Below are 54,228 nucleotides of genomic sequence, written 5' to 3'. Positions count from 1 at the left end.
GGCCATCAGCCAAGGTCCAGATCTCTCCACGCTTCACAGGGCGTCGCCTTCGCCCGCCAGGTCCTCGCCCAGACCGAGCGCAGCGAGCTGCTGTGCGGCATCGAGGGTGGCCTGGCGGCGAGCGGCCCGCACGATGTACGCGTTCAGGGAGAGGCCGGCGGCCTCGGCGCCCGCGCGGATTGAGGGATCCAGGTCGTCAGGGATTCGCAGTGTCATCACAGCCATGCCACCACATTAGCCACTGTTACCCGGTGGTCGGGATGGTGATAACCAGTGCTTCGTCGACCGAACCCCGTCGATAAGATCACAGCAGGTCAACGGCCTGGGCGGCGAGGGGGCCTTGGGATCCGTGAGGGCTGCGTCCGCCACGGACCCCAAGGAGTGGTGAAAAGCTACCGGGGCGTGCGGCACACGGTAGGCGGGAGGCCGAAAGCGCTTCTCGTGCGGAATGTTCGGGGTGAGCCTTTGCACCGCTACGAGGCGCTTCGGCTCATGATCGTGTCGAAGATCTGCTCCGTGTCGGATTCCATTCCGACGCCGATCCCCCGGTTCACCTCCCTGAGCGTCTCGTAGGCACGGCGGGCTCCCTCCACGTTGCCCGCCTGGTCCTCGATCAGCATCCAGTCCTGATAGAGCAGTTCGGCGCTGCCGTCGACGTCGAGCCCGATGCGTACTGCGCGACGGGCCGCCTCAAGGTTCGGGCGCGCGGCCGTGCGGTGCCAGGTGGCCAGGGTGTGGGCGACATCGGTGATCCGGGCCAGCATCTCCTGTGTGCGTGCGGCGGCCCAGGTGAGGTCTGCGCCGCCGAACGGGCGGCCGCGGACGAGCGCGAGCGCGGCCTCCAGGTCGCCGGTGCCGCAGGCGGGGCCCTGGGTGAGGCCCCGCTTTGCGAGCTGCTGGAAGCGGTCCCAGTCACAGCGGACCTTGGGTGACAGCCGGTAGATGCCGGTGCGGTTCTTGGGCAGGTAGAGGTTGCCGTCCGCGTCTGCGCCCAGGCGGTTGCGTAGCTCGGAGATACGGACCTGCAGGGTCGGCTTGGACCAGGGGCTGCGCGGGTCCATAGCTTCACGCGCGGTGTCGATGGTGCAGCCGTTGGGCTTGAAGTATAGGAGCGCGGCGAGCAGCGCGAGCTTGAAGCCGTGGCCGCTGGCTTGGACGCCGGTTACAGTCACCGGTCCGAGTACCTGGATTTCCGGAGCGTGCAGGTCCACGGGCTCGTCGGGCTTCTTCTGCCGCGCGCCGGCTTCCATGTCCTCGCCCGCGGGGTCGAGAGGATTCTCTTCCGCGGCATGAGGATGGCGCCCACCATCCCAGGGGCCGACATTGTGCGTGTGGCTGATTGCGGGAGCATCGGATGTGGCAGCCAGCGCGGCGAAGGGAACCTCGGGGACGGCTGACAGGCCGGCGAAGGGGGCTTCGGGTTGGTGCTCTGCCGCGATCGGTTCGTGCAGCGGGGCGGGTGCGGTAAGTGTCCAGGCGCCCTCTGCGGGGTGGGCGGGTTTCTCGGCGGTGTGCAGTACGTCGAGGAAGGCGTTGTAGTCCTCCTGCGTCAGGGACTGCACGACTACCTCGCTGTCCAGGGCGTCCAGGCGCTGCGGGGAGGGGGAGCCGACGTTGAGCACCGCAGCGTCGGGGAAGGCGGCCCGTACGTCGTGGGCGGGCAGGACCAGGGCGACGGGCAGGTTGCGGGCTGCGGTGAGAGTGTCGGCCAGGTGCCGGGCGTCGCTGGTGGTGGCGTGTGCGGAGCAGATCAGCAGCCAGGGAAGGGGAGCAGGTTCGTCGTCGCCCGCGTCGTCTGCGTGCTGGTGGTGTTCGAGGAGGAGCTCGCCGAGTTCGCTCTGGGCGGCGCGCAGGTGCGGCACGACGCGCAGTCGGCCCTGGGGCAGCAAGGCGGGGAGTTCTGTGCCCAGGCCGATGGTGAGGACCTCTGCGTGATCGCTCCACGCGCTGGTCGCCGCTTCCAGGGCGATGACGCGGGCGGTGTCTCGTACGGCGTCCTCGTCTCCGTCGAGCAGCAGGACGCGTGTGGTGGCCAGGTTGAGCAGGAGGTGGCTGCCGTCCGGGTCGGTGCCCAGGGTGACCAGTCCCGGGTAGGGGGCCGGGACCTCGCGGGCCTCGGAAGGAGTGAGGAGGGGGTGCGCCTCGTCCAGGGCCCACCGTCCTTGCCCAGCGGCGGTGAAGGGTGCCAGGGGGGCAGCGGTTGTTGTGGGGTCGTCGAGGAGGAGTTCGACGGTGCGGGAGGCGATGCGGGCACCGCGGAGGGCAGGAACCGTGGCGCCGGTCTGGGCGGCGTGGTCTGCCAGGGTGCGCAGCGCCCGGTCCAGGAGGTCGACGCTGCCCGGTTCGCTGCTCGCTTCCAGGATGTGCTCAAGGCGGGCAGGCTCGGCGGGCATGGCGATCGTCTCACCGGGGCGCCGACGGCGGCGCTGCAGAAGGCGCTTGACGCCCACGGCGGCGATCAGGCATCCCGCGAGGAGCATGCCGATTCCTGCTGCCTCGCGTACGCCGACGGGCGACTCGGCCGTCTCGGCATCGGGTGCCTGGTCCGGTGTGCTCGGCGCAGGGGCCGCAGGCTTTGTGGGCGGCGCGGTCTTCGCCGGCTTGTCGGGCGTGGAGGTGACCGGAGGCGGTGCCGGTTGTCCCCCGCGTGTTCCTCCGGGTCTTCCTTCGGCGGCTTCGGGGACTTTTCCTTCCTGCCGGAGCCCTGCGGGGAGTCGTGGGCAGGCTCGCGGCTGGTGTCGGCGCGGTCCTCGTTGCCGCTGTCTGGCTTCTTCGGGTCGGCCGGCTTACTGGGGGATGCAGGGGCTGCCTGCTGGGGCACCTGCAGCTTGAGGCCCGCCCGGATCTCGTCGGGGTCGGTCAGCGTGGTTCCGTCCGGCTGGGGGGCGCCGCGGTTCGCCTCGAAGAGCTGGCGGTACTTCGCGCCGTCGCCCATCTCCTTCTCCGCGATCTCCCAAAGGGTGTCACCGGCCCCGACCGTCGTCTCGTGCGTGCGCTCATCCCGCGCTGCGGGGGCTTCCTGGTCGGCCGGGGATGCGGGCATGCGCAGCTGCCAGCCGGGTTGCAGAAAGGCGCTGGCGTGGAAGGTGCTTCCGTCGCCCATGGTGCGGCCCTCGTTGAGCTGGGCGATGTCGCGCCAGCGTTCGCCGTCGCCGAGCTGGTCCTCGGCGATGCTCCACAGGCTTTCCGCCGGGCGGACATCGCGCACGGTGTACAGGGGGGCAGTGTCGTCAGCCTCGGTGGCGGCGGGGCGAGCCGCGGCCGCACTGGCCGGTACGGGGTGGGCCTGCTGCGGGTTGAGCGTGGCAGTGGCGGGAGCTGCGGTGGCCGGGCTGGCCATGGCGGTCCCGGTGGGCAGCAGGACCAGGATGCCGCCGATCAGGACCGAGGCCAGGCGCTGGGAGGAGCCGAGGCCGCGTGGTGCCTGCCAGGTCCGGCCGCGCAGCTGTGCGGGGATCTCCCGCAGGACGCAGAGGGTGAACTGTGCCCACCCGATCCAGGCGATGGCGATGAGCAGCAGCAGGAAGGCGCCGCCGGTGTCCTGGCGGTCCAGGAGGTGGGTGAGGTCGTCGCGGCTGGTCGCCCGCACCACGGGGGTGACCTTGGCCAGCAGCAGCGGCAGCCCTGCGACGGCGGCCGCCAGGACGGCGAGGCTGGCCAGGGCGCGCAGGATGGCGGCGAAAGTGCGGCCGTCGGCGGGGGTGTGGGTGGGCATCTACGGTCCTTCGGGGGTGATGACGCCGTGCAGGAGGTTGGCCTCGCCGTGCCCGGTCACGGAAAGGGTGCCGATGCCCATGGCCGCCAGGAATTTCGTGTCATAGGTGCTGCGTGTGGTGACGGTCAGCGTCTTGCCGTCGCCGGACACGGTGGCGGTGCCGGGGGTGCCGGCGGCGTTCAGGTAGGCCTGGGCTGCGGCTTGGGCGGCCTGCGGGTCGACGGTGACGGCCTTTCCGGGGACGGCCTGGGCCGGGTCGATGGCCTGGCCGCCGGCGCGGGCGGCTTCGGTGGCGATGAAGTCGGCGCGCTCGGTGGCGCGCATCTTGCCGCCGCCGTCGACGGCCAGACCGACGATGCCGAGCAGCGCGAGGACGCAGATCGCCACGAAGACGGTGACGCCGCCGCGGTCATCGAGGGGGCGCGGTTCGAGCATCATGGTCAGCCCCTTTGCCGGTACTGGTCGACGACCGAGGTAGCGGTCGCCTGCTGCGTCTTGGCTCCCGGGACGCCGGGGAGCAGGAGGTCGGAGAGGTTGACGGTGCAGCGCACGGTGGCCGAGACGGTGGCCACCTGGCCGATGGGCACAGCCAGGCCGCTGATGTCGACAGACACGCTGGTGTTAGCACACGTGACGCCCTGATCGGAGAGGGACTCTGTCGCGGCGGAGCGGGCGGCGGCCTCGGCGGAGGACACGGTGCGGTGGATGGAGGCCTCGCGGGCCGCGTCCTGCGCCGCTGCGTCGACCTTGGAGCCGGACATGACGAGCCGGCCGCCGGCGATGGCCATGCACAAGAAGACGAGCAGCCCCGGAAGGACGATGGCCGCCTCAATGGCGGCGCTGCCCGCATCCCGCGGTGCGCAACGGACTCTTCGGAACACCGACTTCACTCCCCCGGTACCGTCCAGCGCTCCACCGGGCCGGACGCTGACTGTGTGATGCGCAGGCCGGGCACACCCGGCAGCATCGACTGCGCCGTCCCCGATACCTGGATGCGGATGCGCTCGCCGGTGCTGCCCGCGGTGGAGACGCTGGCACTGCGCAGGCTGTCGCCCGCTGTGCGGCTCAGGACCTCGCGGGCACGTGCCGCGCCGTCGCCGGGCCCGGCCTGGTAGGAGCGGCCCGCGCTCAGGCCCTCGCGGGCGGCGGTAAGCGCGATCTCGCGGGCGTAGTACCACATCGAGGCCTGGATCACGGCGACCGCGACGAGCAGCACGAAAGGGTAGACGATCGCCATCTGAATAGAGGCGTCTCCCCGCTCATCCCGCCAGTCGTGGTGTCTCATCAGATGCCGTTCAGCTTGCCGTTGTACTTGGCGACCACCACGGCGATGGTCCCGGCGATGAGGAGGGCGCCGGTCACCGAGGCCACCCAGATGATGACGGTGGTGATGCTGATGTCCCCCCGGTCGGGGCGCCGGCGGGCCGCCTCCAGGCGCTCTTGAAGGTGGGCGCCGAGGGTGCGCGCGAGGTGGTAGGTGCGGTGGGCGGTGTATCGCATGGGGCGTCAGCTCCTAGGTCGGGTGGGTCGGTTGGTCAGCTGGTCAGCATGCGCACGACGGCGGGAAAGGCCATCAGCAGCATCACCTGGACCGCCAACAGCGCGCCGGGGGCGGTCATCTTCTCGCTGGCGGCGTTCGCTTCGGCGGCCTGCAAGGCGAGCAGTTCCGGGTTGAGGGCGGCGCTGCGCGAGCGCAGTTGCTTGTAGACGGCGGCGCCGTCGGTGGAGGAGCCGCGCATGATCTCGGCGATGTCGCCCAGGACCGGGAGGTCGTATTCGTCGCGCAGGTCGGTCAGGGCCTGCCACGGGGGGATCTTCTCCAGCCGGGCCCGTACGAGGGCGCCCTGGACGTAGACGAAGGGCCAGCCGCGGCCTACTTCTGCGGCCTTTTCCAGGGCGGTGGTGGGGCCGGCATCGCTCGCGCGCTTGAGGGCCACCAGATCGAGGTAGGCGGCCATGGCGTGGGCGAACTCCTCGCGCGCCCGCTTGGCCTTGTCGCGCACCGCCAGGTCCGGGGTGATCCACAGGACTCCGGCGACGAGGAGTCCGAAGAGGGCGGGCACGTAGAAGGGCACGGAGACCCCGGCCACGATCCAGGGGATGGAGATGATGACCGGGCAGAGCAGGCCGAGCGCGGCGAGCGACGTTTTCTGCAGCATGAAGCGGCCCGGCCCCTGGCCGAGCAGGGCCAGGTTCTGGGTCGGCACGCGCACGCCCGGCAGGCGCCCCAGCCGCTCCAGCAGCCAGCGGCCCCATACCTCGTCGCGGTCCAGGACCGGTGCGGCGGGCGCGGCCAGGACGCGTTGGTCGGTGCGCTGCAGGGCGGCGCCCAGGGCGGGCTGGGGCCGCAGCAGTTCACGGACCAGGAGCGCGATGCCGGCGCCGACAGCGCCGCCAGTCAGGACCATGGGCGTGATGTTCATCGGGCGGCCGCCGTTTCGTGCTCAGGTGCCTGGGCCGGGGCGGGCAGGGTTACGGTGCTGCGCTCGTCCGGCACGAGGAAGCGCGGGATGCGCCGGTAGTGGGCCAGGTGCCGCATCAGGGCGAGCGTGGCGATGAACCCGGCCGTCAGCATCGCCAGGACGAGCTGCCCCAGCAGTGTCGAGTAGGGGGCTGTGTAGGAGGGGACGAGGAAGCCCGCGCCGATGACGCCGAGGGTGATGATGACCATCCATCGCATGGTGGTGCGCGGCTTCTCACGGTCGGCTTCGGTGTCGCGTTTACGGGCAACTTCGGCGCGGACGGTGGCGGCCAGGTCTTCCAGGGCCTGGGCGAGGCCGGGGCCGCGGTCGGCGACGGACAGGATCAGCGCGGCCACGATCTTGTCGGCGGTGATGTCGTCGAGGTCATCGCCGAACGCCCGCAGTGCCTCTTCGGGGCGCCATCCCATGGTCAGCCGGTCCGCGAGGGTGCTGATCTGCTCGGCGAGTTCGTCGGGGGCGCCCTTCCGGCTGGTGATCATCGCCTGTTCCAGGCCCATGCCAAGGCGCAGCAGTCCGGCCAGCCGCTGCGTCCATTCGCTTAGGGCCTCCAGCTGCTCAATGCGTGCTTTGGTGGCGTGGGCCGGGGCCAGGAGCCAGGGGACTCCGATGACCGCGACGCCGACAAGGAGGCCCGCGACGAAGTTCCCGGTTGCCAGCCAGAGGCCCAGCCACAGCACGGCGGCGGCCGCGGCCTGGGTGCGGCGGCGCATGCGCAGATCACGCGATCCGGTGTTCCACGCGCGCAGCCCCTGCCCGAAACGGGCGGCGCGGCGCGGCTGCTTGGGGGCGGTGGTGCCCACGATCCCCCACACCAGGGCGGTCAGACCGCCCGTCAGGGCCATGCCGCTGATCAGTGCCCACAGGAGCGTCATGTGCTGCTCACCACCTTCAGCGGCAGCGGCTGCGCCCACGCCCCGTACGGGTTTTGCAGGAGTTCGGAGTTGAAGCCGACGCGGCGCAGGTCGTCGATGCACTCGGGGTGGGTGCCGGTGGGAACGCCCCGCTCCTCCCCTGCCGCCCGGTTGGGGGCGAAGATGTCGTTGGTGGCCGGGCGTCCGGACTCGCCGACGCCGGTGATCTCCACGATGTGGGAGACGAACCGGTGACGGCGGCCGCCGATCTTCGTCTCGTCGATCATGGAGACGAAGACGATGAAGTCCAGGCCGTTGGCGATCTGCCGGTAGGCGAGCTGTTCGGACAGGTTGCCCTGGGCGAGCGCGTACAGCTCGGCGATGCGGTCGAAGACGATGTCGGGGCGGCGTGCGTGGATGGTGCACAGGTTGCCGCCGGCGCCGTTGGTCAGGGCCTGCATCATCGCCACCACTTCGGGGCCGCGGACCTCACCGACGACCATCCGCTCCAACGACATGCGCAGCGCCGGGTGGAGCAGGTCCAGGAGAGTGACCTCGCCCGCGCTGCGTCCGTTGGCGCCGACTTCGCCGTTGCCCTCGCGGGCCACGAGCGAGATCGCCTGCCGGTGGTAGCCGTTGTTGTGGGCGAACAGCTCGTCCTCGGTCTGGATGGTGGCGAACCGCTCATCGGCGTCGAGTTCCTTGAGCATGGCGCGCATCAGGGAGGTCTTGCCGGCCTTCTGCTTGCCCGCGATGATCACGTTCTTCTCGGCCCTGATGCAGGCGCGCAGGAACTCCGCGAGGACCGGGTCGATGGTGCCCAGCGCGACCATGCCCTCCAGATCGGCGCTCTGCACCCGATGACGGCGGATCACCGCATACGTCGTCGGTCCGACATCGGTGATGGCCTGCAGGCGCGAGCCGTCCTTCAACGAGAGCGCGAGCAGCGGGCTGGCGGTGGAGATCGTGCGTTCGCCGTGGCCGGAGTCGCGGGCGAGTTCGCGCAGCAGCTCCAGGAGTTCCTCCTCGGAGTCGGCGACCGGAGCGACCTTGCGCCGCTCGCCGTCGCCGTAGTCCAGCCACACGTCATCGGGCCCGTTGATGAAGATGTCCTCCACCCTCGGGTCGTCGAGGTAGGGCTGCAGGCGGCCCGCACGGAACAGCAGGTCGTACACCAGGCGCCGCAGCGCGTCGTCCTCGGCCGCGGTCGGGCTCACGCCCCGCTCGGCCGCCGCGGCATTCGACCACAGCGCCACCGCCTCATTGATCCAGCCCAGACACCGCTGCTCCTCACTGGCCCGGTCCAGGGTCGGGTCCAACTTGAGCAGTTCCTCGCGCTGCTTGGCCACCTGCGCCTTGATGGCCTGAGCCACCTTGTGATCGGCCACGGCCTGCGGCACGTGCGTGCCGGCAGGGATGCTCGTCGCGGTGCCCGCGTTCGTGCCGCCGTTGACCTGCGCCTGCAGGCGTGCGCTCAAAGGATGGCCGGGCTGCGGGCGCACGACCGGGTCGGCGTGTACCGGCTTACCGCGCATACGTCACCTCCCCGGAGCCGTTGCGGGGGGCGATGCGGGCGCGGCGCAGCGCGGCCCGCTGCTCCAAAACCGTGCTCGCCGAGCGGGCGGCCTTCATCAGCGCGGACCGGGTGAAATGGCGCGGCTGCTCGGCTCCGTCGGAGAGCACCCGGGCTTCCCGGGGCGCATAAGGCAAGGTGGCAACGACCGGAACCTTCAGCAGCCGCTGCACCTCCCCGGCCGGGTAGGGGCCCTCCTCGATGAGGAGGACGCCGACGTTGCCGACCTTCTCCTCCAGCGCTTCTACGCGCGTCTGGGCGGCCTGCACTGAGCGCATGGTGTTGCGCACGACGACGACCAGGGCGTCCGCACGGTGGGCCAGCACCGCCGAGGGGCCAAAAGCACCGCTGCGGCCCAGGTCGATCAGCACATCGTGCGCCTCCATCGGCTGGTTGCCGATACCGGTGAACAGGTGGGAAAGGTGCTCCCAGGCCGGGGCGAGCCCCGCCGACTGGGCGGGGTCGGTCACCCCGGGCAGGACCAGACGATCCCGCGGTGACTCCGCCTTGCCGTCCTCGGCGCTCACATCGATCAGCTGGCGCCAGAACGCCTCCACCAGATCGCCCTTGCGGGAGGCCACCGACAGATTCCGCAGACCGTAGCGGTCACCGACCGTGCCCTGCAGCAGCCCGTACAGGACGGCACTGCCGTCCGGGTCGCACTCGGCCAGCACCATCCTGCGCCCCGGCTTCAGAGGCCAGGACAGCAACAGCGCCAGCGCGCTTGTCGTCACCCCCGGCGCTCCACTGCAGCCGGCCAGCGCGATCACACTCACTTCGTACCGCCCGGAGCATCAAGCACCAGCCGCACGGTGTCGGAGGCGACCCAGGCCGCCAGGCGCGGAGCATCCCCGGCTTTCGCGGCGACGTCCACGACCACCACCCCGGTACCCGGGGCGGCGTCGCCGGCCTTGACCACCCGCGCGGCCACCACGTCCTGCGTCTGCGCGTCCTTCGCCGGGGCCTCCTCGCCCTGAGCCGGTACGTGCACGAGGCGTACTTTCTGGCCCGGCGCCAGCGCCGATGCGGGCACCTCTTCCGGCTTCAGGCCGACCGGCACCACCTGCTCCCCCGCACGCACCAGCGAACGGGACGTCACCTGAGAGGGGGCGAGCAGCGAGCCGGGGCGCAACTCCACCGCCGCGTGCTTGCCGATGACCGCATCACGGTCCCCGACCTTCACGGCCTTGACCGCCGGGTCCAAAGAGATCGAGGCTTCCCCGAGGTCCGCCTCGGTGATCACCTCACCGACCTGGACATCCCGCGTCACCGTCACCACCTGCGTGCGGTGCCCAGTCTGCAGGACCAGCACCACCACCCCGGCGCCGCCGGCCGCGATCAGCGCCAGAGACAGCGCGATCAGGCCCGGCCTGCGCCGACGCGCGGAAACCCGGGGCGGAGCGACCGGCCCCGCCGGCTGCCCCGGCACCGGGACGCCGTTCGCGACGGGCCCGGCAGCACGGTCTTTGGTCTTCACGTTTCCATCCCTTTCGAAAGGGGCTAGCCCACTACCTGCACTTCGCCGACCGCCACCTGGGCCTGACTCTCACGGATCTCGGTGAGCTCACCCGATTCACCGCCATCACCGGTGACCTGCCAGTCGATGGCCCACGTCGAGGTAGCGGTCAGGGCGAACTTGCCGCCAGGAGCCTTCGCCGAGGTCTTGGTGTAGCGGTGGCCACAGGACGGAGAGTCCTGCATGCCGTACGACGCCTTGTACGGCGTGCCCGGCCCGGCGCACGTCTCCGTGCCGCCGTCCCCCATACGCCAAACGATCTTCTTCACCTTCGCTGTCGCCGTGACCGTCACCCCGCCCGCCGTAGCAGTCGCCGTATTCGGCCCGTACGTGGACGGGGACTTGTGCACCCACAGCCACATGGGCACACCGACGACGTACTTTCCCCCGCGGCGCGGGCTCGCGATGTCCGGGCCGACAAGCTTCATCTTGTCGACCGCCTGCTGCGCCAGGACGCCCGGATCGATCGGCGGAGGCGGCTCCTCACCGTCCGCGATCGCGAGGCCGGTGGTTGCCCCGCCTGCGCATGTACGCGTGTAGGCGGTCTTGCCCTCCCCCGGGTACCACGTGGTACCCGGCGGTGGTTGCTCCTCCATGCGTTCCACCACGCAGTCGGACGACTTGGTGGCACGAGCTTTGCTGGGACGGCCGGAACCACCGCCGGAACCGCCGCTCGGCGGTTTGACGTCTGTCTCCGCCTCGCATCGGATGAAAGAGCTCGCGGAGAAGCAACTGCCTCCAGCGAAGGGCTCAGCGTTTGCTGCGGGGGCTGTCATTACCAGTGCAGCCAGACAGCCGACACCAGCGATCAGCAGGCGCGGTCCTGCGGCTTCATGTCGACTACCTTCCACTGCTTCCCCCACTTCTCGGCCTGGATCTTCATCACGTAGCTCTTGAGCCGGTTCTCTGGCATCGGAACGGCTTTGCCCGACTTTCGATAGACGAACTTCCAGTCGGTGGTGTCGATGCAGTCGGTCAACGCCGCCCATGGCACCTGCTTGTCCGGCTTTACGTCGGTCACCTCGACGTCATGGCTCGGCGCGCCTGTGGTGACGATGCCCTTTGCCTTCAAGCCCTTGAGGTCGTTCTTGATCTGCGCCCAGGCCAACGCCGCTGCGTACGTCCTTAGCTTCGTGCCCTTGGGATCGGCCTTGGCGTAAGCCTTGCTCTGCTCGTCCCACATGTGGATGTAGGCGGCTTTCGCCGCCTCCTCCACTACGTCCTCGGGGTCGGACGCGGCCGTGGGCGTGGACAGCGCGCTCGGCTCGGTGGAGCTGGACGTCTTCGGCGAGGGCTTCGAGGCGTCGTCCGACGTGTCACCGCCGTCCGAAGAGCTGCAGGCGGTCAGGGCCGCCAGGGCGGTCAGGGTGACCCCGGCCGCAGTGATGCGGTTTCGGTAGCGAACTGCGGCATAGTCCATTGTTCGTTCGGCGCGCTTCACGATGCCTCCCCGGATGTGTGGTGCTAGCGAGTCGCTTATGTCGGCGTACCGCGTAGCGCTGGCCACTCTGCGCAGTGTGGTCAAGCTGCGAAAACACAGATGTGTAGTCGTGAGATTACGGTTCGGCCAGCTAAATTCCCAGCAGCTATAAGGTTTTAACTCACGACACTTGGGACTTACCGGGTCACAAGTCCCTTCGGTAGGCGGAAAGTTGCTTTGTGCCTCTGCATAGGCCCTAGCCCTCCTCGGCAGAGGCCGCCGCACTCAACTTCTGCGGGGTCATCTCACCGGCATCCAGCTGGTGCCATGGCGGTCGAGGAGGATCTGGGCGAGTCGTCCGTCCTGTTTCTGTCCCGCCGGGCTGATCCCGGCCCAGATAAGACGCACCCGTACGCGGTCGGTGCGGCCGTCGGCGGTGCGGGCGATCCCGGCCTGAATACGCACGTTCCGGTAGGCCGCGCGCAGCGGGGCGCCGTTGAAGTACTTCGGCCACCGTGTGCGTTCGGCGCCGGTGATGTCGGCGCGCCAGATGCGGGAGGCCAGGGCGACGAGCTGCTTCTCGCGGGTGCGGGGAGGGTCGCGGGGTGAGGACCGGTCCAGGAGCGCCTGGACCGCATGGTCTCCTGCTGGTCCCTCGCCGGGGACCGGCATCTCGTGTGCTGCCTGGGACGCGGAAGGAGCGGAGGGCAGCGGCAGCTTGCGGCGCCCGGCGGGATCGAAGCGGGGGGCGCGCTGAGGGGCTGTGTAGTCCATGCGGCTGGGGGTCTGGTTCGCCGGGCCGGCCGAGCCGCGCCGCGGCGCGTCCGGATCGGCGCCGGGGCTCAGGAGGGCAACGCCGAGCAGGATGCAGACCGCGGCTGCCACGAGGGGCCACAGGACGGACGGCCTCTTGGCGGTGGTGGGGTGGTTGGTGTTCACAGGAGGCGGGCTCCCCCCGCATATCCGTGGTCCCAGATCGGTTCGGTGCGGACTTTGCTTCCTGGCCGAGGGGCGTTGATCATCTGTCCGTTGCCGAGGTAGATGCCGACGTGGTAGATCGTGCTGTCGCTGCCGTATCCGAAGAAGACGAGGTCACCGGGCTTGAGGGCGCCGATACCGCGGCTGGCGGGGATGCGCTTGCCGCGCTGGGACTGGGCGGCGGCGGTGCGTGGCAGGCTGATGCCGACCTGGGCGTAGACGTAGGTGGTCAGGCCCGAGCAGTCGTAGCCGGTGATGGATGCGCCGGACTTGCCGCTGGGCGAGCAGCAGGTGCCGCGGCTGGGGCCTTTGGCGTTGCCGCCGCCCCAGGAGTAGGGGGTGCCTGCCTCTTTAAGGGCGGTGGTGATGACGGTGCGGGCGTCGCCTTTGACGTTCTGTCCGATGCGGATGGTGCCGTTGCCCATCTGGCTGTACCGGTCGATCCAGGACAGCACGTCGGAGACGTAGGCGTGGGAACGGTTGTACTGGAAGATGGCGCCTTTGAGCTGGGAGCGGTCGGAGAGGTTGCGGCCGTTGCCGCACAGGTAGACCGCGGCGCCCAGGGCGGCGTCGTCGGCGTTGTGCGGGTCCTTGGTGCCGTCGTCGTTGGCGTCGCGGGCGTTGGCCTGCCAGGTGGAGGGCAGGAACTGGAAGGGGCCCACCGCGCGCTCGCCGCTGCTGGTTCCGTCCCACTTGCCGTTGTCGGTGTCGGGGAAGGTGGTGTGGTTGCCGCCGGCTCCGGAGCCGTTGAGGAGTACGCCGAGGATTTTGGGGCGGATCTCGCCGCTGGCGCTGACTTTGCGCCCGCCGGCATGGTTAGACTCGATCTTGGCGATGCCCGCCAGGATCGGCCAGCGCATGCCCTTGCACTTGGGGGCCTCCTTGGGCAGGCGGGTGGCGGCGTTCTGGTAGGCGGCGAGCATGCGCTGCGGGATGCCGGCGACCTTGCCCACGGTCTGTATCGGCGGCGCGGGGGCGGGTTCGCGTACGGCGACGACCAGGACGAGCAGGACCGGAGCGGCGAGCAGGCCCAAGAGCACGCTCGCGCAGCCAAGGCGCTTCTTCACGCGCCCCCCTCTTCGTCACGGCCTCCTGCACGGCGTCGCAGTTCCGCCTCTTCCTGAGCCATCAACCAGCGCAGGTGGCTGGGGACCTCGAACGGGTCGCGGGCGGGCTCATTGAGGAGCGCGGTGTCTTCCGGTGCGGGGGTGAGCGGCTCCTCTCGTTCCGCGAGGGGCCAGGACGACACCGGAGGGGCGGGCGGTGTGGGCATGGTGGTTGTGTCGCCGTGCCCGGAGCGGCCGGTTTCCGGGAACAGAGGGGCAGTGGCGGCGGCAGGTTCGGTGGGCCGGGTGCGGCTTTCCTCGAACCGGTGCCGGTGAGAGACGGCCTCGTTGCGCCGTAGGGGGGTGGTGAGGTCGTACAGCCCCGTGCGGGAGTCGGCGGCCCAGGTGTGAGCAACGCCCGCATAGTGGCGTCGCTGGCGGCCGAACTCCTGCCCCATCTCTTCGGTGAGCTGACTCGTGGCGCGATGGGCACGTGTCCACGTGGCGGGCAGACCGACGGTGGAGTAGTAGGCCGCTTTGGTCGTGCCGACCAGAATGCGGCCGCCGCGGGTGCGCTTGAGCCCCGCCTCCAGGCGGGTGCCGATCGGCGTGAACTCTGGCTCCGGGCGGCTGAGGATACGTCCGGTGCGGCCGTCGATCACTGTCCGTACTGGCGCACCGGCCCCCGGCGGACCGGGCCGGGGGGCGCGGCGGTGTCGTGGGCCGATGAGCGCGGTGTGGGCGGCGCTTGCCCCGATGGCGAGGGGAGCCAGGGCGCGGCGGCCTTCGGCTCGGGCCTCGGCGAGGAGGGCGCCGGGGTGGCCGGGCAGGCCGGTTGGATCGCCCAGAGCGCGCAGGCCCGAGGTGAGTCCGGTGTGGCGGTTCAGGAAGGACTGGTGGGCGGGCGAGCTGCCGGCGGTGCCGCTGTAGCCGAGGGAGGACATGGCGGCCGCGGTGGCGGCGGCCTGGTCGCCCATGGTGTGGCTGCCGCCGATGCTGGCGTAGCGCATCCGCTCGGCGAAGCGGTGCCCGAGGCCTGCGCTTTTGCGGAGCATAATCCGGTGCCCGGCGAGCGCGGTGATGGCCAGTCCCACCAGTGTGAGCAGCCGCTCCATCATCGGGGTGGAGTTGTCGGCCAGGAGCGCGCGGGCGGCGACGCCGAACAAAGGGATGAAGACGGCAACTCCGAACAGGACGAGGCAGGCGGAGGCGTAGATGCCCACCCACTTCCACAGCGCCTGGCGGTTCGGGCCGGGCAGCATGGCCCAGGTGAAGACGACGATCGCGCCCGCGGCGGCGATGACACAGCCGAACTGCGCGGCGAACAGGGCCAGAACCATCGCCAGGACGACGATGGTGATGATGACGGTGACAACCAGGATGAGCAGCGCGCCCAGGCACCGCTCCCAGGTGGCCTTCTTGGAGAAGGCGACTGCCTGCTTGCCCTCCTCGCCCAGCTCCCCCATCTCGCCGGAGACGTAGTAGTGGGAATGGACGTCTTCGCAGTGGTCCTTGGCGGGCCCGTCGATGACGTCCGCGCACTTTTTGTCCGCCAAGTCCTTGGCGGGGGGCGGGTTGACGTCGTTCTTGTGGGCTTTGTAGAGCGGGCCGTTCTTGTCCAGGATCTGGCCGTACTGCAGCAGCATGTAGGGCTGCACGACGAGGGTGTCGGTGAGGGTGCGGGTGATCGGCTTGGAAACATCCGCGGCAGCCAGCGGCCGCTCACCGCTCAGACAGGTTTCACGGGCGGGGCCGGCGACGGCGGCGCAGGCGTCTTTGCGGGCCTTGTTCTTCGCGGCCTGCGAGGCGCCGGAGTCCTGCGTCGTCTGGCGGCAGTACTTGTTGCCGGGACCGGTGATCAGGTCACACGGGTCGGCGCCTTTGGCCTTGTCGCCGCCGTTGGCGGTCAGGGAGGCGGCTTCCAGGGCGGCACGCTGGGTCTGCTGTACCGGCCCGTCGTAGCCCAGCAGCATCGCGGGACGGATCAGGGTGCTCGCGGCAAGGGCGGCGATCAGCAGGGTCAGCAGGATTTCCCCGGCTCCCCGCGCCACACGCCCCCGCATGATCAGGATCAGACCGAAGGCGAAACTCCAGGCCAGGAACGTGCCCGCCATGCCCAGCGGCCCCAGGATCTCGTTCTCGTAGGCATCGGAGATCGTTTGCGCGGGCCCGGCGAGCTTCTCCAGGACGGGGAAGCGGTACGCCCAGTCGATGATCCAGCAGCAGAACCCGACGAGGGTGCGCGAGAGCGCGAAGCAGCCGGACATCAGGAAACTGCGGACGAGATTGAGGGGCCCTCCGCTTGAAGAGAACAGCTCGTAGCGGGAGATCGGCGCGCCGTCGCTGGTGGTGACGTCGAGCGGGTCGAGCAGACCACCGCTGCCATCAGCAGCGAAGGACGGAGCCGACGCGACGGTCAGGAACACCAGCGTCAGGGCGGCCACCGTGCACCCGCGGCGGCTGGCGGCCTTCATGACGCACACCGGCGGCGGCCGAGCAGAACACCCAGGCTGAAAACAGCAGGAACCATCACGATCACACCGGTGGTGGACAGTCCGGTCTGGGAGGACCGTTCGGCGTCCGGGTCGTGCTTGAGGCAGTAGGCCTTGGCCGGGCCGACGATCAGGTCGCAGGCGTCACTGTCGCTGCGGCTTTCCACCGGGGCCGCGTGGCCAGCGGTTGCGGGGGCAGAGTGGTTGGCGGGTGCGGGGGTGAAGGTGTCGCCGATGCGGGGCAGCAGCAGGCGCGGCGCCAGCAGAACAACGCTCACCACGGCGGCCACGGCCAGGAACAGGAGCCAAACCGAGGCGCGGCGGAGCACGGAGCGGATGAAGGTGTCACTCATGCGAACTCCCGGCGGTCGTCAGCAACGTGGGTCGGCCCGGCCAGCTGCGGGGCGTGCCGGGGTTTTCGGGGGTGGTGGCCACGGTTTCGGGGGTGGTGAAGATTGATTCGAGGAGGCGGTCGACGCCGGGGACCAGGGCTTTGAAGCGGCCGATCTGCATGCGCGGGTCGCGGCCGAGGAACTCACCGGCCCGCTCGCGCTTGCCGAAGGGTGAGAGGTCGGTGGTGACCATGCGCAGGAGGTCTTCGTCGTCGCCGGGCAGGCCGAGCCACTCCAGGCCGCGGGCGGCGAGTTCGGGGTCGGCGGTGCGGGACAAGAAGCGGTAGGCCAGCAGACCGCGGCCGGTGGATGTGCCGAGTTCGCGGACGTCGTGGCAGCCCAGACCGACCCCCGCGCCGTGCTTACGGCCATCGAAAACGATCTCGTCGACCAGGGCCTGCCCCTCGGTGGAAGAGGTGAGCCAGTACGCCTCATCCAGCGGCAGCAGCGTGAACCGCCGGTCGGTGAAGGCCACTTCGCGGGCGATGGCGGCGATCAGGTAGAGCACGGCGCGGCCGATGAGCGCCTCCAGAGGCTGGGTGCGCATCAGCTCCGGATCGGTCACCGCTTCCCTGGGCGGCAGGGTCAGGCCGGTGGTGGTGATGACCACGAAGTCGCTGGAAACGCCGGACTGCAGATCCAGCGGCGGCAGCTCGGGGTCGAAGACGACAGCGGCCAGCGGCTCGTCGGCGGCGACCTGCAGCCACTCCACCAGTGAGGCCGCGCGCAGGGCGCGCGGCCCCTCCCCCTGGGCGATCTCCTCCAGGGCGGCGACGACCTCGGCCATGCACGGCACCGCGGCGGCGGCCGCCTGCTTAACGGCCGCCTTCAGCAGCGCGCCGTGCTCGGTCATCGGCCCCACCCCCAGCTGCACGGTGAGGTAGCTGAGCGCGTAGCGGGCGCCGACAGCCGGGTCGGCGAACACGCGCAGCGGGTCGATGGACAACTCCGCCTTCGCGGCGTCCACGACCTGGCTACGGCCAGGAGCAGCGGAGGTGGCGAAGGAGGCCCATTCGCGGCGCTTGGTGCGGTCGATGGCAATCACCCGGCCGCCGCGGTCAACGATGGCACTGGAGATCATCTTGAGCAGGACACTCTTGCCGCCGCCCAGGTCCCCGGCGATCCCAAAGGACGCGGAGGCGTTCTGGATGGGGGCGTTGGCGATGTCCAGCAAGGTGGGGGTGACGGTGCCGACGTCCTGGCTGAAGCCGACCATGACCCCGGTGGGGTCGCCGAAGCGCGGAACGGTGAGCGCGCCGTGCATCGCCCAGTCCTCACCGAGCTGATGCTGGACGTACTGGCGGGTGGCCGGCGGCGTCGCCGTGGCGGGCAGAGTAAGCGTGAACAGTTCCTCCTGGCCACCCACCGGGCGCACCAGGCGGTAGTTCCCGCCGCGCAGCTGCGCCTGCAAAGCGCCGGCCCGCCGGTCGCACTCCTCGGGCGTGTCGGCCCACACCGTCATGACGGTGACGGACTGCACCTCGACCTCAACGCCGGTACGGGCCGCGCGCGCCCCCAAATCGCCCAGGTCCTCAGCGGCGTCGCGGATGTCCTCCGGCAGACCCGTGGCCCGCTGCGCGGAGTACTGATCGGCCTGGTCGACCAGATCGCGCTTCTTCTTCTTGACCTCGTCGATGACCTTCTCGGTGGGCACCAGCTTGAGGTCGATCACCCAGTCGACACCGAAGGGCATACGGTCCAGCTCGGAGAGGAAGTCTCCGCCGGCGGCGGCGAACTTGCGCGGCATCTCCGCCAGCGCCAGATGCGCCTGGTAGGAGCAGCCCGCGTCCGTCTCCACCTGCAGCCACCTGCGCGCCACCAGGCTCCCGCCGCGCCCCTTGCTGCGCTTGCTTCGCTTGCCGCGACGAGCGGGGTTCTTCACCGCATCAGCGCCGGTGTCTTCCTGGCCTCCTTCCAGCAGCCGCGCCTGGCCCAGGTCGGCGTGGGAGGGCGCGCGCAGAACCCCGCCCACCAGACGGCTGCCGCGCAGCGCGGAGCGTTCGGACTCCGCCAGCAGCGGCTCGTCCAGGCCGCGGGCGAGCGCGTGCTGGTGCATCCACACGATTTCCGCCGGGCTGGCGGGGGTCAGCTCCAGGCCGCCGCCGAGCTCCGCCGTCAGCTGGCGGGCCCGCTGCTGACAGCCCTTCACCTCATGGGCGGCCACCGGAGCCGGCGGCAGGCCGAGCATCGCCGACAGCTCCCCCCAGGCCGAAGCCAAGGCAGCCGACAACTCCGCCCGCGCACCTGCGCTTTCCAGCGGCACGGCCAGCCACAGGGTCCGGCGGTGCATCTCCACCGGCGAGGCGAGGTCCTCCCCCGCCAGCAGCCGCAGCTGCGCATCGGCGACCTCTGCCCAGTGCGGACGCCGGCGGTAATCAACGCCGACAACGGTGTGCGCCACGACCTCGCCCGGATCCACCCGAGCACACAGCCCGTACAGGCGGGCCGCTCCCGGCAGCGAACGCACCAGAGAGGTGATGCGGTGCTGCAGCTCCTCACGGGTGCGCTCAGCCATGTAGCGCGAGCCCTGCGGACTCACGGCCCAGATCGCCCACACGCTGCCGGAGTTGGTCCACACGAGGTTGTCCACAATGTGACGGATCGCGAGCTTCACCGGCGGGCCTCCTGCCGCTCGCGCAGCATCTGCTGCAGCGGCGTGGGCACCGGCCAGGTGGCGGGCGGCACAGCGGAGGCCTTGGCCGTACGGCGCCAGCTCCAGCGGCGGCCCGTCTTCGCACCCTTCGGGGCAGGCGCGGCCACCCGGCTCGCCGGGCGGGGCCCAGCCGCGGTTGAACTCTCGGCCGGTACGGCCTCGGTGGTGTGCTCGATGAGAAAGCCGCCGGACAGAGCTTGCGGGCGCGACGGGCGCACAGTGCGTCCGTTCACCCGGCCCCCGGCAGGCTGCAGAGCGAACACCATCCAGCCGTAGGCGACCCACAGCGGGGAGCGGCCGCCCACACGCGAGGCGCGCGCCAGCCACACGGCCACCCCGAGCACAATCAGCGGCGCAGGGCCCAGGGTCGGCGCCCACCAGGAGAAGGTTTTGATCAGGATGTAGATGCCGACGGCGGCGATGGTCAGCTGCGCCGGGGTGTAGGGGCCCAGCGGCAGAGTCCAGTCACCGATCTTGCCCAGCACCCACGGGTGGCGGCGGGCACCGGTGTAGGTACGGCCGATGCGCATCACGGTGGGGGTGGAGCTCATACACGCTCACCGCCCGCCGCGCCGGCCGGTGCTGCCGGGCCGGTGCCGGGGTACTGCGGGGCGTGCACGGACGGCGCGCCGACGTTGAGGAGCTCGTTCTTGAACGCCTCGGACAAGTCGTTGCGGCCGTTGTAGATGCCGTTGGCGATGACCAGCCCGATCAAGGCACCGATCCCCGCCTTGAGCGAGAACTTCCTGACGATGGTGACCACGACGATCGCCAGCAATCCCAGCTTCAGGCCCTGGGTCGCCCAGCTCGTGCCGACATCGAAAAGGTTGTCGCCGATCTCGCTGAACTCCGCAGCGAGGGTGATCGTGTTCATCGCTGTGCCTCCACGGCGGCCACGTTGGTCAGGGGTCGTGCGCCGGTCTCCGGGTGGGTCCGGGTGCCTGCGGTCGAGGCGGAACCGCTGCGCTTCGCACGCGCCTTGCCGTCCTCGCCGGCGTCCTCAAGTCCGGACTGCAGGGCGAGGACCTCCCACCTCCCGTCGCGGGCGGTGAGCTTGAGGCCGTACGACAGCGGCCACTGGCCGCCGTCCGCATCGCTCGCGGTGACCTGCACCTCCAGGCGGGCCGTCGTACCGTCCGCTCCGGGCTTGCCGTCCGTCTGCTGGTCGGTGCGGACCTCGTCGACGCGGACGGTCTCGAACGGTGCGATCGTCAGCGCCGGGAGCGAGATGCCGGGGGCGAGGTACCGGTCGGCGCCCTCCGCGGTACCGAGGTAGGCGGCCAGGAACTCCCCCGCCGTCTGGGCCAGGGGCGAGCGCGCGGGTACCTCGGCCCCGTACTGGGGGTCGACGTCGAGCGTGCTCGGCGCGGACACCTCCATGGGCGCGGCGGCCGCCGTGAAGCCCTGCGCGGTGCCGGGCCTGCCTGCGTCCTTCACCAGGAGCGGCAGCGCGAAGTAACGGGGCGCCTCGGCTGCTGCACCCTTCTCGCTGTGACCGGCCGAGGCCTTGAAGCGAACGGCGACGGTGACCGACCAGGCGTAGCGGCCCTGGTGCAGGCTGCGAACAGCGGTCAGCCGCTCGGCGGTCGGAGCGTGCTTGCCCCAGGCCGGGGGCTGGACGGAGGGCGCCATCGCGCGCAGCTGCTCGGCTGCTGCGGTTTCCTCGCCGCGGCCGGCACGCAGCCACATATCCATAACCAGCTCGGCGTAGCCGCCCGGATCGGTCATGGGCGTCTTGGCCGCGTCGGTCTGCGTGACCGGCGCCGGCCGGGTGCGCACCGCCGCGTCAGGACGGGCACAGCTCGCGAACAGCGCGAGCGGTCCGGTGGCCACCGCCACCCACACAGCTGCGCGCACCAGCTGCGTGCGGCGTGCCGGAAGTGACCGGGTCCGTCGTGCACCGGGGCTTTCATCGTGCTGAGGGCTGCGCCGTGATCGGCGAGGAACGGTGGCGGGCATGGACGGCTCCTCGGGGTGCTGAGTGCTTGTGCCGTCACTGTTCACCCGTGCTCTTACCGCCTCCCTTTCCACCAGAGGCGCTGAGCTGTCACGAGGTCATAACTCCCGCCATGGGAAGGCGGTGGTAAATGCCCTCACGTCCAGGTGGTAAGCGCCGCAGGAGATGGCTCGCTCTGTGGTAAGCGGGGCGACTGCACGTTCACCACTGCAGGACACGGCCCCGTTCGGAGGTGCTTACCGAGCGCCCGCACCCTTCTCTGCTGGGCGCGTGAGGCTCTGATCCCGACGGCCCTCCAACGTGCCGATTGAGCGTGGGATCGGAGCGAGCGCGCAGCGGGCGGGGCCAGGCCCTCCGCGTTCCAAAATCTTGAAACGCCCCGTCCCCGGGGCATGACCGGACGCAGGTCCGGGACTGGCAGGGGGACGGCAGTAGGTCGGACTGACCGGTCACGCGCCGGTGACCGGTGAGCGTGACCGCTGTTGTGTGGCGAGGGGGGTGAGGGACGGTCAGAGGGTGCGTACGGACCGCAGATGCGTTCCGTGGGGCAGCGCGGCGCGACGGAGCGGACGGCGATTGAGCAGCGTGGCGAGACGCAGCGGGCGCTGATCGCTGCCGAGGTCGAACGGGAGCGGATCCGCCGGCCCCAGCTTCCGGCCGGAGACGGCGACGCCGCTTGAAGCCCCGACGCCACCCACGGCCCGACCGAGGTTGGCCGGGCCGGGGTGCGCTTATTCGGTGGTGTGGTTGGGGTCTGGCAGTTGGGGTGGGAAGTGGCGCTCCAGAATCTCCACCCAGCGGTGCAGGACGACGAAGCCAATGGTGTCGGCCTGCGCTTGGACCAGCTCGGTCAGTGCGTCGACGAACGGCTGCGCGGGCGTGTCCGGTGTCAGCCCAGCTGATCTGCATGACGGTCCACTGCGGTAGCGGCCCACGCTCATCACAATCCGATGGACGAGTTCAGGAACGAACGGAACCGGGAAGCCGAACCGACCGCTTTGTCGCGAGCGCCAGCAGGGCACTGAGCTATGACGCGCACTCACCCAGCCGGGCCTGGTCCGGATCACCGTCCACCTCGCTGACATCGACACGGTCAACGCCGTGGCGTACGCGATCGCCGCGCACCTCAACGCCAACGGCTCCGGCCAGCCCCAGCGGATTCCCGGGGAAACCGCGTACTGCGTCAGTCAGTACGTCCATGCTCAGTCGCCGCACGCGCAAGCTGACGCACGGGCACGAGTCGCATGCGGTGCTCGCGCGGGCCGGGGGCTGCGGCTTGTGCGGTCCCTTACCGGTGTGCTGGGGGCAGCGGCCCGACGTCGGAGTGCCGGCCCGGGCGCAGTGTGGCGTGCCGTTGTCCGGGGCCCGGTCCCTCGCGGGCGGCGAGGGCGTCGGCAACGGCTCCGGTGACGAAGGCGTAGACGGTCTTGTGCATGAGGTCCACCACCAGTTCCTTGCGGGGCCAGGTGGAGGGCGGGGCGCCGACCCCGGTGGCGTTTTCCAGGATCTGGTCGTTGGTCAGCCGCAAGACCGCGAACTGGCCCGAGGCCAGCGGTCCGCGCAGCCCCGCCTGAGCCATGACCGAGCGCACGATTCCCAAGAGAGCTGCTTGACCGAAATGCATGGCACAGTTCACCAGCAGCGGCTGTTTGCCCGGGCGCTCGGACAGGCCGGTCAGGCGCAGCAGTGTGCGGGCCGGCACATGGGAATCCGGGCGTCGGGTGAGCGCCTGTTCGATCTTCTCGCCCAACGTCATCACGAGCCCTCCGGCAGCACCCGCGACAAGGCCCTGCTGTAGTGATCGTTTCATCATGCCGCGGTAACTCGACACGCTGTCACCGCTCCTTGAGCGGCCCGCAGCGCGCGGGCGTTGTGGTGTGAGGCCGCGGAAGGCGGTGCGCCATCCGTAGCCGACGGCCCGGCCCCCGTCCTTGAGGGTGCCGGGCCGCCATGGCGACGCGCGGTCAGCTGTCCTTGCCCATGGCCTTGCGGACGGCGTCCTTGGTGCGATCGATGAGGGCGGCCACCGGGCCGAGGGCCATGTTGGCCGCGCCGGATTCCACGCCCGGGTGCGGCCGGGTGGGCGCCATGGCCTCGGCGGCCTTCACGGCCTTGGCCATGGCCGCCAGGTTGGCGGAGTCGGTGCTGCGCCGGATGTGGGAGAACTCGTAGCGTTCCTCCGCGCGTGCGTGCTCCTGGACGTCCTTGCGCAACTTCAGGAGCTGCGGCATGAACTTCGGGTCGTCGGTGTCCAGGTCGTCCAGGGCGGCGAGTGTCTCCTTGGCCGCACGTTCCTCGGCCAGGCGGTCCTTGATCACCTGCTCGCCGACGGGCAGCGCGCGCCGGGCGAAGGGGTGGACGACCTCCTCCTCCGCGGTCTCGTGTACGGCCAGCAGCCGCACCAAACGGCGGAAGGCCTCCCTTCGCTCCTCGGCCGTGGTCCGCTCAACCTCGTCGAAGAGGTTGCGGATGTCACCGTGCTGACGCATCAGCAGGGAAACCACATTCATGTCCTTGACCCCGTCGTCACCGGCCTGGGGGGGTGTGGAGTGTGGACATATCCGCCTCACTTCTCACGGTGGGAGGGGTCGGGGTGCTCGCCCTCGGTCTGCAGCCGGTACTCGCGGCCGAACATCTCGCCGTGTTCCACCATCACCCGGTCGCTCGGCGGGGCCTCGCCGCCGTGGATGCGCTCCTGCATCGCCTCGAACCGCTCGTGCGCCTCGCGGACGTATCCGGCACCGAGCGTGGTCAGGTCCATCTGGGTGTCGAGCAGCTCGCGCAGGTAGGCCTTGTTCGGCTCGAAGGTGAGCACGTTCGGCAGCTCGGGTGCCAGCACTTCCTGCGGCTCACGGCCATCGTGGCGGCGCATCAGGTCGCAGGCGATGTGCAGGTGCTCCAGCTCCATGTTCAGGTGCAGCTCCCAGATCGCCTTGACCCTGGGGTCGCTCTCCTGCTCCATGAAGGAGTAGTAGAGGTGCGGTGAGACACAATTTTGTGTCTGGTGAACCGTCGAACTTCGGCTGGAACCGCAGCTCCCCGGGCAGCGCGCCGGGCGCGGGCACCGTGTCGCGGGCCTGCGCCAGCATCGGTTCCACCGGCGGCCGAAGGACCATACGTCCGGTCTACGGCCTGGGCGGTGTCCCCGCGACCGGGCGCGGCCAGCGGTGGCGAGGCCCGGCCGACGGCGTGCCGATGGAGCGGATCGCGGACGTCATCATGGTCGGGCAGGGACGAGGCGCTGGCGAAGGGGGCCGTCGTCGCGGCGTGCATGCTCGCCGACGCCGCCGACTCGACGCAGTGAAGCGCCAGCGCGGCGGAGGACACGGCCGCTGCTCTGGAGGTCCTGGCCAGCGCGCTCGCCCAGCTCGATCCGAGTTCGCGGAAATCCTCGCCGTCGTCCCGGTCGCCGCGGCCGCCGTCGTCAAGCATGCCGCGCAGGCTCACGCCGTAAGCACTGGCGCCCTTGGGCCCAAGCTCCTTCAGTGCGGGGCTACGCGGGTGAGTTCCGCGCTGAATTCGCGCAGTTCGGGCGAGGGGCGCGGAGCGGACTTGACGAGCTGCGCTACGGAACGAGCCTGCTTGGATACACAGGAGGGTTCCATCAGACCTCGCCCTCCCGACTGCTTAGGGTTCATGGTCTGTTCTGCCATCGCAAGAAACGCTGTGGCCGTGTCGGTGGGAGCAAGGTAGGTGACTTCCGGCACCGTGACAGTGGAACCGTCGTCCATGTGCAGCGAGATGGTGAAGGTGTAAATCCAGGGCATTGATCCCTCGCCGTACCTCTCGGGTCCGACAGTGAACGCCACCCGTTCCTGAGTGTGGGGCGGGAGGGTGTACTTCATCTTCCGGGGAATGACGGACCTAGCACCCGCCTCGCGCGGGATCTTGATGTCGTACTGGGCTTTGATGTCGGTTAGCCCGGCACCGTAGCGACAGAAGACCTCAGTGGCGGAAGTAAGGCGCACATCAGCGCGGGTGACGAGGACAGGATTTTCTGCGCTGTTCCTCAGTGTCACGCTGACTACGGATGCGGGCACTTCGACCTGTTCGGTGACTTGCCCGTCGAAGACCACATCCGCGGCGACGTTCTGCTCCCGGTCGAGGTCAGAGTCGACCAGCTCGACCCGCGGGGGCGGCTCGGGGGCAGGCTTGGGCTGTACATCCGGCCAGAACAAGAAGACCAGCCCCACGATCCCGGCGACCACCGTAAGGGCAGTGCCGATGATCTCAAGCTTCCTGTGCTGCCTGGACCAGAAGCCTCCCTCATGCTGCCCCTCGTCCGGGGCCGCCGCCGAGTCAGCCCCGCGCGCCGACGGTGTAGAACGCTGGTCGTCACCGTCGACGTTCTGGGCACGTGACTGCGGCGGCACAGGAGCCACTCTGGCCTCTCCTAAGGGTGGACACTGCTCCCCATCACGTAAACCGTCTGTCTCTCCAGAACTCATGACTGTCGCCTCCCCGTCCGCACCATCGTTTACCCCCACGGAGCCGCTGGAGCCGCCGCCCCGTCCCTCCACCGCCGCACCATTAGCTTCGGCTGATTACCGGCGTGTCCACCCGGCGGAGACCTTCTTCTTGCCCACTCCGAAGCCGATCAGCGGCGCGGACTCGAGCGTCTCCGCCAGGATTTCGCGCGGCCCCGGGTTCGAAAAGACGCAGCATTTGGGCGGGGCTTGGCGCTTCTTCACGATGACGTGCGTGTCCTTGCCTGTGACAAAAGGCCCGGGCAGGGCAAGTGTTGGCGTCCAGCCGCAGCCATGGAGAGACGTCCACAGCCTGCACGATCCAACCGTCTGCCGCCCTCGGCAACGGCATCGAGCCCAGCGTGCGACGCAGCCGGGCCACGTCGGTCCGGCCGAGGTTGAGGCCGTCGTACAGGGCCCGTGCCCGCGGACAGCGGACGTTGCCGACCGGGCGGGAGGAGCGGATCTCTGAGGCACCGCGGCCATGCTGCGCTCTGAGCGGTGCACCTCTATTACGGCGTAATAGGGGCTCCTGCAGCCGGACATCGACATCTGCTGCTGGAAACCAGCCTGCCCGATCGAGCCGAGCCAGCCTCGGTGTGCAGGTGGGCGTAGCCTCACCACTGACCTCAAAAGGGGTGGTCCAGCTAGCGAGTTCTACTGAAGCAAAGCACGTCGCCGTCTTCGTCGGGTGTGGCGCCCGCGCACGCTGACTCCCACACCTTAGGAAGTGACGGAGTCGGCTTGGAATCTTCCCAGCCGTATCGCTGCGGCTCTACCGAGTCCTGCCACCACAGAGTGAGCCCGCCTGCGACGGCCATGAGGGCCAGCCACAGTGCCACGGCCCACCGCCATAGTGTGTGCCCGCCCGTCCCGCTCACCGCCTCACCTCAACTTCCTACCTCGGACGATCGCTCGGTGCCAGACGATCAGACACCCGAGCGGGCCTCTGCAGAGGAATTTTCGATCAGTTCGATTTTTCGCTCAGAAGGATCCTGCGCGCAAGGCGGTACACATCGACGATGCAGATGAGGTGCTCAGAGACGCTGCACGTCGGCAGCGTTCCGCAGCGAGCGCAGGCCGGGTTCACCTCGGCCTGCCGGGTTCACCTCGGCCTGAGGATGATGGCAGTGAAGCTCCTGCGCCGACTTCCCGAGCGAGTCGCGCTCGCGTGATCTGCTGGCTGCCTGCAACGCAGTCGATCTTCCCGTGTGTTGCGTCGTAACGGGCATCAAGGGCTGGCTACGTCACCCCGTGCTCCTCAGCAGAACGGTATGTTCTCGATCTCTTCTTCGCTCGCGAGCCGGGACCGCTCAGACGAGGCAGACCTCTGAACGTAAAGCCCCCGCTGGGACCTGTGCCTCGTCGTACATGCTCGCGGCAGCACGAAGCCCCCGGACTTCGATCCGGGGGCTTCACTGGCTGGTGGGCTTCAGCTCGCCTTGGCTGTCTCTGCACGCCGACGCCGCGCTGTCTCATTCACCTCATCGACCATGGCGAAGAACTGGGTGTCGTCCATCCGCTGGTCCAGGTAAAACGCGGCCTCCTTACCGTCGTGGTACGGGAACTTCTTGAGCACGGGACCTCCTTCAGCGGACGCCTGGCGAGGCTCCGGAACGCCCTCGCCCTCTCCCCCGCCGGTGACACGGTTGACACCACGGTTTCGATCCGGTTCGGCGCGCTCGCGGGCCTCGTCGGCCGCGTCGGGCGTGGCCTCGGAGTCTTGCACCAGGTATTTCGTGGGCTTCGGCGTCGGAGGGGGTTGCTGGCCCTTGTTCTTCCTTCGTGCTGCCTTCTCCTGCTGTTCCAGGGCCTGTTGCTGCTTCAACTTGTGTAGCGCCGCTTCCTGCTGCTCGGCTGGCTTGTTACCCACAGCGCGCAGCAGGTCGACCGACTCCTGGCCGATGCGATTCTTCAGCTCAGGTGTGAGCTTCAGCAGTGCCAGGCGCTGGGACACCCAACCCTGGGATTTATGCAGGCGTTTGGCCAGGGCGGTTTGGGTACCGTGAATGGCAAGCAGTCGCTGCAGGGCGTGGGCTTCGTCGAGCGGCTCGAGGGCTTGGCGGTGGATGTTTGCGACGAGCGCCGACTCGAGAATTGCTTCCGGGTCAGTGCCCTGATCGTCGTCGACCATGACTTTCAGGTGGGTGACGCCGGCCTCCCTTGCGGCTGCGAGACGGCTGCTGCCGTCGACGACGACATAAGTCGCGTCCGGCTCCAGCTCCTTCTCCCGCTCCGGGTTGGCTGCCACATAGGCATCCCGGTTCATGACCGTGATGGCCTGCTTCTGGCCGTGCTCTGCCAGGCTTCCTGCGAGCTCGGTCAGGTCTCCGAGGCTGGTCCGCGGGTTGTCAGGGTTGAGGCTGATACGCCCGACGGGGAGGCTGGTTGGCGGGGCGATGCCCTCGGTCGGTACGCCCGTTGCTGCGCCGATCGCGGCGCGTCGGCTGCTGATGCTGCGGGTGGCACTGAAGCGGCCGGCTCCGAGCTGGTCTGCCTTGCTCATGCGATCTCCCGGGCCAGTGCGCGCATGCCGATGGCTTGCTGCGATCTGGGGGCGTATGTCAGCAGGGGCCGCTTCATTCGGACGGCCTCCTTTTGTTCCTTGAGGTCGCCGATGAGGCCGACGACTCGTGGGTCCTTGATGTCGACCCATCCCTGGAGGGAGGACGTGGCGATGTATCCGCGCCGCCCGTCGTAGAGGTTGACCGCGATGCCGAGGTAGTCGATGTCCAGGGCGAGGTCATTGCTCAGGTCGTCGATCTGTGTGGTGAGCAGGCCGTAGGCGTCGGCAGAGCTGTCTTCTGCCTGAACGACGATGAGGACTCCCGAGCGGCCGGGGCGTTCACCGTCACGCCGACGGCCGTAGTAGGCAGCGGCGTCCATGCTGAGGCCAAGGCTGGGGGGGCAGTCGACCAGAATGACGTCGTAGTCGCCCTCGAGCGGAGCCAAGGCCCGTTCCAAGGCGGCTTCTCGGGCACGTACGGCCGACAGCCGCACGTCGAGGAGGAAGGCATCGGTGCAGGCAGGCAGCAGGTGCAGGCGCCCGCCGAAAGACTCTTCCTCAATGGACACAATAAGGTCGCGCAGGTCGCCCTTGGGGTCTCCGGCCATGTGGTTGGTGAGGCTGTCGCCGTTCATGGGCAGAGGGGTGGCGCCCAGCTGGTTGGTGAGGTGTCCCTGGGGGTCGAAGTCAACGAGGAGGACTCGCAGCCCGAGCCCGGGGAGGTTCTCGACGTCCAGCGGATCGTCGGCTGGACGATCGTCCGCAGGTGCGCCGTTGCTCGCGCGGAGGGCCTTGGTGAGCTGCTTGGCGACGCGTACGGGATAGAGGGTGCTGGAGTCTTCTGCGAGCGCTTCACCGGTGCCGGCGGTGATTGCTGTCTTGCCTACTCCTCCCTTCTGGTTGCAGACCACGATGCGCTGTGTAACGGCAGGCCGTTCGACATGCGGTGCGGGGTTGGTGTCGAGCCACAGCTGCACGGACTGCGCGAGCCCCTGGATCAGGGAGACTCCCCGCTCGGCAGCAGTGTCCCGGAACGTTTCCCACTGGCCTTCCGGGAGGAAGGTGGAGAAGGAGTCGGCACCAGAGGTGTCGATTGTGGGCGGACTGGAGGCGAGACGGATCCAGTCCTGGATGCCCTGCTCCACCGCGACTTGGATCTCAACATGGTGCTGGGCCGCTCTGACCTTGAGGGCTTGCCGGAGCCGTGCCGGCAGCTTGGATACGACCTTCTCGCGGTCGCTGGGGGTGGCTGGCGAACTCATGCAAGACACCTTACTAACGTTGGAGATCGTTTTACGCATCGCCGCGCTAGTTAACCGCAGTTGCGTGGCAGTCACCTCAACCGTTTTCAGCTATTACGCCGTAATAGCGGAGGCGCCTCCGCAGTACCGCTCCCCCTCCTGTCAGCTATTACGTCGTAATAGTCCGTGCCCTCCGTCGCGGGCAGTGGAGAGACGCTGGCGGACCGATCATGACTACCGCGAGCCAGGAACGGTTCGAGTTGCACCACTGCGAAGGCCCGCCCTTAGCCACGGCTGACACCACCACATCACCCTCATCGCCCTTCGGTGCCTGCACCCAAGACTCAGACGCCAACCTGCCTCGGTACCAGCCCTAGACACCCTTCACGACCCCATTCAGGTGCCGGACCGGCGCCTGCACCACCGGTGGCACTCCCCTCGCCAGGAGCAGAGCCGGAGCCAGAACTAACGAAGCCCTACGAGTTGCTCCGAGCGCAGAAGCCCACCTGAGGGCGGCGCAGCCGATCGCGAGTACAAGAGGGTGGGTGGTCTGGCTCACAAGACTCGCCGCGGAGACCGTCATCAGGAGACTCCCTTGCAAGCTATTACGCCGTAATAGCTTGCAAGGGGGGAGCTCTCGTTGAAGCAGAGATGAAGGCGGAGAGAAGTCCAGAGGTCGCACCCGTACATCCCGCTCGTGGCGACAGCCGACTCGGCGCTCACAGAGCGCTGGTGACTTATCAGCCCGGTGATGGAGGTCTCCATCTCATGCGGGGTCGGAACGGTCATGCGCTCATCCCCGCGAGAATGGCGTTCAGACGCGCCACGCGGAGCGCTGCGGCCCGTGCTTCATCAGGCTTCTAGGCCTCACTTCGTTCTTGCCCCTGAAGCACAAGAAGGCCCGGCACTCCCGCGATCGTCTGCGGGAGTGCCGGGCCTTCGGCTGTCAGGCCGTCCAAGTCGCGGGCGTGCCGTCTTTGTCGGGGCTGGCGATGCCAGCGGCGGCCACCGCGGCGGCCGGGTGCCGTAGCGCGGTGATCGGAACGGCGCCGGGTTCAGTGGCAGGTGCCCAGACCATGCGCCAGGTGTCGTCCCACTCGCATCCGCAGCTGTCGTCCTGGTGCGGGTGCCGTAAGAAGACGCCGTGGGTTTGGACTGCGTGCGGGATACGGGGGATGAGGACCGCCGGGTCGTCGCCCGGGTCCAGGTAGAGGTTGCGCCAACCGTGGGTCCAGGCCATGGACGCGAGGGCGGCCTCGATGATGTCGGCCCACCGCTGGTGTCCGAGGACCAGGAAGCCGACCGGGTAGAGGTCATCATCAGCCGTGCCGTCAATCCCGGCGACGAACAGGCCCTGGTGGGTGATGAACCCGTGGTCGGCCGCACCGTCGGCGCAGGGTGTCCAGAGCTGTTCGGCGGGGTGCATGGCGTCGTCGCCCGCACTGGTCTCGATCTCGTACAGGGTCGGGGCGGTCATGCGCTCGCCCCCGCAACTGCGGCGTCCAGGAGCGCGACGGCGTCGGCCTCGTAGGGGTCGGCGAACAGCTGGTGGTCGCTGACGTCGAACGGCCCGAACCTCGTGGAGATGCGGAACTCGGGTACGAGGGTGGTCTCGCGTCCGTCCAGCGCGGCGGTGAGCCGGTCGTAGTCCTGCTGGGCGTGCCTGATCTGGGTGTACGGGCCGAGGCGCAGCAGGGTGTAGCCGTCGAGGCTGTCGTCGGACCTCGAGGTAGAGGGCGTAGTGCGCGGGGTCCATGCCGATGTCGTCGGGTAGGGGCAGGTTCGCGGCGGCGTGGGTGAGCGTGGCGTATCCGGGCTGCCAGATGCCGAGGATCGCGCTGGTCTCGCATCGGAGCCAGCCGCGGTCGGTGTAGCCGAGCCGGCGGCCGTGGAGGTAGCCCGCGGCGTACGGGTTGTCGGGGTGGACCAGGGCGACCGCGATCAGGTCGGGGCCGTGGTCGTCGCCGGGCCGGGTGTGCGCGCGTTCCACGAACGGGCCGACGCGTACGGCGATGTCCCGGGCGCTGCCGGGCGTCCGGGGCTCGGGGTGGCGCAGAGCGGTGAGCATCGCGCGGAAGTGGTCGATGACGGTCTGGTCTTCGGGGGTGAGGGCGCCGGGGGTGTGTCTGCGGCGGCGGAGGAAGGGGCGTTTCATCGGGAGGGTTCCTGTTCGCGGGTGGGGTGGGTCCAGGGCAGGGCGAGGCCGTCGCCGGCGGTGCGGGGGAGGAGGTGGCCGTGGAGGTGGTAGACAGTCTGCGTGGCGTCCGGGCCGCAGGAGGTGAGGTAGTTCCACTGGCCGCCGATCTATGCGGCGAGTTCGGCGGCGCGCAGCTGCACAGTGGCGGAGACGACGGGGTCCGTCGTGAAGTCGGCGACGTGGCCGCGGGGCAGGACCAGGAGGTGGCCGTCGGTGCAGCCGCCGCTGCGCGGCACGATTGCGAGGGCGTCGCTCCACTCGTGGACGATCGTTGCCGGTGCGCCATCGTGGATGATCTGGCAGAACGGGCAGTCGGGGCGCGGGTGTTTGCGGGGGACCGGGGGCCGGTTGATGTGGTGGTGGGTGACCTGGACGCGGGCGCCGCTCTGTTGCACCCGGTGGCCGATGGCGTCGGCGATTGCGGGTGCCCTTTTCCGGACTAAGGAAATGATCATGAGGCAGCCGACTTCAGCACCCGGGGGAGGTGGATGTGGAGATGCTCGACTTCGACCTCACGGCCGCGTTCACGAAGGGCTCGCGCAAGGATTTCAGTGAGGCCGCTGGCCCTGTGACGTCCCCCTGCGCATCCGATGGCGATGCGCCGAGGGCCGGCCGGGAGGTTCGCGTAGTCCGTGAGGTTGTCGATCAGCTCACGGGCTCCGGGGGTGTTGAGGACGACCTCCTGGACGCGGGGGTGGAAGCCGTCGAGGTCGAGGATGTCGCGGGCGGCCGCCGGGTCGCGGAGCCGCTCGCGGACGTCCTCGACACGGTCAGCGGTCGGCGGGATCGGGGTGCCATCCGGGCTGGCGGGGAGGTGGAGGTAGCCGAACGAGATCAGGCGTATCGGGTGCAAGGTCGGGTTCTCCTGTTCCTGGCGGGGGTGCGGGGTCGGTGATGACGGGCATGCCGAGGTCGACCAGTTGAGGGCGCCCGTCGGTGGGGGTGTTCTTGAGGCTGTTGAGCTTGGCCATCGCGGCGTCGAAGCTGACCTGGAGTCCCTCGACTTCCCCGAGCCAGCCATTGGCGCGGGCCTCGCGGATGCGTTCGCGGAGGTTCTGGATGATCTCGATGAGGCGCGCCTTCTGGCGGGGGTCCATCTGAAGAACTGGGCAGCGGATGCAGGCATGCTCGTGCTTGCAGGGGGTTCCGTAGGGGCGTCCGCAAGTGCCGAGTGAGACCTTGCGGAGTTCGAAGTGCTGCTGGAAGTCGCGCCACTCCTGGGCGGTGGGCTCCCGGTACTCCTCCGGCGGACGTGCCGCGCGACGACGGTCCAGGAAGCCGCGGTAGGTCCTGATCAAGTCGTCTTGGAAGACGGCGAGATATGCCTGAGTGGTGGTCAGCGTCTTGTGTCCGAGGATGCGGGCGGCGATGTGGACTGGCAGGCCGCCGGTGACGGCCTCGGTCGCGAACATCCTGCGGAAGTCGTGGGGCGTGTAGCGAAGGGGCTCGCCTGCCGCGTCACGTAGGCCGGTGCATTCCAGGGTGCGGTCGAGGAGGCGCTTCACGGCGGCCTCGCTCAGAACCGCTGACTGCCAGTAGGGACGGCGCTGGAAGAGATGCGGGAGCTGTGGGCCGGTGACGCGCTCGTGGGAGTCGTAGCGGGAGACCAGCGGGATCTTCCCGCCGTTCGCGTCGCGCAGGCGCTTGATGATCGTGGCCAGGACGCTCGCCAGCTCGGGGCTGACCAGCAGCAGCCGTTCCTCGTTGCTCTTGGACGGCACGATCTGCAGCAGCGGAACGACCTCGCCCTTGTCCGGGAGTTGGTCGGGGAGCTTGTAGGAGACCAACGCCAAGTGCGTCAGCTCGGTGAGTTCCTCCGCGCGGACGCCGGTGTGCCGCAGGGTCTCGATGACGGCCCAGGCCCAGAAGGCGTCGTCCTCGACGAGGGTCTGGTTGATCCGCCGCGCCGTGCTGCCGACTTCCTTGATGAAGACGTGCGGTGAGCCGTGGTCGGGACGGCTGGGCACCTGGTTGACCGCGGGAAGCACCCGCAGGTAGCGCTTCCCGGCGTGCTCGAAGACGTCGTTGAACGGCGTGGAGCGGGCCGCCTCCAGGAGCTCGGCGGCTTCACGGCGTACTCGCTCAGCGGTCTCGACAAGCACCGGCAGGTGTGGCAGCCGTTCCCGCACCCGCTGGTGCATCCGAGCTGTGGTCTGTTTGATCATCTTGTGGTTGCCAGCGCCGTCGCCCCTGGTGATCGGGCTGGGGACGGCCCACTGGGCCCAGTAGGGGTCCTCGTGCGCCCACTCCTGGATGTCGAGGTAGAAGCCGCGGATGCGCATCATCACGTCGATGCGCGAGCGTCGCTCCCGGACCTGGCCGCTCTTGTCGGTGTAGGTCAGAATCCGCTGCTTCCAGGCGTCAATGACGTCCTCCGGGATCCGAAGGGTCTCGATGCCGGGGTGGTGGGCTTCGATGTCTGCCCAGAAGACGCCGGCCAGTTCGCGTACCAGTCCGCGGAAGGTGCCGTAGTCGACGGCCGGCCGCCGTTCGTCGAGGTAGCGCACCAGCACGTTGCGGATCTGGGTGGACTGGATGTTGTAGGAGTCGACGAGTTCGGCGGTCGGCCGCTGTCCGTGCCGAAGTGCGTCCTTGAGGGTGTCCTTGGTCTGGAGGATTCCGACCCCGCGCAACAGGTCCCAGGCGCTGTGGGTGCCGACGTATGCCTCGCCGCTTGCGCGCCGGTCACGGGCCCGGAGGTAGAAGATGTCCTCCATGGTGAGCTGATCGAGATCACGGCCGGTGTGCAGGATGATCGAGGAGATCAGGCGGAGGCCCTCGTCGATGTGGCGGCCCGTCATGCCGACATCGGCGCCGTAGCGGCGGGTCTCTTCGAGCTTGCCGTCGGGGAAGAGCAACTGGACGTTCTTGAAGAGCCGCATGGCCTTGTAGCCGCGCAGGAAGCCGTAGCCCGGCAGCACGATCCGGTTGATCATCAGCTGGTTCATGCCCGAGATCACGCCGTTGCGCATGGAGTCCCGTTGGTCGTCGCCAAGCACTCCGGCCAGCACGATCTCCTTGCCCTGGTCGGCGCCAGCTGCCCGCCACCGTGCCTGCCAGCCGTCCCCGGGATGCGACTCCAACCACTCCAGGATCCGGCCGGAGAAGGCCAGGAACCTCACGGCAGGATCGACGCTGAGGCGGTCCGACTTTCGTGGCCAGAGCGGTGAGGCGGGAAGCAGCGCCAGAACCTCGTCGCGGGTGCACTTGTCGTGCGGGCCGACGCGGTTCTCGTCGGCCTTCAGGTCGTGTTCGACGAACAGCGGTCGTGCCGGCGTCGTGCCGGTCCCGGCCTGCCGGGTCCGGTTGGCTCGTCGTCCTCCCATGTAGCTCATGCCTGACCACCCCCGAACAGCACCGCCAGGTCGCTCGCCTCGTAGCCCGTGGCGACGGCGGTCGGTGGCGCGGGAGACTTCGCCCGCTCCTCGCGGTCCGCGAGGTACTCCTGGACGCGGGCGATGACCTGCTCTTCCTCCTCGACCAGGTAGATGTCGGCGGTCGTGCTGAGGTGCGCGTGCCCGAGGATGGTCTGCACGTCGCGCAAGGTCAGGCGCTTGTCCCGGGCCATCCTCAGCGCGGCGGTGTGCCGCAGGTCGTGCATCGACCAGTTCGTGCCCAACAGGGCATTGGCCCGGCGGAACACCGCGCGCAGGGCCTCGTAGTTCAGCGGCTGGTAGTTCAGCCCTTCGCCGTGATCGCGTCGGCGCAGGGTCCACCACAGGGGCTCCTGCGGATCGAGCGGCGGCCCTTCACTCTGGTAGAGCCGCAGCCAGATGAACGACTCCGGGCTGGAGGGCAGCCACTGCTCGGCCTGGGAGCCCTTGCGCTCGACGCGTACCAGCTGATCGCCCCAGTCGACGTCGACGCCGCGAACCCCGAGGAGCTCGGAGGCGCGGGCGGCGTTGCTGATGCCGAGCGCAAGGATCGCCCGGTCCCGGTTCGACCGCAGGGCCGAGAACAACTCGTTCCACCGCTCATCCGGCATCTGCCGCGGGAGCCGACGCGGAACCTTGGGGTTGTAGCGCAGCCGCCCCTCGCTCCCGTACGGATCCAGCGGGTTGTGATGGGCATTCGGTCGCCGCCTCACGCTCCGTGCCAGCGGCACCGGGTTGACCAGCGGACCGCTGCCCGACTCGATCCAGAACTCGTAGAAGCTGCGGAGCACGGCGTTGCTGTGCCGGATCGTGCGAGGCTTGTAGAGGTCGTCCAGGTACGGCTTCTTCGTGATCGTGTTGGTCGTCCCCGCAGTCACTGCCGAGTGCGTACGCGCAGACGTCCGAGGCTTCGTCGTGACGCGCAGCCACAGCACAAAGTCGCGTACTTCGGCCGAGGTGGCCCGGTCCCACTCGACCTGGACCACCCGAAGCCACCGCCACCAGCGCAGAAGATCGAAGGCGTAGCTGCGGACGCTGCCCGGCCGGTTGTCCCGAGCGACGAAGTCGATCAGGAACCTGCGAATCGGCTCCACCGCTCTCCCTTCCTCATCGAAGACCAGCCAGGGCACCGCCCCTGCTCCGACCGCCACCCGCCCCCATCGCGGGAGACGGATCGACTGGATGTCACGAGATGCTGCCAACTTCGTTGCGCTCCTTCGTCGTTCGGATGCGCAACGTCTACCGACTAGGCCATGCGAGGGATGCGGTCACACCCGGCGTGTCGTCCGGTAGTCCGGTCAACAGCTCTGTGCCTTCCGTACCAGCAGCTCACCAGGAGCTGGACCGGGCGGCCATGCGCGGCACCGCGCAGTGCAGCCAGTTCATGAACTGCGTCGTTGATGATGCGGGCCGCACCCGGGGTGCCCAGGACGTAGTCGCGTACGCCGGCGTCCCGTCCGGTCTGCTGGGCGACGACGTCGGCCAGGGCCGGGTCGTCCGGCGGGTTCAGGAGCATGTTCGTGAGGTTGATTTGAGGACGGCGGCGCGGTAGCGGGGCGGGGAAGTGTCTTGCCAGCGGGCGCCGAAAGAGTCGATGAACACGTCGGGGGTGGTCACGGAACCTCCAGACTCGGAATCGGGTGGGGACACATCGAGCGCCGCCCCGGCCGGGAAGGTCGGGGCGGCGCTCATGTGTCGGTGGGGGCTACTTGGTGGTGTCGGTGATGACCAGGGACCAGGAGTCGCGTGCGCCTCGGGCGGAGAATCGCTCAAGGGCACGCGCCGGCTCGGTTGCCGGGGTCTTCATGCGTCGCTGCCGTTCACGCGCTCGTGTATTTCGATCAGGGTGGTGATGGTGTCCGGGGTTTCCGCCCAGCCGACCCACCCACTGTCCGCGGGCGGTGAACACGGGAACCGCGTCGGTGTCGGCGTCGAAGACGACGATGTACTCGCCGTACCGGTCCAGCACCATCTCCTGCAGCGCCCGCGCTGGTGCGGTGGCCAGGACCTGGAGGGCATCGACGGTGAATAGGGCAGCCTCACCCGGGATGCCGGGCTGGAGGAGGGTGCCGGTGACCCTCAGCAGGTCGCCGGGCTGGATGCCGGTCAGCAGCTCGTGGGCGATGCGGGGATCGCCGGTGCTGCAGGACCAGATCACGTCGTCCACGAGGTCATCGGTGGGCGAGACGACCAGCTGGAACCGGGCGGTGTACGGCGCGCCGCCGGGTGTGGGAACGGTGTCGAGGTAGCCGTCGACGGTGAGGCGCGTGGTGTCCATTCAACTCGCCTCCGCCAGAGCGGGGGAGCGGTGGGCTGCGTCGTAGGCGTCCATGACCTTCTTCGGCGGGTTTCCCCGGTCAGCGACCTCGTAGCCGTTGGCGCGCGCCCACGTCCGGATTGCCGCCAGTTCCTGCGAGGAGCGCTTGCTCTTGCCGATCACAGCCGACATGGTGCCCGTGCTGACCGCCGGGGTGCGCCCGCCGCCGGTCTTCACCTTGCGCAGCTGGGCTTGCGCGGCCTCGAGTTCGGCCCTGGCTTTGGCAACCCGCTCCTCCGCGTCGCGCTGCGCCTGGTCGGCGCCGCGGCGCTCGGTCAGTTCGCTCAGGTCGGCGCGCACACGAGCGGCGCGGTTGCGGATGCTGGCGGCCGGGTGACTCTCCGCCCGGTCCAGCAGACCCTCGATGCCGTCATGGTCCGCTGCTCCCGGTGCGCCGGTGTCGCTGTCCGGGGTGTGCTGAGCGGCGTGCTGGGTGGCTTCAGCGAGTTCGCTTTCGGTGAGTCCGAGTGTCTCGCGGACGTGGGCGGGGTGGTCGCCGTTGCGGAGCATGGAGGCGGCGGTGGCGGTGAAGGCGGTGGCGGGCATCGAGTCTCCGGTCGGGGTGTTGGGGGCGGGGAGGTGGGGGAGCAGGCGTACGAGGTCGTCTTCGCCGCAGGGCAGGCCAAGCGCCTCCAGCAGGTCGGCGAGGTCGTCCTTGCCGCGGGCGTGGCAGGCGACCACCACCGAGGCGGTGGCGCTCTGATGACTATCGAGCGGGGTGAGTTCGAGGGCCTCGGCTTCGAGGGCCTCTCTCATGTCGGCGAACATGACCGGCCCTCCTCCGCAGCTGTGCGGGGCTTGCGCTGGGCGGCGTCTAGCACCTCACGGTGGTGCCGCCGTTCAACGTCGGTGAGCGGCCGGGCCTGGCCGTGGCGGTGCCAGAGCAGGGAGGCCGGCGGCTCGGGGTAGGTCAGGCCGTGGCCGGTGTCGGGCTCGGGCGGGGTGTCGGTGTTCATGCGTGCCTCCGTCGGGAGGGTCAGGCGTGGTCGTCGTCGTGCTGGCGTTTGGTCTGGAAGTCGTTGGAGGAGGGCGCCGGGAGCCGGGATCAGTCCTGGATCGAACAGCGGCTTCTTTCGAGTGCGGATCACGGCCGGAAGTCGGGCAGCTGCTGGAACACGCGCTCCAGCAAGTCCTCGGTCGGCTTCCAGGGCCCGAGCTGCCCTGCGGTGGGGACCGGCAGCGGCAGCCCTTGAACGTCCTTAAGGACCAGGTGCCAGGCGCCCGGGTGCGCCCACGGGGAGCACAGCGGGGATCCGTCGGGGTCCTGATGACAGTCGCTGATCCGGGCGATGCCGACCACCGCCCCTGTGACCAGCTGACGGCCGCGGATGGTGCGGGCGACCTGCGGAATACGCAGGGCGACCTGGTCGACGGTCTTGCTCGCGTGCACCAGCACCCAGCCCGGCCGCCACGGTGCAGAGCGGTTCTCAACGGTCTTGGCGCCGGCGAGGATGCAGGTGGCGTAGGGCTGCTTGACGCTGATGCCGCGGATCCAGTCGCCTTCCGGCAGGGTCACCAGACTCATGCGGCTCGCCCCCACACCGCCGTACCCGGGCGCCCGACGCGGCGCCCGTTGACGGACGGCACCTGGGCGTGCGCGGTGGTAGCGGTGACGGCGCGGCCGCAGTGCTTGCCGTCGTACAGGGCCGCATCAGCCGCCCGCTGCAACACGGCCAGATCACGCGAGCCGATCACGTCCGGAGTTGCGACGCCGACCGACGCGGCGACATCGACCGTGCGGCCGTCGTCCAAGACGACCGGCGTGTGCAGCATCCGGACCAGCTGGGTGAGGCGCTGTTCGCGCCGGGTGGCGGTCAGCTCCAGGACCACGGCGAACTCATCGCCCCCGAGGCGGCCGACGGCCGCGCGCGGGCCCGCCCACGCGGTGAGCCGGGCGCCGAAGGCAGCCAGAACGGCGTCACCGGCTGGGTGGCCCATCGTGTCGTTGACGGCCTTGAAGTGGTCGGCGTCGACCATAACCAGAGCCGTCTCGCTGCCGTGGCGGGACAGGAGCCGGCGGGCGCGGGCGGTGTAGGCGTCACGACGCAGAAGCCCGGTCAGCGGGTCCTTCCGGCTTTCAGCGAGCTGCTTGTGCAGCGCGACGGCGTGCACCGCCCAGCCGGTCAACGGCACAGCGGCGGTGGACAGTAAGAGTGCGCGCTGCCCGATTCGAGTGTGCGCGCGCAGGACGGAGTCCATACTGGGATCTCTCCCTCTCGTCTTGTACGGGTTGGGTGGGCCCGGGACAGCCGTCAAGCCGCCAAGCGCAGCGGCTGTCCCGGGGCGTAGCTACAGCTCGAAGTCGCCGTCATAGGCGCGAGTCCAGCTGTATGGGTTGTTCCAGCGGCCGACGGTCGCGGCCTTCCAGTTGGGCTTCCAGCCGGGCCGGTAGCCGCAGGCTCCCCAGCCGTCCGGCCTGTCGTGAGGAACCTCAAGTCCGGCCTCGCACGCGGCGCGTGCCGCGTCGTAGACCTCGTGCGCGATCCGTACAGCCGTGATGCGGCTGTCAGCGGGGCCGGTGAAGATGTGCACCCCCGTCAGGCCGCTGTCGTGGTGTATCGGGACGTCGACCTCGAAGTAGGGCAGGGTCATGACGTCCATCTCCCTTCGTGTGCTGATGGGTTGAGGGGCCACTGCGACCGCCCCGGCCCGCGGGTACGGGTCGGGACGGCACAGGGTGCGCTCAACTCGGGCGGGGATCAGCTGGCCGTCGCGATGCCGTCGCGCAGGTGAGTGCGCGCCCGGGCCAAAAGCGAAGCCTGGTCGCCGTCCGGGCTTGTCAGTGCGTCGGTGAGGTAGCCGACGGCGCGGTCCAGGTCCTCGCTGGCGTCCTGCCAGTTGCTGAGGCTGGACGCACCGAGAACGTCGCGGCCCTCTTCGACCAGGTCGATGAAGGCGTTCGCGGTGACACCGCGCGGCGATTGGTCGCCGATGAGGGCGGCGAGGTCGGTGGCGAAGCAGTCGCGGAGCGCGGCGAAGGTGTCGGTCCTGGTCTGGACGGCCATGCGGGTCTCCTTGTCAGAAGTCGAGTCGGATCGTGATGGGGATGCGCGGGTCACCGGCGCTGATGTGCACGATGCGGCAGTGCGCGACAAGGCCGGCGGCCCCGCCCTGAATCGGCAGGTGGCAGTCCGGGCATCCGTGCCACCACTCAGCCCCGGCCGGGAGTTCGGCCGGGTTGAGCGGGTGCGGGTGAGGCCCGTCGGCTGCGCGGCTCACGCGCGGACCGCGTCCGCGTACTGCGCTTCCAGGTCGGCGCGGCCCTCGGGGTCGTCCTCCTGGTCGTCGTCGTTGTTCGGGCCGTGGACGGTGCAGACGATGTCCTCGTCGTCGTCCAGGTCGCCGTTCAGGGCGCGGAACAGGCAGGTGACGCTGTAGACGGGCACCCAGGCAGGACCGGTGCATTCATCGTCGTGCGGGCAGGGGACCAGCGCGTCGAACCCGTAGTAGACGTCGTTGTCGGCGTCCGGACGGAACGCGAGGGTGAGGGACTGCTGACCGAGGCGGATCTCCGCGACGCGGTCGCCGCCAGCGACGTTCAAGCCTGGCATCCACTGCCACAGCGGCAGGATCTCCGCGCCGAACGTGCGGCGCACGAGAGCCAGGTCACCCAGCTCTTCGCCGCCGTCCCGTTCAAGGTTGGTGGTCCGGGCCTCGCTCAAGCGCTCCAGGAACGGCAGCAGCCGGCAGAGACTGTCGGCGAAGACGACCTCGGGGAAGCCTTCGGCCTTGAGGGTCCGGTGCGAATTGACCATGTCCTGACACTGCTTGACGACTACGTCCTCCGGCACCGTGCGGTTGGCCGACCGCGGGCCCTGCCGCTCGATGCAGACGCTGCCAGGGGTGGCGACCATGACCGCGATGGGCAGCATGTTGTACCGCTTGGCGGCGGCGATGAGCGGTTCCCTGGCCGCCGCCGTGACGTTGGTGGCGTCGACGACCGTGAACAGTCGGCGGCGCATCCTCGCCTCCAGGAGCAGGTGCAGGGCGGCGACCGCGTCACCGGTCGCGTCCTGGTCGCCCGCGTCGTCGCTGACGACCTCGCGCAACGCGTCCAGGGACAGGACCCGCGAGTTGGGCCAGGTGCGCGCGATCGTGGACTTCCCAGCACCGGAGGGGCCGATGAGGACCACCAGGCTGTGCTCAGGCATCTGCGGGTAGACCGGCTCTGTCATGCGAGATCTCCTTGCGAGTGAGGGTGCCGGGCAGCGCGAAAGGGAGGTGCTGCCCGGCATGGGTGAGTAGGGCGGGGGCTGCACGCAGCGGCGTCAGCGGACGATCATGTGGTCGGGGTGGCCGTTGTCCCGGTGGTCCACGCACTGCGGGCAGTCCTCGCGCGGACCGAGCCCGGCGTGGGCCTCGCGGCTGGCGTACGCGTGGAACCAGCACTGCTTGCACTGGCCCCGCGGCGGATTCGTCGCCTTCGTGCTCGCCATCTCAGATGTCTCCCTGCGGGTGAAGGGCGCGGGCAGCCCAGATCAGCCGCTGCCCGGCGTTGTCGGTAATCAGGGCGGCAGCCTCATGCAGCGGGCAGGAGGCGTCGCCGTCGCGGTCCGGCTCGATCTGCTCGGCACGGCGCGCGGCGACGGTGAGCAGCTGCGCGACGGCCGCCAGAAAGCCGCCGGGCGGGTCGGTGTCCTCGATGAGCTCGCGCAGGACAGATGCGGAGCTCGCGCCTGCCCGTCCAGCAACCGCACGCCTCCATCTCCGGGAACGGGCCGCCGGTCCACCAGCCGCCCGCACCCCGGCAGTCGGGGCAGGAGCGGCGGGGTCGGGGCTTGAGCTCGATGCGGTACCGGTCGACGTACAGAGCTGCCAGTGGCCGGCCTCGAGGACGGCGGCGGCCGCGACCAGCGCGGCTCGGGCGCGCACGGTCAGGGCCGGGCGAAGGGCTGGACGGTGAAGCGGGTGCCCTCGCCGAAGCTGGTGGGTGTCGCAGCGAGGAAGCCGGGGTCGGACTGCGCGAGATCGGTCAGCAGCGCCTTGATCCAGGCGGTGGGGCGCTGGAGGTCGGCCCGGATCTCGTTGAAGTCGCTGATGTGCACCGGGTGCGGGGTCTTGCCGTAGCGGCGGGCCCACAGCCGGGTGCGGATCATTTCGGCGGCCTCGGTGTCGTCAGGCCGGGCGGGGACGCCGCGCGGCATCGCCCGGCATCCGGCCGCGTGCGCGTTGGCGTCCTTGGCGGCGTCCGTCTCGGACATCGGGTTGTGCACGGCGTTCGTCGCGGCCCGGTAGGTGCAGCCGAGACAGGCAACGGCGTGCTTGGCGGAGGCCCGGTCGGCGTCGGCGGTGTAGACGAGCACGATCGCGCCCTCCAGCGCCCGGTAGCGCTGGGAGACGAGCGTGCCCTGCGGCATCCAGGTCTCGGGCACGAGAGCGGGGGCGGGGGCGGGGTGCGTGAACAGAGCCATAGTGACTCTCCTCCGAGGGGTTCGTTGATCAGGCGGCCAGCCGGTGGATGACCGGGGCCGTAGAGGCGAAGTAGGTGTCGGGGCTGGGTTCGTAGCCCTTGGCGCAGGGGTCGCAGCGGCCCTGGGTGCGCAGCAGGAGGCAGAAGTAGTACCGCCGCCTGCATTCCGGGCACGTGGACCTCGCAGCCATCGCCCGGTCCAGCGCCCATTCCTGCGCGAGCGTCGGCACACGCTTGGGCCGGGCGAGGTTCACGTCGTAAAGCCAGGCCCGGGTGGGGTGGTTGCACGACTGGTCGGGCCGGTACGCGCACCCTTTGCAGCGCAGGACCGCGACCGGGGCGTGTCCGCCGGGGCTGAGGCCCTGCTTGCGCAGCTGCCTGCGGGTGACCAGGCCCTCGGGCCAAGTGCGCCGGTCGAACTCTTCCAGGGTCGCGTCGCTGCGCGGCACCTTCTTGATCTCGCGTCGGCGCTTCTTCCGGGGGCGGGGCATCACCGGTGCCAGACGCCGGGGAGCCGGTGGGGGCGCTGCGGGTAGCGGGGGCCGGGGCGCTGCGGGCGGGGACGGCCGATGCGGCGGCGCGGGCGGGGGATGAGCACGGGTGTCCTCCAACAGGGTTGATGGCGGGCAGTGCTGCGCACCCCGCTGGCGGAGGACCGTCGACGGGGCGGAAGGGGTGAGGCGTGCGGCCGGGCGGCCTGTCCGGTCCTCGCCCGGCCCCGAAGGCGGGGTGGGCGAGGGCCAAGCAGAGCGTCAGGTCAACGGACTGGAACGGCGCGCCTCCCGTGTGGGAAGCGCGCCGTGGTGTGACAGCGGTCAGGCGGCCTGTTCGCCGGTCTCCTCCGGCCGGGGGCCCAGGGCCACCTTCGAGGTTTTCCCCTTTTTGATCCGGTGGATCTTTCCTGCCTTTTCCAGCTTGTTCAGTACGTTCGCGAAGGTCGACTCCGCGACCCCGCAGGCGGCCTGCAGCTGGCCCCGCTCCACGTAGTCGATGTCCTCGGGGCCGATCTCGTCGCCCTCGTCGAGCATGTCGACGTACATGGGGTCGGACTCGTCGCGGAGGGCGGCCAGGACCTTCTCCTCCGAGGTGAGCTCCTTGGCCTTCGGGAGGTCGACACCGGGGAACGAGGTCCCGGCCTCGCCGGTCCCGCCCTCGCCGTCCGTCTCCTCGAAGCCGGGGATGGGCGTCATGGCCAGCTCCTCCATGCGCGCCTGGTCGCCCCACCAGGGCACGTCGACCGGGGCCATGATGTTCTCCGGCCGGATGTGCTCGGTGGCGTCTTCCAGGGTGTCGATGCGCATCATGCCGGCGCGGCCGCCCGGTGCCGCGACGTAGCCCAGGCCGAAGGTTCGGCGCGGGTCGGACTCCTCGATGGTCGGGTCGTACACCAGCGCGTCGTCCTCCTCCACCCACACCGGCGGGATCAGAGAGGGGTCCAGCCCGTCGAAGCCGGGGGGAAGGTCGCCCAGGTTCACCTGGTCGCTGTCGGTGCGCAGGATGATCCAGGTCCCGCCCGCGATGAGGTTGGCGCGGATGGCCTGCTCGCCGCCCAGTTGGTCCAGGTTCACGGTCTGGTTGATCAGGACCCAGGGCATGCCCATGGAGCGGGTCAGGGAGGCGCCATCCTTGACGATCTTCACTGCCTCCTTGCGGTTCTCTGCTCCCGGGGCCAGCATCTGGGCGGCCTCGTCCAGGATCGTGGCGCAGTAGGGCCGCATCGCGGACGGCTCGAAGTTCTTCAGGTCCAGGCGGGCGGCCTCGTCGATCCGGTGCTGGAGGACCCACCAGGACAGCCGCATGGCACCCAGGGCGCCGTACTTGGTCAGGCCGCTGTAGGCGGCCATCTTCGGGATCGCCGGGTTGCTGGCGCCCTTGGGGTCGCCGTAGATCTGCGCCATCTTGTTGGCGTGGTACGCCAGGCTGATCATCTGGCCCGTGCCTCCCTTGCCGGAGCCGGTGGTACCGGCGATCACGACGTGGAGGGCGCCCAGCTTCGGGTCGAACAGCTGGAGTTTCGCGGGGAAGCCGCTCACAATCTTCCCGATGTTGACCCAGCCCCCCGGGGTCGCCACCAGGGAGTCCAGGCCCTGGAACTCGTGCCCGGCCTCCAGCGGGTTGTGGTCCATGATGCGGATGATCGCGCGCCGGGGGTCACGCCGTCCCGGCTCATAGGAGACGAGGTCGATGGAACGGCGCAGCGCTCCGGCCAGTTCCCCGAGGTTGACGACGCGGGGGAGTGCGTCCAGGTCGTCGTCGGCCACGACGCGCGCCACCTGGCCGCCGGTGTTCACGTCCTCGCCGACCTCCTCCAGGTGAGTCTTCGGGAGGACCCGCGCCTGGACGCGCTTCCAGGCGCCCTGGAGGGTGGAGGGGTCCAGCTCCGCGCGCTGGGTGTACCAGACGGTGATGAACGCCTCCCCGGAGTGCGCCCCGTACTTCATGTCGATGTCGTCGACCGAGCGGCCGAAGAGACTGGAGACGGCCTCCTTCGACACGTTCACCGCATCGCCCAGGGCCGCAGTGATCCGTCCCTCCCAGCGGTCCGCGTAGATCACGACGTCGGACAGGACCTGGTTGCGGTGGCGACCCGACTTCGGGTCGCTGATCACGCGCCCCCACGCCGCGATCATCTTGTCGGCCAGGGACACCGGGCCGGGATCACCGGTATTGGCCGGACCAGCCGGTGCCAGCGCCTGCGCCACCTCGATCTTCTTACTGCCGAAGACGCGGCGAAGACGCCAGCCGGTGAAGACAACCGCAGCCCACCAGCCCAGCGACAGGATCCCAGGAACGGTGGTCGGCTCGAAGGCCCCGGCCATCAGCGCCTCAGACGCCTCGGCTCCGCCCAGCTGGCCCAGGGCCAGGCCCATCCCGGTGGTGATCGTGGCAATCCCCATGGTGTCGCGGTGCGCCCGCGCAATGTCGATCCCGGGGAGCCGGTCCGCCCAGCGGCCCAAACGGTTCATGTAGTTGGCCCCGGCAAACGTCGCACCGGCCAGGAACCCGGCCCCGGCGTAAGCCGCCGCGTTCGGGTCCAGGTAGGGCGCCAGGATGCCCACCCCGACGGGGAGGGCGATCTGGAGCGCCGCGGCGGCGCGCTCCGCCGGCTCCGCGTTCGGCACGGTCTTGGTGAGGGTGGACATCCGGGACTACTCCTGTCTGGGTACTGGGTGATCCGCAAAAGGCGCGGCCGACCCGAGGGGTGCGATCCCCGGGCCGGCCGCACCGGTGGTGTGGTGGTGCTACCTGTGATCTTGCGCAGTGCTTCGCCCTTCAGGGCGGAGGTGAAGCGCATCCTGTCGTTGCGCACCGGAGATGCGCGGTATCACAGGGCCGCCTGGCCCTCACAGCCCAACTGGCCTGGAATAATTGAGGAGTTATGCACCTTCGGTACAGCTTCCGCCTGTACCCGAACGGTCCTCAGCGTGCCGCGCTGGCCAGGGCGTTCGGGTGTGCTCGGGTGGCCTACAACGATGCGTTGCGCGTCCGCGAGACGGCCCGTGCCGCCGGGCTACCGTTCGTGAAGTCGGCGGAGCTGTCCAAAGCACTGACGTCCGTGAAGACCACCCCCGAGCGCGCATGGCTCGGAGAGGTGTCGTCCGTGGTGCTGCAACAGTCCCTCCGCGACCTGGACACCGCCTACAAGAACTTCTTCGACGGCCTCAAGGGCAAGCGCCCGAAGATGGGACCGCCCCGGTTCAAGAGCCGCAAGGACACCCGGCAGGCGATCCGCTTCACCGCGAACGCCCGGTGGAAGATCACCCCTGGCGGTGACCTGTCGCTGCCGAAGATTGGCGACGTGCGGGTGAAGTGGTCCCGCTCGCTTCCGTCGGTGCCGTCCACGGTGACCGTGGTCAAGGACAGTGCGGGCCGGTACTTCGCCTCCTTCATCGTGGAGACCGACCCCACCGCCGACCTGACCCGGATGCCGGACACCGACAACGTGACCGGCATCGACCTGGGCCTGACGCACTTCGCGATCCTCTCCGACGGAACGAAGATCGACAGCCCGCGCTTCCTGCGCCGCGCCGAGAAGCGGTTGAAGAAGGCGCAGAGGTCCCTGAGTCGCAAGGCCAAGGGCAGCAAGAACCGCGAGAAAGCACGGGCGAAGGTCGCCCGCGCTCACGCGACCGTGGCCGACGCCCGGCGCGAGTTCCACCACCAGCTCTCAACCCGAATCATCCGCGAGAACCAAGCGGTTGCCGTTGAGGACCTGGCAGTCAAAGGACTCGCCCGCACCCGCATGGCCAAGAGCATCCACGATGCCGGGTGGTCGCAGTTCGTCACAATGCTGGAGTACAAGGCCGCCCGGTACGGGCGGACCTTCCACCGCATCGGACGCTTCGAGCCCACCTCTCAGGTGTGCTCCGCGTGCAGCGTCAAGGACGGCCCCAAGCCCCTCAACGTCCGGGAATGGACGTGTGGAGCGTGCGAGGCCATCCTTGACCGGGATGTGAACGCCGCCGTCAACATAGCCAAGGCCGCCGGACTGGCGGTATCAGCCTGTGGAGCGCAGGTAAGACCGGCCCCCGTGCCGGCGCAGCGCAAAGAATCAGGAACCCACCGAGACGGTCAGCCGACCGTGGTAGGAATCCCCGGCCTTTAGGCCGGGGAGCGGAAGTCAATCCTGCTCGAACCAGTCGCGCGAGACCTTCTCCAGGTCCGTCACGTCGGAGCGGTCGAACGCCTCCTGAAACGCGGCGTGGGTGGTGCGGGCCTGGTCGCCTGCGGCCTTCGCGGCCTTCGCGGTGTCGGCCGTCTTCGAGGCGTAGTTGATCGCGGCCTCCGACACGCCGCGGATGATTTTCGACAGCTCCTGGCACTCCGCCAGGGAGTCGCGGTCCACGCTCTTGGCCCCCAGCGCCTCCGCGTCGGTGGCGGTGTCGTCAGCCAGTTCCTTGATGGTGTCCGCGGCCTTCTTGACGCCCTCCGCGTTGCGGGCCAGGGCCTTCTCCTTGGCCTGCGTCTTTCGGACGAGGACCTTGTACGTCAGCTCCGCCATGATCGGCTCTCCCGTCTTCTCCTACGCGGCGGGCGCGTAGGAGCCCTTGTCGTTGTAGAAGCGCAGTTCGGCCGGCTTCGTCTCGTCACTGTCGACCACGGCCTTGTACAGCGGCGCGTACCTGGTCCCGATGTTGGTCAGGACGACCTTGCACATCTCCGCCGCCCGCTTCGCGCGCTTGTGGAGTTCGGCGGCCTCCGTCGCCTGGGCCTTCGCGCTGTCGGCCAGCTTCGTCAGCTTCGCCGCCAGCTTCTCCCCGCCTTCGACGGCCTTGGCCTGCTCGGCGAGCTTCTGGCAGTCCTTCGCCTCTTCCTCCGCCGCGGCCTCGAGCGACTTGCACGCGTCGGCCACCTTGATCAGGTGGGTCTCCTTGGTCTCCAGCTTGCGTTCGTACTGCTTGAAGTTGCGCAGCTCCTTGCGGCTGACCGACCCACGGGCCCCCTCCGTTCCCAGGCTCAGCGTGTTCGCGTCGATCTCCTTGACCAGGAGGGGCTTCACGTCCGTGCTCACTCCGTCGTCTCCTTTGTCCGGCAGGGCGATGACGATCGTCTGGCCGCTGGGCCCGGCCACCGTCGTCCCCTTCTGCTGCTTCGGGTCGTCCTGCTTCGGGCCCTGCTGCTTCGCCTTGTGGTCGATGTGCGCCTTGTCCAGCCGCGCGTGCTCCTTGCCGTTCTCCTCCTTCTTGTCCTGGTAGCCGTCCTTGGTGCCCTGCGCGTACGCCTTCACGTGGTCGACCACGTTGCGGACCGCGGAACCGTCGCCGTGACCGACCTCCCGCGAACGCTGGAGCGGGGTCCGGTTGCCGGCTCCGTTCGAGTTGTGGCCAGCCGCACCGCTCTTACCGGAGCCACCGCTCGAACCAGATCCGCCGCCCTTCGGGGATCCGCCACTGTTCTTGCCGGAGCCACCGCTCGAACCAGATCCGCCGCCCTTCGGGGATCCGCCACTGTTCTTGCCGGAGCCACCGCTCGAACCAGATCCGCCGCTGCTCTTCCCGGATCCGCCGCCGTTGCCGGAGGAGCCTCCCGAGCCCTGGCCGCCGCCCTTCTTGAGGTCCGCCTTCGCGCCCTTGCCCTTGTCGGTCTTGTCCTTCGAGCTGCCGGAATTACGGCCGCCGGAAGAACCGCCCGACGTCGATCCGCCGCCGCTTTTGGAGGTACCGGCCTTTCCGTCCTTGCCAGTCTTTCCACCAGACCCCGCGTTTCCCAAGGAGCCGTCGTTCCCCTTGCCCGCGGAGTCCTTCGCGCCCTTGGGGCTGGTGTCCTTCGGCGCACCTCCGCCACCATTTCCACTGGTACCGCGCCCGCCACCGGATCCGCCGCGCCCATTCGAGCCGGACGAGCCGCGCCCGCCGCCTCCGGTGACGCCGCCGCTGCCGCTGCGTCCAGTACCCGTTGAGCCGTTCCCGGTGGAATTACGGCCAGAACTTCCGCCGCTATTTCCACCGGAATTACGGCCCCCTCCACTGGCCCCTCCGGAGCCGTTTCGCGTGGGAAGTCCAGGCGACTTCATGACCGTGGTGGTCCGGGCCTCTTTCACCTGATGCGCGCTGGCCCTGGCTTTCTCCAGATCCAGCCGCTTGTTCGCAGTACCGCCGCCTTTCGCCCAGCGGGTCGCGCCCGCCCGGATCAGGGTTTTGAACACACCCTCCTTGTGCCGGGCACCGGCCGCGTCGGATCCGGCCCCGGTCAGGTCCTCCGGGGCCTTGAACGACTCGCTGGTGACGCCAGGGGAGGAGCGGTCCACCACTCCGTCGGGGTCCGCCTTCGCGGCCGGGTCGTCACCGTCCGGCCTGGCCCCGGCGCCGGTCGCGACGACCGGCCTGGCGGGCTCCACCGCGGCCATCAGGGCGGCCATAATGCCGGTGTCTGCGGCGGGTGCCGACGCGGTGCTGGCGGCCGGCGCAGCGGGCGGATCGGGGGGTCCCGCAGGGGCCGGGGGCGCCGTATCGGTCGCCATCATTCCTCACTCTCCGTGGTCGCAATGGTTCCTTACTCCTCACTTCCCAGCGGAGAGCAGCCGATCGCCGGATCATGGGAGTCCGATTGCGGCGCTCCCCGCCAAGGAGGGAAGGAGTAATTAGTCACCGTGCGTGACTATGCGTCGGCCTTCTTGCCCTTGCGCGCGAACACCGCGATGGCCAGGCCGCCACCGGCGACGAGACCCAGCAGGGCGGGGGAGTTGATCCCGCCGCCCCCCGCGTTCGCGGTGTCCTGGGCGGCGCCCGCAGCCTGCATGCCGGACCCGTCGGCGGTCTCGTACTGCTGCTTGCAGTCCGCCACGACGTCGCTCCTGGAGGGCGATCCGAACCCCTTGCCGATCAGGTCAGAGGAGTCCTTCACGCACTTGTCGACGGCCGCCTGGACCTTGCTGGCGGAGGCGGCCGCAGCCTTCTTCTCGGTGGTCGCCTTCTCGTTCCGAATCTTCATCTCCTCCAGCTCCAGCTCCTTCATCTGGAGCTGGAGGGCGGCGGCCTCCTTCTCCTCCTTTGCGACGGCTGCCGAATGCGCCTGGAACCAGATGGTCCCGCCGCCGACGATCGCCACTCCGGCCACCGCGATGGCGACCTTTCCCCGGCGGGTCAGACCGGTCTTCTTGGGCACGACCGGGGTTCCGTACGGCCCTTCGTCGGCGTACGGGGAAGCGTCCGAAGCGCTGTTACCGAAGGTCATTCCAGCCGTCATTCCGGCCTGAATTCCTTCGAATGCCCTCTCTTCGTCCGGCGTCATTTTCAGTCTCCGTTCTTACGCGCCATATCGGAGGCCGCCGAAATGGTGGCCTCCACACCCCGGAAGGTGTTGCTGGAAAGGTCGTTCCACTCCCAGAAACGCGTGTTCACGCCCTGGCGGGCCAACTGGGACTGGAGGTAATTCACGGCCTTGCCCCGGTCGATCGTGGTGACGTGCCCGGTGGATTCCAGAAATGTCTGGGCACCCCGGATGCACATACGTCCGGTGGGGGAGAAATCGAAGGACTGGCACCAGCCGTAGCGGGTGAGGACTTCGATCACCTGGACCAGGTGGAACGAGGGCTTCAAGGGGCGCGGCTCCTGCCAGAGCCCCAGGTCAGCCATCGCGGACCGGATCCCCTTGGGGATCAGTCGCTGGCCCCAGGTCGGGGGTCGGGCGCCCAGATCTCCAGGGCCGGCGGGATCACCGCAGGGGGTGCCAGCGCGGGCGCCTGCGGGGTCGTCGTACGGGGGAAGCTCCCAGCTTTCGGGGCCGGCCCGGTCGTCGTGGGTGCCATGCTGTGCTCCTTTCTTGCGTGAGCAGAAGACCGAGGCCCCCCCGCTGATCACGCTTCAGCGGGGGGCCTTCGTGCGCCTGAACCGCATCGCGGATCTCCAGCCGCTCGGGGCGGTGCCCGAGTTCGGTGCAGGGGAGAGGGATGCGGTCTGGCGCGGGGCGGGTGGTGCTCGGTTGTGCCTGGCCCGCGGTATCCGCGCTCGGGGCGCGGTGCGGGCGAGCGGCCTGCCGACCGTGGCCGTCACCGGTCCGCGCTCGGGTGGGCGAGCGCGGACCGGTGGCGACCATGAGCGGCAGGGCGTTGTGCGGGCGGTCCGGTCAGCGGACCGTGTGCTGCTTGAGGGCGACGGCGATCTGTCCGGCGCGGTCCGTGGCGATGGAGCCGCCCTCGGCCCGGACCGCCTTGGCGATGTTGGCCCGGTTCAGCGGCTCGCCCTCGGTCCGGAGCCGGTCCAGCGCGGTCCGCTCCAGGTCCGTGAGCGTGATGACCGTGCGGTCCGGACCGCCATCCTCACCACGGTCCGGACCGTCGGCCTCATACGGTGCTTGCTGTTCGGCCGTTCCGGTGCGGTCCGGCTCCTGCGGTCCGGGGGCGACATCGGCGGTCCGGACCGTCACCCCCCGGCTGGCCGCCGGGCCCTGGGCGGCGGGCACGGTCCGAGGACCACGGTCCGGACCGGGGCCGGTCAGCAGGTCAGCGCCCTGCGGTCCGGCCGGACCGGCCTCCAGGGCGCGCGCCGGTCCGCCGGTCCGGTCCGTGGCCCCTGCGGTCCGGACCGGACCGTGGACCGCGTTCCGGTCGACCGGACCGGACCGGACCGGATGCCCTCCGTGCTGGACCGGGCGGACCGGAGCGGGGCTTTCGAGCGGTCCGGGCCGGTCCGTGCGGGTCAGGGTGAGGACGGTGGGGATGGCTGCCGGTCCGTGGTCGTCGGCCGCGATGCGGGGGACGACGACCCGGTGCAGGGCGAGACCGGTCCGGGCCGCCTTGCGGTCCGCGAGCTGTGCCCCGGCTGCGGTCCAGGCCCGGTCCAGCGTGGTCAGGCGAGGGTCGGTGATCGCCAGGGACCAGGCGGTGAAGGAGTGGACCGGGTAGCGCAGCCAGCGGACCGCCCCGATCGAGGGGCGGGCCTTGGCGACCTTGCCGTCCTCACGGAGCTTGCGGCGGTGGATAAGCGAGGCGTACAGCTCCCACAGCACCATCCCCACGATGCTCATGGCGGCGAACGCCACCGCCTTCGGAGTGAAGTGCCAGTAGGTGACCTGCTCCGTCCAGACCTCCTCCTTCGCGTCCCACACCCGGCTACCGGCCACGGTCTGTCCGGAGGCGTGCCAGAAGTTCATGACCGCCGCCCCGAGAGCGAAGATCCATGTGCTGACGCGGTAGAGGGTTCCGGCGTCGCCGCTCTGGCGGGCCTGGTGGTACATCCAGCCCACGAACGCCGTCGACAGCTCCCACGCGGCAGCGAACAGGATCGTGAACGGGACGACCCAGCCGAGGATGTCCTCAGCGAACCCGGCCTGCCCGGTCCACGCCACGGCCATCGGCGCGGTGATCGGACCGATCACCATCAACCGCTCCGCGTTGACCCTCACGAACTGCTTCACGCGGTCGGACACGGCCGGCTTCCCGGCGCGGGAAGCTGCCCGCAGCTCACGGGCCTTCGCCCGGCGGGCCTCCTTCGCGTCCCTGCGCTCCCCCTTGGCCTGGAGCTTGAGACGCTTGCGCTCCAGGGCCCGCTCGGTGCGGTCGGTGGCACGCTTCATCCGGGCGGCGGCTTCGGCCACCATGTCGTCGGCAGCCTTCAGCGTGACGTCCGCGTCCGCTTCCCGCAGCCGGGCCTGCACCAGCGCCTGCTCGGCTTCCTTGAGCTCCGCCTCCCGCTTGGTCCGGGCGGCGGCCAGGATGCGGTCGGCCTCCTCCCGGGCGGCACGGGTCAGCCGCTCCGCGTCCTCGGTCGCCGTCGCCCGCAGCCGACCAATGTCCTCCTTGGCCAGCGCACGCGTACGCGCCGCATCCGCACGGGACGCCTCCCGCTCACGGGCGGCGTCCTCACGCAGCTCGGCGGCCGCCTTCTCCGCTCCGGCCTTCACCTGCGCGGCCTGAACGCCCGCGCTCTCGCACAGCCGATCCGCCTCACCCCGAGCCTGCTGCAGGAGCTGCTCGGCATCGGTGGCGGCGCGGGTGCGGGTCTCTACCGCGGTGCGCTCCGCCGCCGCGAGCAGCTCGGTGCGCGCGCTCTCCGCGTCGGCGAGGGCCTTCGCAGCGGTCTGCGCGGCCTCGGTGCGGGCCTGCTCCGCCTGCGCGGCCGCCGCGGCGGCGACGTCGTCCGCCTGGCGGCGCGCGCCGACGAGCAGCTGCTCGACAGCCGCCTGGGCGTCGGCGAGGACCTGCTCGGCCTCGTCGGCCGCCGCCGCCTTGATGGTGTCGGCCTCCCCGCGCGCGTCGGCGAGCAGTTGCTTGGCCTTCGCGTCGGCGTCGGCCAGGACCTGGTCGGCGTTGGCGGCCGCGGTGGTCGCGGCCTCCGTGCGGACCCGGTCGGCGTCGGCGGCCGCGTAGGCCAAGACGCGGGCCTGCTCGGTGGTGGCGGCCTCGATCACCGAGGCCGCCTCCGAGCGGGCGCCGTCCAGCAGCTCGGTGGCGCGTACTTCGCCGTCGGCGAGGATCCGCGCGACGTCCTCGGCGGCCAGGTCCCGCAGATCGGCGGCACGGTCAGCGGCGTCGGCCACGACCGGGTCGGCCTTTTCGAACACCAGCAGCGCAGTGTCCTCGAGGGCAGCGGTCTGCGCCTGCGCCTTGGCGCGCCCGTTGGTGCGAGCCTTGGCGGCCGCGGCGCTCTGGCGCCTGCGGCGGGTGGCGGTCTTGGGGGCCACAGGGTGTCCTCTCTCTTCCGGGCGCCTCGTACAAGAGGGCACCGCGAGTCGTCGTCGGTCGGTAGGGTCGTGACCAGGTCCTCCGAGTCCTCGGCAGCTCGAATGCCGAGGACTCGGAGGACCGTCTGCTTGAAGCGGGTGGTCAGCGCCGCCCGACCCGGCCGGTGTTATCCCCAGGAGCGTCCGCAGCCGCCGCAGTTGGAGGCACTGTCCGAGTTGGTGGCGCCGCACCCGCCGCTGCCCTCGCACGTCCAGCCGAGGGTGAGGTAGCGGGTAACACGGCGCGAGATATGAGTGAGGGAGAAGGGCATGGTCGTCGTCCTTACTGTCTGCGGGCCGGGCTCTCCGGCTCCCTGACATCGCCCGAACCACGCCTGCCGCGAAGAGCGGCAGCCGGTGCGGGCGGTGCCAGGCAGCCGTCAGACCAGGACCGCAGGCCGGTGCGGGGCGACGATTCCGCCGTCGGGGAGCAGCTCGCCGGTGTCCTCAAAGAGCAGGACGGCGTTGCACAACAGGCTCC

At 69.7% G+C, this 54,228-nt stretch carries 60 protein-coding genes and 1 pseudogene (1 of these 61 only partly in view); 2 read left to right on the top strand and 59 right to left on the bottom strand.

The features are described 5' to 3' along the window. From ACOBQB_RS00305 to ACOBQB_RS00175, 27 genes and pseudogenes are all read right to left on the bottom strand, one after another. Positions 1–37, bottom strand: partial view of a hypothetical protein gene (locus tag ACOBQB_RS00305; RefSeq protein ID WP_423587872.1) — the 5' portion only. It extends 260 nt beyond the left edge of the window; the window shows 37 of its 297 coding nt (coding positions 1–37); its start codon is at positions 35–37; its stop codon lies beyond the left edge, outside the window. Continuing rightward, positions 34–216, bottom strand: coding sequence for a toxin-antitoxin system HicB family antitoxin (locus ACOBQB_RS00300; RefSeq protein ID WP_423587871.1), 183 nt, complete (start codon positions 214–216; stop codon positions 34–36). Before ACOBQB_RS00300 ends, ACOBQB_RS00305 begins: the two co-directional genes overlap by 4 nt. Before the next feature lie 257 nt (positions 217–473). Then, on the bottom strand, positions 474–2,480 hold the full coding sequence (locus ACOBQB_RS00295; protein WP_423587870.1) for a bacterial transcriptional activator domain-containing protein: 2,007 nt from the start codon (positions 2,478–2,480) through the stop codon (positions 474–476). Then, the gene (locus ACOBQB_RS00290) at positions 2,459–3,715 is read right to left on the bottom strand and encodes a LysM peptidoglycan-binding domain-containing protein (RefSeq protein WP_423587869.1); all 1,257 of its coding nucleotides are present in this window, start codon (positions 3,713–3,715) and stop codon (positions 2,459–2,461) included. Before ACOBQB_RS00290 ends, ACOBQB_RS00295 begins: the two co-directional genes overlap by 22 nt. Beyond that, positions 3,716–4,153 (bottom strand): TadE/TadG family type IV pilus assembly protein, encoded by a 438-nt coding sequence (locus tag ACOBQB_RS00285; RefSeq protein WP_423587868.1) that lies wholly within the window; start codon positions 4,151–4,153, stop codon positions 3,716–3,718. Between the two features lie 2 nt (positions 4,154–4,155). Continuing rightward, positions 4,156–4,596, bottom strand: a complete 441-nt coding sequence (locus ACOBQB_RS00280; RefSeq protein WP_423587867.1) for a TadE family protein — start codon at positions 4,594–4,596, stop codon at positions 4,156–4,158. Positions 4,597–4,601: 5 nt separating this feature from the next. Next, entirely contained in the window at positions 4,602–5,000 is a 399-nt protein-coding gene (locus ACOBQB_RS00275) for a TadE family protein (protein WP_423587866.1), read from the bottom strand. Next, positions 5,000–5,215 (bottom strand): hypothetical protein, encoded by a 216-nt coding sequence (locus ACOBQB_RS00270; protein ID WP_423587865.1) that lies wholly within the window; start codon positions 5,213–5,215, stop codon positions 5,000–5,002. Before ACOBQB_RS00270 ends, ACOBQB_RS00275 begins: the two co-directional genes overlap by 1 nt. 35 nt (positions 5,216–5,250) lie before the next feature. Then, a complete protein-coding gene (locus ACOBQB_RS00265) occupies positions 5,251–6,138 on the bottom strand; it encodes a hypothetical protein (protein ID WP_423587864.1) in 888 nt (295 codons plus the stop codon). Beyond that, on the bottom strand, positions 6,135–7,070 hold the full coding sequence (locus ACOBQB_RS00260) for a type II secretion system F family protein (RefSeq protein ID WP_423587863.1): 936 nt from the start codon (positions 7,068–7,070) through the stop codon (positions 6,135–6,137). Before ACOBQB_RS00260 ends, ACOBQB_RS00265 begins: the two co-directional genes overlap by 4 nt. After that, positions 7,067–8,584, bottom strand: coding sequence for a CpaF family protein (locus ACOBQB_RS00255; RefSeq protein WP_423587862.1), 1,518 nt, complete (start codon positions 8,582–8,584; stop codon positions 7,067–7,069). Before ACOBQB_RS00255 ends, ACOBQB_RS00260 begins: the two co-directional genes overlap by 4 nt. Next, positions 8,574–9,398, bottom strand: coding sequence for a hypothetical protein (locus ACOBQB_RS00250; protein ID WP_423587861.1), 825 nt, complete (start codon positions 9,396–9,398; stop codon positions 8,574–8,576). Before ACOBQB_RS00250 ends, ACOBQB_RS00255 begins: the two co-directional genes overlap by 11 nt. Further along, positions 9,395–10,099, bottom strand: coding sequence for an SAF domain-containing protein (locus tag ACOBQB_RS00245; RefSeq protein ID WP_423587860.1), 705 nt, complete (start codon positions 10,097–10,099; stop codon positions 9,395–9,397). Before ACOBQB_RS00245 ends, ACOBQB_RS00250 begins: the two co-directional genes overlap by 4 nt. Before the next feature lie 23 nt (positions 10,100–10,122). After that, positions 10,123–10,734 (bottom strand): ATP/GTP-binding protein, encoded by a 612-nt coding sequence (locus ACOBQB_RS00240; protein ID WP_423587859.1) that lies wholly within the window; start codon positions 10,732–10,734, stop codon positions 10,123–10,125. A 212-nt stretch (positions 10,735–10,946) separates the two neighbouring features. Next, a complete protein-coding gene (locus ACOBQB_RS00235) occupies positions 10,947–11,579 on the bottom strand; it encodes a hypothetical protein (protein WP_423587858.1) in 633 nt (210 codons plus the stop codon). 279 nt (positions 11,580–11,858) lie between these two features. Next, positions 11,859–12,497 carry a hypothetical protein gene (locus ACOBQB_RS00230; protein WP_423587857.1) on the bottom strand — a complete coding sequence of 213 codons (639 nt, stop codon included), beginning with the start codon at positions 12,495–12,497 and terminating at the stop codon, positions 11,859–11,861. Then, complete coding sequence (locus ACOBQB_RS00225; protein WP_423587856.1) at positions 12,494–13,603, bottom strand: C40 family peptidase; 1,110 nt, start codon at positions 13,601–13,603, stop codon at positions 12,494–12,496. Before ACOBQB_RS00225 ends, ACOBQB_RS00230 begins: the two co-directional genes overlap by 4 nt. Next, on the bottom strand, positions 13,600–16,056 hold the full coding sequence (locus tag ACOBQB_RS00220) for a hypothetical protein (RefSeq protein WP_423587855.1): 2,457 nt from the start codon (positions 16,054–16,056) through the stop codon (positions 13,600–13,602). Before ACOBQB_RS00220 ends, ACOBQB_RS00225 begins: the two co-directional genes overlap by 4 nt. Next, positions 16,053–16,427, bottom strand: a complete 375-nt coding sequence (locus ACOBQB_RS00215) for a hypothetical protein (protein WP_423587854.1) — start codon at positions 16,425–16,427, stop codon at positions 16,053–16,055. Before ACOBQB_RS00215 ends, ACOBQB_RS00220 begins: the two co-directional genes overlap by 4 nt. Continuing rightward, complete coding sequence (locus ACOBQB_RS00210; RefSeq protein WP_423587853.1) at positions 16,420–19,080, bottom strand: ATP-binding protein; 2,661 nt, start codon at positions 19,078–19,080, stop codon at positions 16,420–16,422. The genes ACOBQB_RS00215 and ACOBQB_RS00210 overlap by 8 nt, the downstream gene beginning before the upstream one ends. After that, positions 19,077–19,670: a hypothetical protein gene (locus ACOBQB_RS00205; RefSeq protein ID WP_423587852.1), complete on the bottom strand. Its 594-nt coding sequence runs from the start codon at positions 19,668–19,670 to the stop codon at positions 19,077–19,079. Before ACOBQB_RS00205 ends, ACOBQB_RS00210 begins: the two co-directional genes overlap by 4 nt. Next, the gene (locus ACOBQB_RS00200; protein ID WP_423587851.1) at positions 19,667–19,993 is read right to left on the bottom strand and encodes a hypothetical protein; all 327 of its coding nucleotides are present in this window, start codon (positions 19,991–19,993) and stop codon (positions 19,667–19,669) included. Before ACOBQB_RS00200 ends, ACOBQB_RS00205 begins: the two co-directional genes overlap by 4 nt. After that, positions 19,990–20,976, bottom strand: coding sequence for a conjugal transfer protein (locus tag ACOBQB_RS00195; RefSeq protein WP_423587850.1), 987 nt, complete (start codon positions 20,974–20,976; stop codon positions 19,990–19,992). Before ACOBQB_RS00195 ends, ACOBQB_RS00200 begins: the two co-directional genes overlap by 4 nt. An 831-nt stretch (positions 20,977–21,807) precedes the next feature. Beyond that, positions 21,808–22,011: a hypothetical protein gene (locus ACOBQB_RS00190; protein ID WP_423587849.1), complete on the bottom strand. Its 204-nt coding sequence runs from the start codon at positions 22,009–22,011 to the stop codon at positions 21,808–21,810. A gap of 353 nt (positions 22,012–22,364) precedes the next feature. Then, the gene (locus ACOBQB_RS00185; protein ID WP_423587888.1) at positions 22,365–22,889 is read right to left on the bottom strand and encodes a hypothetical protein; all 525 of its coding nucleotides are present in this window, start codon (positions 22,887–22,889) and stop codon (positions 22,365–22,367) included. 151 nt (positions 22,890–23,040) lie between these two features. Beyond that, on the bottom strand, positions 23,041–23,586 hold the full coding sequence (locus ACOBQB_RS00180; RefSeq protein WP_423587848.1) for a hemerythrin domain-containing protein: 546 nt from the start codon (positions 23,584–23,586) through the stop codon (positions 23,041–23,043). Between the two features lie 56 nt (positions 23,587–23,642). Further along, positions 23,643–24,056: pseudogene (locus ACOBQB_RS00175) on the bottom strand (hypothetical protein); the annotation flags it as partial. Positions 24,057–24,215: 159 nt separating this feature from the next. On the opposite strand from ACOBQB_RS00175, the gene ACOBQB_RS00170 reads away from it, so the two are divergent. Continuing rightward, complete coding sequence (locus ACOBQB_RS00170; protein WP_423587847.1) at positions 24,216–24,380, top strand: hypothetical protein; 165 nt, start codon at positions 24,216–24,218, stop codon at positions 24,378–24,380. 178 nt (positions 24,381–24,558) lie between these two features. On the opposite strand, the gene ACOBQB_RS00165 is transcribed toward ACOBQB_RS00170, so the two are convergent. The 25 genes from ACOBQB_RS00165 to ACOBQB_RS00045 form a co-directional block, all read right to left on the bottom strand. Then, positions 24,559–25,458: a hypothetical protein gene (locus tag ACOBQB_RS00165; protein WP_423587846.1), complete on the bottom strand. Its 900-nt coding sequence runs from the start codon at positions 25,456–25,458 to the stop codon at positions 24,559–24,561. A 148-nt stretch (positions 25,459–25,606) separates the two neighbouring features. After that, complete coding sequence (locus tag ACOBQB_RS00160; protein ID WP_423587887.1) at positions 25,607–25,957, bottom strand: transposase; 351 nt, start codon at positions 25,955–25,957, stop codon at positions 25,607–25,609. Between the two features lie 1,017 nt (positions 25,958–26,974). Beyond that, positions 26,975–28,048, bottom strand: a complete 1,074-nt coding sequence (locus ACOBQB_RS00155; RefSeq protein ID WP_423587845.1) for a ParB/RepB/Spo0J family partition protein — start codon at positions 28,046–28,048, stop codon at positions 26,975–26,977. Continuing rightward, a complete protein-coding gene (locus ACOBQB_RS00150) occupies positions 28,045–29,310 on the bottom strand; it encodes a ParA family protein (RefSeq protein WP_423587844.1) in 1,266 nt (421 codons plus the stop codon). Before ACOBQB_RS00150 ends, ACOBQB_RS00155 begins: the two co-directional genes overlap by 4 nt. Before the next feature lie 925 nt (positions 29,311–30,235). Then, positions 30,236–31,444: a hypothetical protein gene (locus tag ACOBQB_RS00145; RefSeq protein WP_423587843.1), complete on the bottom strand. Its 1,209-nt coding sequence runs from the start codon at positions 31,442–31,444 to the stop codon at positions 30,236–30,238. Beyond that, the gene (locus ACOBQB_RS00140; RefSeq protein ID WP_423587886.1) at positions 31,441–31,593 is read right to left on the bottom strand and encodes an HIT family protein; all 153 of its coding nucleotides are present in this window, start codon (positions 31,591–31,593) and stop codon (positions 31,441–31,443) included. The genes ACOBQB_RS00145 and ACOBQB_RS00140 overlap by 4 nt, the downstream gene beginning before the upstream one ends. Then, positions 31,594–31,941 carry an HIT family protein gene (locus ACOBQB_RS00135; RefSeq protein WP_423587842.1) on the bottom strand — a complete coding sequence of 116 codons (348 nt, stop codon included), beginning with the start codon at positions 31,939–31,941 and terminating at the stop codon, positions 31,594–31,596. It abuts the gene before it with no gap. Next, positions 31,938–32,339 (bottom strand): RapZ C-terminal domain-containing protein, encoded by a 402-nt coding sequence (locus ACOBQB_RS00130; protein WP_423587841.1) that lies wholly within the window; start codon positions 32,337–32,339, stop codon positions 31,938–31,940. Before ACOBQB_RS00130 ends, ACOBQB_RS00135 begins: the two co-directional genes overlap by 4 nt. Beyond that, positions 32,257–34,821 (bottom strand): tyrosine-type recombinase/integrase, encoded by a 2,565-nt coding sequence (locus ACOBQB_RS00125; RefSeq protein WP_423587840.1) that lies wholly within the window; start codon positions 34,819–34,821, stop codon positions 32,257–32,259. Before ACOBQB_RS00125 ends, ACOBQB_RS00130 begins: the two co-directional genes overlap by 83 nt. Continuing rightward, positions 34,818–36,062: a tyrosine-type recombinase/integrase gene (locus tag ACOBQB_RS00120; RefSeq protein ID WP_423587839.1), complete on the bottom strand. Its 1,245-nt coding sequence runs from the start codon at positions 36,060–36,062 to the stop codon at positions 34,818–34,820. The genes ACOBQB_RS00125 and ACOBQB_RS00120 overlap by 4 nt, the downstream gene beginning before the upstream one ends. A gap of 44 nt (positions 36,063–36,106) precedes the next feature. Then, the gene (locus ACOBQB_RS00115) at positions 36,107–36,376 is read right to left on the bottom strand and encodes a RapZ C-terminal domain-containing protein (protein WP_423587838.1); all 270 of its coding nucleotides are present in this window, start codon (positions 36,374–36,376) and stop codon (positions 36,107–36,109) included. A 189-nt stretch (positions 36,377–36,565) separates the two neighbouring features. After that, the gene (locus ACOBQB_RS00110; RefSeq protein WP_423587837.1) at positions 36,566–37,138 is read right to left on the bottom strand and encodes a hypothetical protein; all 573 of its coding nucleotides are present in this window, start codon (positions 37,136–37,138) and stop codon (positions 36,566–36,568) included. Next, positions 37,139–37,945 (bottom strand): Lsr2 family DNA-binding protein, encoded by an 807-nt coding sequence (locus ACOBQB_RS00105; protein ID WP_423587836.1) that lies wholly within the window; start codon positions 37,943–37,945, stop codon positions 37,139–37,141. After that, positions 37,930–38,133: a hypothetical protein gene (locus ACOBQB_RS00100; RefSeq protein WP_423587835.1), complete on the bottom strand. Its 204-nt coding sequence runs from the start codon at positions 38,131–38,133 to the stop codon at positions 37,930–37,932. Before ACOBQB_RS00100 ends, ACOBQB_RS00105 begins: the two co-directional genes overlap by 16 nt. Before the next feature lie 128 nt (positions 38,134–38,261). After that, the gene (locus ACOBQB_RS00095) at positions 38,262–38,702 is read right to left on the bottom strand and encodes a hypothetical protein (RefSeq protein WP_423587834.1); all 441 of its coding nucleotides are present in this window, start codon (positions 38,700–38,702) and stop codon (positions 38,262–38,264) included. Next, positions 38,699–39,376 (bottom strand): GGDEF domain-containing protein, encoded by a 678-nt coding sequence (locus tag ACOBQB_RS00090; protein WP_423587833.1) that lies wholly within the window; start codon positions 39,374–39,376, stop codon positions 38,699–38,701. Before ACOBQB_RS00090 ends, ACOBQB_RS00095 begins: the two co-directional genes overlap by 4 nt. 90 nt (positions 39,377–39,466) lie before the next feature. Next, a complete protein-coding gene (locus ACOBQB_RS00085) occupies positions 39,467–39,778 on the bottom strand; it encodes a hypothetical protein (RefSeq protein WP_423587832.1) in 312 nt (103 codons plus the stop codon). A 98-nt stretch (positions 39,779–39,876) separates the two neighbouring features. Beyond that, positions 39,877–40,182: a hypothetical protein gene (locus tag ACOBQB_RS00080; RefSeq protein ID WP_423587831.1), complete on the bottom strand. Its 306-nt coding sequence runs from the start codon at positions 40,180–40,182 to the stop codon at positions 39,877–39,879. Positions 40,183–40,195: 13 nt separating this feature from the next. Next, on the bottom strand, positions 40,196–40,396 hold the full coding sequence (locus ACOBQB_RS00075) for a hypothetical protein (protein ID WP_423587830.1): 201 nt from the start codon (positions 40,394–40,396) through the stop codon (positions 40,196–40,198). Then, entirely contained in the window at positions 40,393–41,352 is a 960-nt protein-coding gene (locus ACOBQB_RS00070) for an AAA family ATPase (protein ID WP_423587829.1), read from the bottom strand. The genes ACOBQB_RS00075 and ACOBQB_RS00070 overlap by 4 nt, the downstream gene beginning before the upstream one ends. A gap of 93 nt (positions 41,353–41,445) precedes the next feature. Continuing rightward, positions 41,446–41,613, bottom strand: coding sequence for a pRL2-8 (locus ACOBQB_RS00065; RefSeq protein WP_423587828.1), 168 nt, complete (start codon positions 41,611–41,613; stop codon positions 41,446–41,448). Position 41,614: 1 nt separating this feature from the next. Continuing rightward, entirely contained in the window at positions 41,615–42,049 is a 435-nt protein-coding gene (locus ACOBQB_RS00060) for a hypothetical protein (protein ID WP_423587827.1), read from the bottom strand. Positions 42,050–42,051: 2 nt separating this feature from the next. Further along, positions 42,052–42,588: a hypothetical protein gene (locus ACOBQB_RS00055; RefSeq protein WP_423587826.1), complete on the bottom strand. Its 537-nt coding sequence runs from the start codon at positions 42,586–42,588 to the stop codon at positions 42,052–42,054. Between the two features lie 28 nt (positions 42,589–42,616). Continuing rightward, positions 42,617–43,078 carry an RRQRL motif-containing zinc-binding protein gene (locus tag ACOBQB_RS00050; protein WP_423587825.1) on the bottom strand — a complete coding sequence of 154 codons (462 nt, stop codon included), beginning with the start codon at positions 43,076–43,078 and terminating at the stop codon, positions 42,617–42,619. A gap of 324 nt (positions 43,079–43,402) precedes the next feature. Next, positions 43,403–45,730, bottom strand: a complete 2,328-nt coding sequence (locus ACOBQB_RS00045) for a hypothetical protein (protein ID WP_423587824.1) — start codon at positions 45,728–45,730, stop codon at positions 43,403–43,405. Between the two features lie 236 nt (positions 45,731–45,966). Between ACOBQB_RS00045 and ACOBQB_RS00040 the strand changes: the two genes are divergently transcribed. Continuing rightward, positions 45,967–47,193, top strand: coding sequence for an RNA-guided endonuclease InsQ/TnpB family protein (locus ACOBQB_RS00040; protein ID WP_423587823.1), 1,227 nt, complete (start codon positions 45,967–45,969; stop codon positions 47,191–47,193). A gap of 15 nt (positions 47,194–47,208) precedes the next feature. Here the strand turns inward: ACOBQB_RS00040 and ACOBQB_RS00035 are convergent, their stop codons facing one another. The 7 genes from ACOBQB_RS00035 to ACOBQB_RS00005 all read right to left on the bottom strand — a co-directional run. Then, positions 47,209–47,589, bottom strand: coding sequence for a hypothetical protein (locus tag ACOBQB_RS00035; RefSeq protein WP_423587822.1), 381 nt, complete (start codon positions 47,587–47,589; stop codon positions 47,209–47,211). A 21-nt stretch (positions 47,590–47,610) separates the two neighbouring features. Further along, positions 47,611–49,446, bottom strand: a complete 1,836-nt coding sequence (locus ACOBQB_RS00030; RefSeq protein ID WP_423587821.1) for a hypothetical protein — start codon at positions 49,444–49,446, stop codon at positions 47,611–47,613. A 239-nt stretch (positions 49,447–49,685) separates the two neighbouring features. Beyond that, positions 49,686–50,273: a hypothetical protein gene (locus ACOBQB_RS00025; protein WP_423587820.1), complete on the bottom strand. Its 588-nt coding sequence runs from the start codon at positions 50,271–50,273 to the stop codon at positions 49,686–49,688. Between the two features lie 47 nt (positions 50,274–50,320). Next, positions 50,321–50,662 (bottom strand): DUF6197 family protein, encoded by a 342-nt coding sequence (locus ACOBQB_RS00020; RefSeq protein ID WP_423587819.1) that lies wholly within the window; start codon positions 50,660–50,662, stop codon positions 50,321–50,323. Between the two features lie 23 nt (positions 50,663–50,685). Next, entirely contained in the window at positions 50,686–50,835 is a 150-nt protein-coding gene (locus ACOBQB_RS00015) for a hypothetical protein (protein ID WP_423587818.1), read from the bottom strand. Positions 50,836–51,152: 317 nt separating this feature from the next. After that, positions 51,153–53,708 carry a hypothetical protein gene (locus tag ACOBQB_RS00010; protein WP_423587817.1) on the bottom strand — a complete coding sequence of 852 codons (2,556 nt, stop codon included), beginning with the start codon at positions 53,706–53,708 and terminating at the stop codon, positions 51,153–51,155. 419 nt (positions 53,709–54,127) lie between these two features. Continuing rightward, positions 54,128–54,228, bottom strand: a 101-nt coding sequence (locus ACOBQB_RS00005; RefSeq protein WP_423587885.1) for a DUF5999 family protein, incomplete at its 5' end; no start/stop codon positions are given.

Source organism: Streptomyces sp. G5(2025), from assembly GCF_049542075.1.
Classification (GTDB): Bacteria; Actinomycetota; Actinomycetes; order Streptomycetales; family Streptomycetaceae; genus Streptomyces.
Note: the sequence above shows the minus strand (reverse complement) of the source record. Positions and strands in the feature narration are given on the sequence as shown.

What these genes read in the sequence shown, in the direction of transcription:
- ACOBQB_RS00300 (WP_423587871.1), bottom strand. Translation starts at nt 216, where the DNA reads ATGACACTGCGAATCCCTGACGACCTGGATCCCTCAATCCGCGCGGGC.
- ACOBQB_RS00295 (WP_423587870.1), bottom strand. Translation starts at nt 2,480, where the DNA reads ATGCTCCTCGCGGGATGCCTGATCGCCGCCGTGGGCGTCAAGCGCCTT.
- ACOBQB_RS00290 (WP_423587869.1), bottom strand. Translation starts at nt 3,715, where the DNA reads ATGCCCACCCACACCCCCGCCGACGGCCGCACTTTCGCCGCCATCCTG.
- ACOBQB_RS00285 (WP_423587868.1), bottom strand. Translation starts at nt 4,153, where the DNA reads ATGATGCTCGAACCGCGCCCCCTCGATGACCGCGGCGGCGTCACCGTC.
- ACOBQB_RS00275 (WP_423587866.1), bottom strand. Translation starts at nt 5,000, where the DNA reads ATGAGACACCACGACTGGCGGGATGAGCGGGGAGACGCCTCTATTCAG.
- ACOBQB_RS00270 (WP_423587865.1), bottom strand. Translation starts at nt 5,215, where the DNA reads ATGCGATACACCGCCCACCGCACCTACCACCTCGCGCGCACCCTCGGC.
- ACOBQB_RS00265 (WP_423587864.1), bottom strand. Translation starts at nt 6,138, where the DNA reads ATGAACATCACGCCCATGGTCCTGACTGGCGGCGCTGTCGGCGCCGGC.
- ACOBQB_RS00260 (WP_423587863.1), bottom strand. Translation starts at nt 7,070, where the DNA reads ATGACGCTCCTGTGGGCACTGATCAGCGGCATGGCCCTGACGGGCGGT.
- ACOBQB_RS00255 (WP_423587862.1), bottom strand. Translation starts at nt 8,584, where the DNA reads ATGCGCGGTAAGCCGGTACACGCCGACCCGGTCGTGCGCCCGCAGCCC.
- ACOBQB_RS00240 (WP_423587859.1), bottom strand. Translation starts at nt 10,734, where the DNA reads ATGGAGGAGCAACCACCGCCGGGTACCACGTGGTACCCGGGGGAGGGC.
- ACOBQB_RS00220 (WP_423587855.1), bottom strand. Translation starts at nt 16,056, where the DNA reads ATGAAGGCCGCCAGCCGCCGCGGGTGCACGGTGGCCGCCCTGACGCTG.
- ACOBQB_RS00215 (WP_423587854.1), bottom strand. Translation starts at nt 16,427, where the DNA reads ATGAGTGACACCTTCATCCGCTCCGTGCTCCGCCGCGCCTCGGTTTGG.
- ACOBQB_RS00205 (WP_423587852.1), bottom strand. Translation starts at nt 19,670, where the DNA reads ATGAGCTCCACCCCCACCGTGATGCGCATCGGCCGTACCTACACCGGT.
- ACOBQB_RS00200 (WP_423587851.1), bottom strand. Translation starts at nt 19,993, where the DNA reads ATGAACACGATCACCCTCGCTGCGGAGTTCAGCGAGATCGGCGACAAC.
- ACOBQB_RS00185 (WP_423587888.1), bottom strand. Translation starts at nt 22,889, where the DNA reads ATGATGAAACGATCACTACAGCAGGGCCTTGTCGCGGGTGCTGCCGGA.
- ACOBQB_RS00180 (WP_423587848.1), bottom strand. Translation starts at nt 23,586, where the DNA reads ATGAATGTGGTTTCCCTGCTGATGCGTCAGCACGGTGACATCCGCAAC.
- ACOBQB_RS00155 (WP_423587845.1), bottom strand. Translation starts at nt 28,048, where the DNA reads ATGAGCAAGGCAGACCAGCTCGGAGCCGGCCGCTTCAGTGCCACCCGC.
- ACOBQB_RS00150 (WP_423587844.1), bottom strand. Translation starts at nt 29,310, where the DNA reads ATGAGTTCGCCAGCCACCCCCAGCGACCGCGAGAAGGTCGTATCCAAG.
- ACOBQB_RS00145 (WP_423587843.1), bottom strand. Translation starts at nt 31,444, where the DNA reads ATGAAACGCCCCTTCCTCCGCCGCCGCAGACACACCCCCGGCGCCCTC.
- ACOBQB_RS00135 (WP_423587842.1), bottom strand. Translation starts at nt 31,941, where the DNA reads ATGATCATTTCCTTAGTCCGGAAAAGGGCACCCGCAATCGCCGACGCC.
- ACOBQB_RS00125 (WP_423587840.1), bottom strand. Translation starts at nt 34,821, where the DNA reads ATGAGCTACATGGGAGGACGACGAGCCAACCGGACCCGGCAGGCCGGG.
- ACOBQB_RS00115 (WP_423587838.1), bottom strand. Translation starts at nt 36,376, where the DNA reads ATGCTCCTGAACCCGCCGGACGACCCGGCCCTGGCCGACGTCGTCGCC.
- ACOBQB_RS00110 (WP_423587837.1), bottom strand. Translation starts at nt 37,138, where the DNA reads ATGGACACCACGCGCCTCACCGTCGACGGCTACCTCGACACCGTTCCC.
- ACOBQB_RS00105 (WP_423587836.1), bottom strand. Translation starts at nt 37,945, where the DNA reads ATGTTCGCCGACATGAGAGAGGCCCTCGAAGCCGAGGCCCTCGAACTC.
- ACOBQB_RS00100 (WP_423587835.1), bottom strand. Translation starts at nt 38,133, where the DNA reads ATGAACACCGACACCCCGCCCGAGCCCGACACCGGCCACGGCCTGACC.
- ACOBQB_RS00095 (WP_423587834.1), bottom strand. Translation starts at nt 38,702, where the DNA reads ATGAGTCTGGTGACCCTGCCGGAAGGCGACTGGATCCGCGGCATCAGC.
- ACOBQB_RS00090 (WP_423587833.1), bottom strand. Translation starts at nt 39,376, where the DNA reads ATGGACTCCGTCCTGCGCGCGCACACTCGAATCGGGCAGCGCGCACTC.
- ACOBQB_RS00085 (WP_423587832.1), bottom strand. Translation starts at nt 39,778, where the DNA reads ATGGACGTCATGACCCTGCCCTACTTCGAGGTCGACGTCCCGATACAC.
- ACOBQB_RS00080 (WP_423587831.1), bottom strand. Translation starts at nt 40,182, where the DNA reads ATGGCCGTCCAGACCAGGACCGACACCTTCGCCGCGCTCCGCGACTGC.
- ACOBQB_RS00070 (WP_423587829.1), bottom strand. Translation starts at nt 41,352, where the DNA reads ATGACAGAGCCGGTCTACCCGCAGATGCCTGAGCACAGCCTGGTGGTC.
- ACOBQB_RS00065 (WP_423587828.1), bottom strand. Translation starts at nt 41,613, where the DNA reads ATGGCGAGCACGAAGGCGACGAATCCGCCGCGGGGCCAGTGCAAGCAG.
- ACOBQB_RS00055 (WP_423587826.1), bottom strand. Translation starts at nt 42,588, where the DNA reads ATGGCTCTGTTCACGCACCCCGCCCCCGCCCCCGCTCTCGTGCCCGAG.
- ACOBQB_RS00050 (WP_423587825.1), bottom strand. Translation starts at nt 43,078, where the DNA reads ATGCCCCGCCCCCGGAAGAAGCGCCGACGCGAGATCAAGAAGGTGCCG.
- ACOBQB_RS00045 (WP_423587824.1), bottom strand. Translation starts at nt 45,730, where the DNA reads ATGTCCACCCTCACCAAGACCGTGCCGAACGCGGAGCCGGCGGAGCGC.
- ACOBQB_RS00040 (WP_423587823.1), top strand. Translation starts at nt 45,967, where the DNA reads ATGCACCTTCGGTACAGCTTCCGCCTGTACCCGAACGGTCCTCAGCGT.
- ACOBQB_RS00035 (WP_423587822.1), bottom strand. Translation starts at nt 47,589, where the DNA reads ATGGCGGAGCTGACGTACAAGGTCCTCGTCCGAAAGACGCAGGCCAAG.
- ACOBQB_RS00030 (WP_423587821.1), bottom strand. Translation starts at nt 49,446, where the DNA reads ATGGCCGCCCTGATGGCCGCGGTGGAGCCCGCCAGGCCGGTCGTCGCG.
- ACOBQB_RS00025 (WP_423587820.1), bottom strand. Translation starts at nt 50,273, where the DNA reads ATGACGGCTGGAATGACCTTCGGTAACAGCGCTTCGGACGCTTCCCCG.
- ACOBQB_RS00020 (WP_423587819.1), bottom strand. Translation starts at nt 50,662, where the DNA reads ATGGCTGACCTGGGGCTCTGGCAGGAGCCGCGCCCCTTGAAGCCCTCG.
- ACOBQB_RS00015 (WP_423587818.1), bottom strand. Translation starts at nt 50,835, where the DNA reads ATGGCACCCACGACGACCGGGCCGGCCCCGAAAGCTGGGAGCTTCCCC.